Genomic DNA, 57671 nt, shown 5'->3' with positions numbered 1-57671 from the left:
GCCGACGTTGAGGCCCACGCCCCCGGTCGGGAAGTGCATGTGGGCGGCGTCCCCGGCCAGCAGGACCCGTCCCTCGCGGTAGCGCGCGGCCTGCCGGGTCGCGTTGCCGAACCGGGAGAGCCAGACCGGGTCGCGCATCCCGAAGTCGTCCCCGGTGATCCGTACCGTCTTCGCCCGCAGCTCCTCCAGGGTCAGCTCACCGCCGCGCTCGGGCCGTACGTCCTGCGGCGTCCCGCCCACGAGCCGGTGCAGGCCGCCCGGCAGCCGTACGGCCATCATCCCGCCCGCCGCGTTCGACACGCTGATGCCGGGACCCGCCGGCGGGCGCTCCAGGACGACATCGCCGAGCCAGCCCCAGGTCGTCGCGTCCGTACCGGGAAACTCGATCCCGGCCGCCGCGCGCACGGTGCTCCGCGTGCCGTCGCAGCCGACGAGGTGGGCGGCCTCCAGCGTGTACGCGCCGTCCGGGCCCTCCGCCTCCACCGTCACCGAGTCCCGGTGCCGCACGAGCCCGGTCACGCGGTGCCCGCGCAGGACGCGCGCCCCGGCCGCGACCGCGTGCTCCTCCAGCAGCTCCTCGGTACGGGCCTGCGGCAGCGCCAGGGTGAACGGGAACGGGGTGTCCAGCGCCCCGAAGTCCATGCGGTCGTCCAGCCCGCCGAAGTGGCCGCTGGGGATCCGCACGCCCTCCGCGAGGAACGCGTCCGCCGCTCCTCGGAAGGCGAGGATCTCGATGGTCCGGGGATGGATCGTGAGCGCCTTCGAATGCGGATCGGGCTCCGGCCGGGTCTCCAGCACGGTGACCTCCACCCCGCCGAGCCGCAGCTCGGCGGCGAGCCACAGTCCGACCGGTCCGCCACCGGCGACGACGACCTGTTCCGGAGCCTGTCCCGCGACCCGTTCCGCAGCCTGCTCCGCGACTTGTTCCGCCGCCTGTTCCGCATCGTGTTCCACGGTTTCCTCCTCGACTTCGGCTCTTGGTCAGTGACCAATGAAGGTCTGCGCCCAGTAGACTGGGTCAGTGACCAAAAGGCAACCCGGAACCCTCCCCGACGGCTCGCCCCGGACCACGCTCGATCCCGCCGCCGTGGTGCGTGCGGCGCTGGAGCTGCTGGGCGACAAGGGCGCGGACGCGGTGTCCGTACGCGGCGTCGCCGACCGGCTCGGCGTCCGCATGAACACCGTCCTGTGGCACGCCAAGACCAAGGCGGGGCTGCTGGAGCTGATGGCGGAGGCGATCGTCGCCGGGGCGTCCGTGGAGGACCTTCCCGAGCCCTGGGAGGAGCGCGTGCGCGAACTGGCCGGCCGCTACCGCCGCGCCCTGCTCGCGCACCGCGACGGCGCCGCGATCGTGGCGGGTACGTACGCGCCCGAGCCCGCCACGCTCGGCCTCGCCGAGGCGCTGGTGCGGGGGCTGCTCGACGCCGGACTGCCGGAGCGCGAGGCGGCCTGGACCTGCTGGACGATCGTCTACTTCGTGCTCGGCCTCGCGCAGGAGGAGCAGGCGCTCCCGGGGGTGGACGGGCCACGGTTCGCCAGGGCGCTCGATTCGGGCCGTTACCCGTCGCTGAGCCGGCTCGCGACCCATCTGAAGGACCCGTCCTTCGACGAGCGCTTCGCATACGGGCTCTCGCTGATCCTGGGCTCGGTGGCCGCGCGGACGGAGTGAAGGGCGGAGCGGCTGCTGGTGTGACGGGTGGGGTGGCTGCCGGTGTGCGGAAGCGGCGGTCGTTGTGACGGGCGGAAGCGGCGGCCGGTGTGAGGGGCGGAAGCTTCGGCTGCCGTGAAGGGCGCGCTCAGGCCGGGAAGTTGCGGGCGGGGCGGATTGTGGCGCTGGGGATACGATCGTACATATAGCCGTCGTGCCCCTTGGTCACTCCGCGTTCCTCCTGGGTCACTCCACGGTTACTCGGCAAGGAGGTTCTCCGCCATGACTTCCACGATGCGCTTGCTGACAGGGCTTCCGGCCGGACGCGGCGACATGCTGATGAGACTGTCCCACGACGTCCACTTCTCCCAGGACGCCAGGATCTTCGAAGAGGGCAGCCAGGCCGACACGTTCTGGATCATCCACACTGGCACGGTCGCCCTCGACCTGTACGTCCCCGGCCGGCGCCGGGTCGTCGTCGACACCCTCGGCGTCGGTGATCTGCTCGGCTGGTCCTGGGTCTTCCCTCCGCACCAGTGGCACTTCGGCGCGGCGGCTTTCAGTCCGGTACGGGCGCACGAATTCGACGCCGCCGCCGTACGCGCCCTCTGCGAGGACGATCCCGTCCTCGGATACGCCCTGACCCGCGCGGTCGCCCGGATCCTCGGCCGCCGTCTTGAGGTGGCCCGTACGAAGCTGCTCGACCACTACATGGTGCACGGCGGCGCCGGACTGTGAGCGGCGCCGCCGTGGGTGACTGAGGGGGATGGCTGCCTACCAGGCGCCTGTCCGGTGTCTACCGCGTGCCTACCAGGTCACCGGCAGTTCGTGCGGGAAGCGGCGGATGGTCCTGGTGTCCCAGCGCACCTCCTCCGGGGGCACCGCGAGCCGCAGCCCGGGGAAGCGGCTCAGCAGCCGGCCGATGGCGGTTTCCAGCTCGGCCATGGCGAGCGGGACGGCGATGCACCGGTGGCCGCCCCAGCCGAAGGTCATGTGAGGGGTGGGCGGACGGTCCAGGTCGATGACGTCGGGGGCGGGGAAGCGCTCCGGGTCGCGGTTGGCCGTCAGATAGGAGACGTGCACGAAGTCGCCCGCGCGGACGGGGACTCCCGCGATCTCCGCGTCCTCGGTGACGACGCGCGGGATGCCGACGCCGTTGCGGAACGGGATGTAGCGCAGCAGTTCGTCCAGCACCTGGGTGAGGGTCTCGGGGCGGCTCCTCAGCCGTTCCGCCAACTCCGGTCGGGTGAGGAGCAGATAGGAGATGTCACTGATCTGGCAGGTGGCCGTGTCATGGCCGCTGAGCATGAGGGTCTCCGCCATGACGGCCAGTTCCTCGTCGTCCAGCATGTCGTCGCCGTCCTTGGCGGTGGCCAGGACGCTGATCAGATCGTCCCCCGGGGAGCGGCGCCGCTCGGCCGTCAACTCGCGGAAGTAGCCGATGATTTCGGCCTTGGCGTCGGCCGCCGCCTGGCGGCCGTCCGGTGTCATGGACAGCATCCGCAGCGCGGAGCGCTGGAGCCAGGGCCGGTCGGCCGGGGCGATGCCCAGGAGTTCGCAGATGGTGTGCTGGGGGAGCCGGTCAGAGAGGTGGGCCACCAGGTCGGCGGGCGGGCCGTGCTCGGCCATCTCGTCCAGGAGGCCGTCCGCGATGGCCTCGATGGCGGGCCGCATCCGGTCCACATGCTGCTTGGTGAACGCCTGTGAGGTCAGCCGGCGCAGCCTGCTGATCCGGGGCGGGTCGATCACGTTGATCGACTCCGGCGAGAAGATCGGCTCCGGGGTCATCCGGGGGAAGTCCCGGCCCACGACGGCCGCGCGGCTGAACCTGCGGTCGGTCGTCACCTGCCGCACCGCGTCGAATCCGGTGACCAGCCAGGCGTCCGCGTCACCGTGCGAGAGCCGGATCCGGGTCACGGGCCCCTGGGTCATGAGGTCCGCGAGCACGGGGTCGAAGTCCAGCGCTTCGTTGAAGTCGAACGGGCAGGTGGGCGGCGTGGAGCCGGTCTCGGTCTCGGTCGTCTCGGTCATGGCGTACTCCAGGAACGGGCGGGGGCGCGGAGGTCAGAGGCACGGAGGAGTGATGCTGTGAGTGAGGGATACGTACCTCTTCGTGTTCGCCTATATGCGTGAAGCGCGGCAAATAGGTACGAGTCGAGAGAATGTTCCCCGACAACCCAGGGTTGACGATTCGCCGAACGTCAACCTATGGTTGACGCATGACGAATCCACTCCAGGACATCCACACCGTCCGCCTCGACGACCTGATCGAAGCCATCAAGAAGGTCCATCCCGACGCCCTGGACCAGCTCTCCGACGCCGTCATCGCCGCCGACCACCTCGGCGAGGTCGCCGACCATCTGATCGGCCACTTCGTCGACCAGGCCCGCCGCTCGGGCGCCTCCTGGACGGAGATCGGCCGGAGCATGGGCGTCACCAAGCAGGCCGCCCAGAAGCGCTTCGTCACCAAGGACTCGGGCGGGGTGGTGGACCTCGACGCGAGCCAGGGGTTCAGCCGCTTCACCGACCGCGCCCGCAACGTCGTCGTGGCCTCGCAGAACGAGGCCCGCACGGCGGGCAACGCCGAGATCGGCCCCGAGCACCTGGCGCTCGGCCTCCTGAACGAACCGAACGGGCTGGCCTGGCGGGCGATCGCCTACCAGGACGTCACTCCGGAGACCTTCCGGGAGGCCGTCGCCGCGAGGCTCCCGGCGCCCGTCGACACCGTGCCCGAACTCATCCCGTACGACCAGCGCGGCAAGAAGGCGCTGGAACTCACCTTCCGGGAGGCCCTGCGGCTGGGCCACAACTACGTCGGCACCGAGCACATCCTGCTGGCTCTGCTGGAGCTGGAGGACGGTACGGGCGTGCTCGCGGACCTCGGTGTCGACAAGGCGACCACGGAGGCGCATGTGTCGGCGGCGCTCGCGGCCATCATCGCGCACCGGACGAAGCAACCGGAATGAGTGAGCCGGACGAGCCGGGGCGTCAGCGCCGTCGCAGTATCTCGGCGGCCAGCGTCCCGGCGTGCCTCCAGGTCCCCGCCGTATCCAGGACGTCGCGGCTGGTCACCGGCTCCCGGCCGTCCGTCGCCTTGTCGTACAGCGCCTGCACGTCCTTGCCGAAGTAGGGGCTGTACGAGACGTCGTCCGTGTCCCCGCCGGTCTTCCACCCGCCGATGACCCCGACGATTCCCCAGCCGGAGACCCGCTTGACGAGGAAGGGCCCGCCGGAGGACCCGCCCGAGTACGCGTCGCACTCGATCCGCAGGAAGCTGCCGGGGATGCCGGGCGACGAACTGTCGAACCGTTCGGTCCTGTCGGTGCATTCGAGCGGGTGCGGCTGGTTGGCGGGATAGCCGACGAGGCGTACGGGGTCGTGTTCGTACCCCGCGTCGACCAGCAGGTCGGCGCCGCCGACGGCATCCTGCACGTTCTTGCCGTCGCGCGGTTCGAGCTGGATGAAGTTGAAGTCGAGCCCGGCGGCGGCGTCGCGCCCCCGGGCCGGATACCGCTGGTCGACGAAGATGCCGCCCGGCTTGACCGCGTAGGAGCCGTAGGGCTTCTTCCCGTCGTCGTACTGCGGTACGAAGGCGAGGTTGGGCCGGGCGGTCTTCCCGTCGAAACAGTGGCCCGCGCTCATGACGAGGTTCCTGCCGGGGCTGTTGACCACGGTGCCGCCGCAGAAGTGCCCCGCGCCCTTCCCGCCCTTCCCGTCGCTCCAGAAGAACGTGCCGACGATGGGCAGGCCCGTCGAGGGCTTGCTCGGGGCGGCGGCGGCAGTAGTGCGTTTCGCCTGGTCCGTGCCGTCCGTGCCGTCCGTGCCGTCCGCGCTGTCCACCGGTCCGGCCTTGACCGCCTTCGCGGCCCGCATGCGCTCGGCGGTCCAGTACGTGTCCGTGGAGCCGGAGGACGGCGCGGCGGACGGCGCGGGAGGCGCCGCGTGGGCCGAGGTGAGCGGCAGCAGCAGGAAGAGGGCGCCGCTCACGAGGAGGGCCGGCCTTCCGACATGTCGCATCGTTGCTTCTCCAGGGTCGAGAGAGCCGTACATCACTCTCTGTGTCCACTGTGGCGCGATACCCGAGCGGTGCACGATTCTACTGCCGGGACCGCCGTCCGGCAGGTGACGATGACCGAGATCACCTCAGTGCCACCTCAGTGCCGCCTCAGCTTGCGAGCAGCCCCGCGTCGTGCGCCATGACGGCCGCCTGGACCCGGTTCGTACAGTCCGTACGGGTCAGGATGCGGCTGATGTGGGCTTTGACGGTGCTGGTGCTCAGATGCAGCTCTCCGGCGATCTCCGCGTTGGACAGGCCCTGGCCGAGCAGACGCAGGACGTCGCGCTCCGCCGGGGTGAGCGGTTCGATGCGGCGTCTCGCGGCTTCGGCCCGGTCACCGCCGGAGATGTGACGCTCCATCAGCCGTTTCATGATCCGGGGCGCCAGGACCGGTTCGCCGGTGGCGGCGGTCTGTACCGCCCGGATCAGCTCCATGGGGCCGGTGTCCTTGAGCAGGAACCCGTTCGCGCCGGCGCGCAGGGCGCGGGTCACGCTCTGCTCCTGCCCGAAGGCCGTGAGCATCACCACGTGGGTACGGGGAGAGGCCAGCGCGATGTCCTCGGCGGCGGCGATACCGTCCTTGACCGGCATCTGGATGTCCAGCAGCGCCACATCGACGTCCTGGTCCCGGCAGGCGGCGACCGCCTCGTTCCCGTTCCCCGCCTCGGCGACCACCACGATGTCCTCGGCGTTCTCCAGGACCAGCCGGATTCCCGTACGCATCAGGGCTTCGTCGTCGGCGATGAGGACTCGGATCATCGCCTCATCGTATGACCTGCGCCAACAGGACGACGGCGATGCCCGCCACGGTGGGCAGGATCACCAGGATCGCGGCGCAGCCCCCGCCGAGCAGCCTCGGCCAGGTGAGGGCCTGAGCCGACAGATCAGGCGGATCCGACGGGGGGTAGGGCGGCGGGTAAGACGGCGAGTACGGGGCGGAGGCAACGGGGACGGAAGCCGGGTCGGGCGGGGCGGGCACGGCTGACGCGGTGAGTGCGGGTGGCACCGCTGGTACGGGTGTCACCGCCGCCCCCGTACCGTCGTGGCACGGCAGCCCGGCCGCCATCCGGAAACCGGCCCTCCCGACCGGGCCCGCCGTGAACGAGCCCCCGATCAGCGTGATCCGCTCCTCCAGCCCCGCCAGCCCGCTGCGGTTCCCGGCCATCGGCCGCCCCGTTCCGGGTGGCTCCCCGTTGGTGACGGAGACCTCGACGCGGTGCCCGGCGTGGGCGACCTCCACCCGGGTGGGCGCGCCCGCCGCGTGCTTGTGGACATTGGTCAGCCCCTCCCGGACCACCCGGTGCAGCGCCTGCCGGACCCGGGGGTTCAGGACGTCGGAATCCGGTCCCGTCCAGACGAGTTCGGCCGGCACGCCCGCCCTGCGCGACTCCGAAACCAGGGTGGTGAGATCCGAGCGGGTGCCCCGTACCGCCTCGGGCTCCCGCTCGGCCTCGTCGGGCGTCGGGGACGAGGGGGCGAGGGCGATCTCCTCGCGGCGCAGTACGTCCAGGATCTCCCGCAGCTCCTCCATCGCGGTGCCGGCGGTGGTGCGCAACAGCTCCGCCTGCCCGGCCAGGGGCGGCGCCTGCCGGGCCGCCGCCAGTTCCAGCGCGCCCGCGTGGACCGAGATGAGACTCAGCCGGTGGCCGAGCATGTCGTGCATCTCCCCGGCGATCCTGGCCCGTTCCTCCATCCGCGCGGTGGCGGCGGTCAGCACGCGCGTCTGTTCCAGATAGGCGTTGCGCTCCCGGAGCAGCCGCACCAGAGGCCGCCGTTGCCCCAGCAGCGTGCCGGACAGGGCCGGAAGGAACAGCATCAGGACCGAGTCCAGCGCGGTGCCCCCGAAGGACTCGAACGGGCCGCGCGAGGTGAACAGGAAGACGAGCGTGGCCAGGGCCATCGCCAACACGGAGGTGGCCAGCACCGCCGCCCAGGCCCGGCCGGGCGGGTTGATGCGCCGGGTGGCCAACAGCACGACCAGCGGCATCACCGCTATGGTCCACATGTTGCCGCCGTTCAGCAGCGGTGCGATCCCCAGCACCGCGCCCGCGGGCCAGCGCCGCCGGGCCGGGAGCAGGAGCGCCGCCCAGCACGCCTCGGCCACCGCCGGCACGGGCCAGTGCGGATGGACGTAGAGCAGCGGGAGCAGCCCGGCGGCCAGTGCCGCCAGACAGAGGGCCGCTTCGTTTCTCTTCGTACGGCGCGGAGCGGCGCGTACCGCCGCCAGAGTCGCGCGCGCCTCGCGGACCGCGGCGGTACGGAGCGCGGCGCCGCGCGCCGCCGTCCGCCGTATCCGGTGCAGCGCCCGTACCACCCCGCTCGTCGCTGCCGCCACAACTCGCGCCTCTCCCTGATGCCTGTGATGTCTGTCTGTGATGCCTGTCGTCCTCGGCATGCGCCTGGGGTCGTTGGCCGTGTCCTCGGGATCGTGCCCCGTCCGGCCGGATCCAGGAGACCCCGCCCGGTGTCACGCACCGAGCAGACGGTCCAGCCCGGCACGTACCCCGTCCAGGTCCACCCCATTGTCCCGGAGCAGCCGGGCACACCCGCCGTCCGCGTCGGAGAGCAGCACGCTGAGCAGATGCTCCGCCCCGATGCTGCTCGCACCCCGCTCGGCGGCGAACAGCCGGGTCCTGGCCAGCAGCCGGTTGCTCGCGGCGGTGAGCCCCGTCTCGTCCTGCTCCGGGGAGTCGGCGTCCTGCCCGTCCCTGACCACCGCCCGCACCAGAGCGACGTGGTCCGTTCCGTGCGCACGGAGCAGATCGGCGACGGAGCCGACGGAGCGCAGCGCTTCGGCCGGCGACGACGGCTTCGCCAGGGTGAGCAACCGGTCCAGGGACAGGACGGCCATCAGGAGGTCCCGCGGCTCCGCCGCGTCCCTGCCGTGCCGTGTGGCCTGGCTTTTCGCCTGCTGGGTGAGTATGCGCAGCAGGGGACTGCCGTCGCCGCCGCGGGAGAACATGGACATCAGGATCCGCGTCCACCACTTGCCGCGCTCGTCCAGCAGACCGCCCTGCCTCAGCATCATGAGGCTTCCGGTGTTCGTGTCGACCTCCGACCACCAGGGTTTCCCGCCGTCGCGCATCGCCTGGGCCTGCGCGTCCAGCGCCGACGCCGAGGCCGCCAGGTCCACCCTGCACAGCGTCATCGCCTCGACCGCCCGGCAGTCGCCCACGTCCAGGACTGCCCGCGCCAGGTGCCGTCCGTGCACCTCGTACGTACCTTCCGCGCGGGCCAGCCGCACCGCCCCGACCAGCACCTCGCCCAGCGCCCCCGACGGCCGCTCGGGCCACACGGTCCCTTCCGGGAGCTTCCGCGCGTACTTTCCCTCGGCGAGCCACAGGGCCTCGCGCCAGGCGGCCTCGGCCTCGAACCTGTTGTCCTCCTCGCCGGGCGCGTCGAGAGCGACCGGCTCGCCGTGGAAGGCGTCGTCGTGCACCCAGTGCTTGTCGTCCATCGCCATGATCCGCCCGCTGACGGAGGTGGACTTGTTGAGACCGGGAACGAGGACGGACCCCGGCTTCTCGCTGTCGTCCAGCAGGACGTGGACGAGATGCTCGGTCCCCGATGTCGCACTGGACCTCCTGGCCGAGTAACGGATCACCCGCGCCAGCAACTCGATGGCGTCGGCGGCGTATTCGGTGGTGGTGACGGTGGACGACTGCTGTTCCATGGATCTCTCCCCGTGGGTCGGTCCGGTACGGCGTGGGACGTGGCCGGTACGGCGTAGGACCGACGCTAGGCGGACGGGGGAGCGGGACGCATCGGCCGATCGGCCAGGGGGCGGGGCCGAGTGGCCATGGTTGATGGCCGAGTGGCCAGGGGCGATGGCCGAGTGGCCAGGGCTCGCGTCCGACCGACCGTCAGACCGACCGCCCGTCGGCCCGTCAGTCAGCCCGTCGTGCCGAGCATTTTGAGTCTGCGGGCCATGGTCTGACTCCTCGTCGGTGATCCCGGTGGGGGATCAGAGTGCGCCGGATAACGAGGTTCCGTGCGGGAATTGCGCGGGATTGCGATCTGGGCACGGCGCGCGAGCGGACCGCCGGCACGCTGCGTCTGACGAGCGGCGCCCGCGCCCGGGACGTCAGTGGCGGCGCCAGAGCGCCAGGACGATGGAGCCGCCGACCGAGGTGATCGCCAGGATGTGGAGGACCTGGGCCTTCAAGGGGGTCACGGAGGCGGTCCCTGTGTCCTGGGGTGCGTAGGAGGCGTCTGCTGGCGCGGAAGGAACACGGCGAAGTCGCGGGTGGTGACGGCCAGGGCGCGCATCAGCTCGTACGCGTGGAGGGGTGGGGTGGTCATCCGGGCCTCGTTCCATGACCTGCACAGGGTGAGGAGCCGGTAGGCGTCGCGGTGGAGGGCCAGGCACTCCTGGGCGTGGGTGGCGGTGTTGGTGTCCGTGTCGGCGTCATAGTCCCGCAGCAGTAGTTCCAGATGGCCTCTGAGCTGCAACGTAGTGGTGTCCACCCAGGCGCGCTCGGGCAGCACCGGCCGCAGTTCGAGGGCGGCGGAGACCGTCTGGGAGATCGTGACGAAGTCGATGGGCCGGGCGTCGTCCGGCGCGTCTCGCGTGTCTCGCGTGTCTCGCGTGTCTCGCGCGGCTTGTGCGTTTCGCGCGTGCTGGCTGTGCTGACCGTCCCGTACGGACTCCCTGTCGCTGCCTGCGCTTCCGGCCTCCTGGCCGGTGGCATTGGGCGCGACGGGGGAGGGCGTCTGGGCGGGGATCGATCCCTGGGTGGGGGCCGACGCTTGGGGGCGGTCGGCGCGGCGATGGACGAGCCCGGCGAGCAGGCGCCGGAGCGTGTGCGCATCCGTGGCGAACTGGATGGGCGCCCGGCGCCAGTGCGTTCCGGGATGACGACGAATACCGGTCACGCGGACACCTCCTGTGAAGGGCCGACGCTGACGGTGCACCACGTACGCGTCCCCCGCCGCCCCCAACTCCGCGCCAGCGCGTCCACCAGGAACATCCCCCGGCCGCTCTCCTCGTCAGGCCGGGGGTGCCGAACGGCCACGTGCGCGGGCGTCCGGTCGTCCACCTCGATCCGTACGGTGCCGCACTGGTCGTACGAGAGGGAGAACCGGACACGGTCGCCACTCCCGTGCACCACGGCGTTGGTGACGATCTCGCTGACCAGCAACTGCACGGTCTCGACGGCCTCTCCCGCCACGTCGTCCTGCCGCAGCAGCGCGCCGGCCATGCGCCGGGTGTGCTCGACGCGGCGGGCGTGGGGTTTGAACGACATGGTGAGACGGAGGGCGATGTCCCGTATCCCGACGGGGGCGGGTGGGGCGGGTGTTGTGGTGTGTGTCGAGGGAGGCATCGCGTGCGTGTGAATTCTCGTCTGGTTGAGGGGCGACCCGAGAGGGTGCGGCAACCGCTGCTGTGGCGCAGAAAGTTCCTTGCGGAGCCGGGAGAAGCGCCGACACACTGGGCAATGCGCTGGGAGGACAGCAAATGATCACCGATCTTGAGTCGGCAACACCCGCTCTGTGCCGTTTACAGCTGGGCAGTGAGTTGCGTCAGCTACGACTGAAGGCAGGGCTTACGTCAACTCAGGTTGTAAGGAAGCTCCTGTGGAGTCCATCGAAGTTGACCCGCTTGGAGACGGGCGAGAACGCCACTGTCGAGACCTCCGACATCATGGCTCTCTGCCAGATCTACGCTGTGGAACCGGAGACAGCCGAGTTGCTGAAGGGGTACGCGGCTGTCACCAAGACAAGGCGAGACTGGTGGCAGTCGGCTCTGCACCGCCCAGTCATTACCCCTGGTTTCAAAGCGTTTCTAGGGATGGAGGCCACGGCCTCGGCTCTGCACAACTATGAGTCCGAGTACGTTCCCGGCCTGCTCCAGACCGAGGCATACGTGCGGGTGATCCATCAGCGTGCGTACGACGGCCTCAGCGAGGACGAGATCAATCGCATGGTGGCCTTGCGGATGACGCGGCAGCAGGTTCTGCGCCGGGATCAACCGCTGAAATTTGCAGCCATCATGAGCGAAGCGGTGCTGTACCGGCAGGTGGGAGGCCCGGCGATCATGCGGGCGCAACTTGCTCACGTTGTCGAGGCCGCATCTTCGCCTAATGTCCGTGTCCAGGTGGTTCCCTTCAAGGCGGGCGCGCATCGAGGGATGAGCGGAGCCTTTGTCACCTTCCAGTTCCGCGACAAGGTCGCTCTGAAGCCGATCGTCTATCTGGAGAATCTGACTGATCATTGGGTGACTCGCCATGAGGCGGATGTGGAGATGTACGAGGAAGCGTTCACGGACCTACAGGCCCTTGCGCTGAGTCCGCAGGAGTCCCTGAGTATGATCAAGAAGGCCATGAAGGAGCATTGATCCGGATGACACACACGGCTGACGCGATGACTGGTGCCGACTGGTTCAAGTCGAGCTACAGCGACGGCCACGGCGGCAACTGCGTTGAAGGTGCTCGCCTCGCCGATGGTGCTATAGCTGTTCGCGACTCCAAAGCGCCCTTGGGGCCCTCCCTCGTCTTGGCCGGGGGGTGCTGGACAGCCTTCGTGCACGCCCTCGGCGTGGGGGAGTTGGACGCATAATGACGGGCGCCGAGTGGTTCAAGTCGAGCTACAGCAATGCCCAGGGTGGGCAGTGCGTCGAAGGCGCCCGCCTCGGCGACGGCGCGATAGCCGTACGGGACTCCACGCGCCCCCAAGGCCCCGCCTTCGTCTTCCCCGCCCCCGCGTGGACTGCCTTCGCCGGCGCTCTCGGCGCCATCGATGCCCTCGCCAACGAGCCGCGCCCGTAATCCGGCGGTCCGTGCAGCCCACTGGCATCTTTGTGGGTGCGCACACTTTGTGTGGGGTGGCCCGGGTGGTCTTGGCGGCCGATGGCTGTCTGTGGGCTGGGTTTCATGCCCCGCTGGTCACTGTTGCGTTGTGTGCTGCGGGTTCGGACCGAGGGGTAAGCGTGGTGGACGGGGGCGTTGATGGCGGGTGGGGGCCGCCCCTCTCGGTTTGAGTTTCGCGCCTCCGGGCCGGGTGTAAAGGGCGCTCCTGCGTCGCGTCGGCTGCGCCGATTGCGCTGCGCTCCACCCTTGACACCCGGCCCTGCGGCGCAAGTGCAGGTACTGGGAGGGGCGGCCCGGGGGGAAGGGTTCCCCAGGGAAGGCAGGATCGTTGCGCGGGCCGGACCCTGGCTGCCGGGCCGGTTCGCCCTGCGGGGCACGCGGCAGTGGTGTGGGGCGGCCCGGCCCCGGCTCAGCGGCTCTCCCTCCGCCGTGGGTTGGGATCCGTGCCCCGCTGGTCACTGTGGTGGGGTGGGGTGCCCGGAATCTGGCAGAGATCTCATGCCCGCTCGGGGGCCGAGGTCCGTCGAGTGCGACGTGAGAGCCATTGCAGGGCCGTCTGGGTGCTGCAACGTCACACTCCACGGGATCTCGGCACCCACCCCCACCAAGATGCCCCATATGCCCTAGATTGGCAGGGCGTTGAGGGTCCCCTCCAACCCGTCATGTGTCCTCGGCTGCACAAACCGCGCTCTACGGCACACCGACTCCCTTCAGGAGCCCACTCGGCGCCACACCGGTCCCAGTCGCCCCACCCCTCCCGCACCTCACAGTGACCAGCGGGGCATGAATCCCAGCCCACGGCGGACCGTCAGCCGCTGAGCCGGGGCCGGGCCGCCCCACACCACTGCCGCGCAGCCCCGCAGGGCGAACCGGCCCGGCAGCCGGGATCGGGCCCCCGCGCACAGATATGCCCCTCCGGGACCCCTCCCCCCGGGGCCGCCCCTCCCAATACCTGCACTTGCGCCGCAGGGCCGGGTGTCAAGGGTGACCGAAGGTCATCGCGCAGCGACGCGACGAAGGAGCGCCCTTTACACCCGGCCCGGAGGCGCGAAACTCAAACCGAGAGGGGCGGCCCCCACCCGCCATCCACGCCCCCGCTCACCACGCTTACCCCTTGGTACTGACCCGCAGCATGCAGCGCGACAGTGACCAGCGGGGCATAAATCCCAGCAAGCATCCGGCCGTCAGCCGCCGAACCGGAGCCGGGCCACCCCACACCACTGCCGCGCACCCCACAGGGCCCACTGTCCCGCAGGGCTCACCGGCCCACCGCCCCGCAGGATCCCGGACCGGTCCGCCCCTGCGGTGCGGGCCGACTCGTTCCCCTACGACCTCTCCGCCCACGTCGGCGTCCACGTCTCCGGGGCGGAGTGGTGGAACCGGCCGGAGCGGAGGTGGGCGCGGAGTGCTGTCAGGGCTGGGTGTGCGTTGTCGCGGTGCCACAGCAGCGAGTGCGGGTAGACCGGGGTCGGGTTGTGCACGGCGATGCGTCGCAGGCCGTGTTCGGCGGGCCAGGCGAAGCTTGTCTGTTCGCCTACCAGGGTCGCCAGCGACCGGGAGTCGGCGATGGTGTCGAGCAGGGGCTCCGTCCCGAAGTCGGGGCCGGTGACCTCGATGGTGAGCGCGAACGCGGCGGCGAGGGCGTCGTAGTAGGCGGCCCACTCGGTTCCCGGGACGAGGCCGGGCATCCAGATGCGGTGACCGGCCAGTGCCGCAGGCATGACCGTGCGGGCGGTGGCGAGTTCGTGGCGCGGTCCGGTCACCAGTTGGATGGGCTCGTCGTGGACGCGGGCGGCCTCGATGTCGTCGGGCAGTTGCCGGCCGGGCAGGGCGACGGCGCGGAAGGCCGCGTCGATCGTGCCGGACCGGATGGCGTCGATGGCCGCCTCGGCGTCGAAGAGGGTGACGACGTCCAACTGGATCTCGGGTTGTGCGCGGTGGAAGTCGCGCAGCAGGGTGGCCGGGGCGAGCCGCCTGCCGATCACGTCGACGCGCAGCGCGCGGCGGCCGGGGCGTACGGAGGCGACCGCCCGCTCCTCGGCCCGTAGGAGCTCGCGGGCGTGCGGCAGGAACGCCTGCCCGTCGATGGTGAGCTTCGCTCCGCGCGGGGTACGGGTGAACAGCCGCACGCCGAGGAGCTTCTCCAGCGTGGCGACGCGTTTGGAGACGGCCTGCTGCGTGACCGACAACTCGGCGGCGGCGTCCTGGAACCGTCCCGCGTCCGCGGCGGCCACGAAGGTGCGCACCGCTTCGAGATCCACACTGGCGATGATATCCGCGATATCCGCACAACGATTGGTTGTGCTCTGGTGGTGGACCGGTTGTTTGATCTCGCGGTCCGCTACTCGCTTTGATGCTGCTGGTCGGGGTGTGGTCGTTCGGATCGGCGAGGGGGCTGTGGGAATGGCGGGGAGGCGGGCGCTGGGGAGGCGGTTCGGGTGGTTGTGGGCGGCGTTCGCGGTCAGTTCGTACGGCACGGGGCTCGGGTTCGGCGCGTTTCCCCTGATCGCGGTGCTTGTCCTGCACTCCGGGCCGGCCCAGGTCGCGGCGCTGGCCGCCACGGGGCGGGTGGTGGGGGCGCTGCTGGCGGTGCCGCTCGGTCCGTGGGTGGAGTTCCGCCGCAAGCGGCCGGTCATGATCGCGATGGACCTGGCCCGGTTCGGGGCGCTGATGACCATCCCCGCCGCGTTCGCGTTCGGCCGGCTCGGCTTCGCCCAGCTCCTGGTTGTCTCTGTCGTCGTCGCCGCGGCCGATATCGGCTTCAAGGCGGCCAGTGGCGCGTATCTGAAGACGCTCGTGCCGCCGCGGGACCTGCTCGTCGCGAACGGCCGGTTCGAGTCCACGACATGGACCGCGACCATGATCGGACCACCGCTCGGCGGGGCCGCGATCGGGCTGTTCGGACCGGTGGTGACCGTCGTCGCCGACGCGGTCAGCTATCTGCTCTCGGCCCTGGGCATCCGCGCCATCGGCGGCAGCGAGCCGCGCCCCGCGCGGACCGGTGCGCCGCGGCTGCGAGCGGGTGACCTGCTCGAAGGCTGGCGCCGCATCCTCGCCCACCCCGTGCTGCGCCCGCTGTTCTTCAACGCGATCGTGGTCAACGGCCTGATCATGGCCTCCGGGCCGCTCCTCGCCGTACTGCTGCTGGACAGCCTTGGGTTCGCGCCGTGGCAGTACGGTCTCGTGTTCGCGCTCCCCTGCGTCGGCGGCCTCGTCGGCTCACGCCTGGCGCCCCGGCTCGTGGCGCGGTTCGGGCAGCGTCAGGTGATGCGCACCGCCGGGGCGCTGCGCGCGTGCTGGCCGCTCGGGCTGGCGTTCGTCCAGTCCGGTGTGCCCGGGATCGTCCTCATCATCGCCGTCCAATTCGGCCTGGTGACCTGCTGCGGTGTGTTCAACCCGGTGCTGGCCACCTACCGGCTCGACCACACCGACCCCGACAGCGTTGCCCGCACCCTGTCCGCGTGGTCGGTCAGCAGCAGCCTCGCCATCGCGGCCATGACCGCCGGGTGGGGTCTGCTGGCGGCCGTCACCAGCCCTCGCCTGGCGATCGCGGCCGCAGGAGTCCTCCTCCTGGCCACTCCGCTGCTGCTTCCGCGCCGGGAGTGCGCGCCTCAGGACGGGCCTCAGGACGGGCCTCAGGACGGGCCTCAGCGAGGGCTCGGAGCCCAGGTCGGTACTTGAGCGCCTGCCCAACGGGGGCCGCATGGGGTGTGGTGTCGGGGGTATCGGTGAGTCGTGTGTCCGTTGTCCCGTCGCGCGCGACGTGCGGCACAGATCTGCTCGCGGGTCCCCTTGACCCTCCCCTCACGTCAGGCTTGAGGCTGTAGGCCGACGAAGGGGCAGGTGAATGAGTTACTCCGTGGGGCAGGTCTCGGCTTTCGCCGGGGTGACGGTGCGTACGCTGCACCACTACGACAAGGCGGGACTGCTCTCGCCCAGTGGCCGCAGCCGCGCCGGCTACCGGCTCTACAACGACGCCGACCTGGCCCTTCTCCAGCAGATCCTCTTCTACCGCGAGCTGGGGTTCTCCCTCGGCGAGATCGCCGCGATCCTCAAGGATCCGCAGGCGAACGCCCTGGAGCAGCTGCGCTCCCGGCAGCGGCGGCTGAGCGAGGAGATCGACAGACTGCGGCAGCTCGCCGAGGTCGCGGAGCGCGCCATCGAGGTCCAGCAGACCGGGGTGTCCCTGACTCCTCAGGAACGCTTCGAGGTCTTCGGCGAGATCGAGTTCGACCTGAGCTACGCGACGCGGGCGGAGCTGAAGTGGGCGCACACGGAGGGACAGCGCGAGTCGATGGCGCGCGCGGCCGCCCACACCAAGGAGGACTGGCGGCAGCTGATGGGCGAGGCCACCGCCTGGCGCGCAGAGCTGCTCGCGGCCTTCGACGACGGTGAACCGAGCGACGGCGAGCGGGCCATGGACCTCGCCGAGGAGCATCGCCTGCACATCTCGCGCTGGTTCACCAGCTGCCCGCCCGACATGCACCGCCGCATCGCGGACGACTTCCTCGTCGATCCGCGCGCCTTCGCCCTGGTCGTCCCGCTGTCGCGGCAACGGCCGGGCCTGGCCGGTTACGTGTGCAAGGCGGTGCACGCCAACGCCGCCCGCCACCCGGGCGGCCGTACCGAATCCCGGGAGGACCGATGGGGATTCTGATCGCCGCGGCCGGATCGCGCGGCGACATCGCGCCCTACACGGGCCTGGGTGCCGCACTGCGCCGGGCCGGGTACGACGTCGCCCTCGCCACCACGGACACCTTCGCCCCCCTCGTCCGCGACGCCGGACTGGAATTCCGCGCTCTTCCCGCCGACCCGCGACTGCGCGGCGGCGGTACGGGAGGTCGGGAACTGATGTGCACAGCCGCCGCGTTCATCACCGAGCTGGGCCAGGGGTTCGCCGACGCGATGGCCGACGGCACGGACCTGCTCCTGCTCTCGACCACCACGGCCCCGCTCGGCTGGCACCTCGCCGAGGCCACCGGCACACCGTGCCTCGGCGTATATCTCCAACCCACCGCGCCGACCGGCGACTTCCCGCCCGTCGTGACCGGCTCCCGCTCACTGGGCGGGCCCGTCAACCGCGTTGCCGGACGTTTCGCTCTCGGCATGGCCGACCGCGTCTACGCTCCGGCGGTCGCGGGACTGCGTCGCCGCCTCCAGCTGCCCCCGGCCTCCGCCTCCGTGACGCGCCGACGGCGGGAACGGGCGAACTGGCCCATCCTGCACGGCTTCAGCACGGTGCTGGTGCCGCGCCCCTCCGACTGGCGTTCCGGACTGGAGGTCGTGGGGAACTGGTGGCCGCACCTCGACGCCACCGTACAACTGCCCGCGGAACTGGAGGACTTCCTCCGTGCCGGGCCCCGGCCCGTCCTCGTCAGCTTCGGGAGCATGGCGGCCGGGGACGGGGAACGGCTGAGCGAGATCGCCGTGCGAGCCCTGCGCCGCGCCGGGCTGCGCGGCATCCTCCAGGCCGGCAATGCGGGGCTCGCGGCCGACAGCGACGACATCCTCACCATCGGGGACGTACCGCACGCCCCGTTGTTCCCCCGGCTGGCCGCGGTGGTCCACCACGCCGGGGCCGGTACCTCGGCCGCCGCGTTGCGCGCCGCAGTGCCCGCGGTCACCGTTCCCGTGACGGCCGACCAGCCGTTCTGGGCGGGACGGCTCGCCGCCCTCGGCGCCGCCACCGACCCGATCCCCTTCCGGTCCCTCACCGCCGAACGGCTCGCCGACTCCCTCGACCGGGTCGTGCGGGAGGTCGCGTACACACGGGCCGCCGCGCGAGCGGCGCGACACATGGAGACCGAGGACGGGGCGGACCGGGTCATCGAGGCCGTCCAGCGGCGGGCCGGGGGGTGATGCCTGCCGCTGTCCCGCCCGGCGGCGGCTGATGCGCCGCGACACGAACCGGCGTTCTGTGCGGCCGACCGCCCACGGCCCGCACCGGCGTTCCGTGCCGCATAGGGTGACGCCATGACCGCGATCTGGACCTCAACCGACAGCGGAGTTCTGGAACTTCCCTCCGGGCGCCTGGTCAGGGGCCGGGGGCTGCGGCGTCCCTTGCCGGGCGGTGCGGAGCCCACGTACGGGGTCTATCTGCTCGGCAAGCCGCCGCCCGAGGTCGCGTGGGAGGCGAGGTGGCTGCGCTGGCCGGACTTCCGGCTGCCCAGCAGCCGTACGGACGCGCGGGAGACGCTCGGCGAGGCGTGGCGGCGGGCCGCCGCCGAGCGGGTCGAGGTCGCCTGTGGCGGCGGGCGTGGGCGTACGGGTACGGCGCTGGCCTGCATGGCCGTCCTCGACGGCGTACCGGCGGACGAGGCCGTGGGGTTCGTACGGCGGCACTACCACCACCGTGCCGTGGAGACGCCGTGGCAGCGGCGGTACGTCCTGGGCTTCGCCGACTGACCGGGACGCCCGCGCCCGTGCGGAGAGCCCCGCCCCCACGTGCGGCGAAACCCGCCCCCCGTGCCGCGAGCCCCGCCCCCACGTGCGGCGAGCCCGGGCGCCGAGTGGCGCCGCCCCCCCTCGCCCCCCGCCCGGCCCTCAGCGGCAGAGCGCCGTGTCCACGGCCTTCTCCATCTCCTCCACCTCGGACAGCTCGGTCGGCAGGACGGTGACCGCGATGTTCACGGAGCGGCCCTTCTCCGTGACCCCGCCCCGGGTCTCGTAGCCGAAGATGTCGCCGCCGTGCCCCCAGTACACGCCCCCGCAGGACAGCGGCTTGCTCATCAGACCGAGGCCGTAGCGCGAACCGGGCGTCGGGTCCTCGGCCGGCACGGTGGTCTTCATCTCGGCGAGCTGCGCGGGCTTGAGCAGCTTGCCGTCGAGCAGCGCGGTGAAGAAGCGGTTCACGTCGCTGTTGGTGGACACCATCGCGCCCGCCGCCCAGCCCCACGACGGGTCCTCCACCGTGGCGTCGACCAGCGGCTCGCCGGGCTTGTCGGCGTGGTAGCCCTTCGGGTGCTTCTCGCGGATCGTCATCTCGCCGACCTGCGGGAAGTACGTGTGCTTCAGCCCGATCCGCTCGACGACCCGCTGGTTGATCACCTCGGCGACCGGCCGTCCCGTGACCTTCTGGATGAGGAGCCCCGCCACGACGTAATTGGTGTTGCTGTACTCCCACTTGGCGCCTGGCGCGAACAACGCCTTGTCCTGGAGGGCCAGATCGAGCAGTTCGCGCGGTTCGGCGTAGCGGTGCCGGAGCGCCGCGAAGTCCCCGGCCATGTGCTGGGTGTAGTTGGGCAGTCCGCTGGTGTGCTGGAGCAGCTGCCGTACGGTGATGTTCCGGCCGTCGATGCCCTCGCCCCTGATCAGGTTCGGCAGATACGTCTCGATCGGCTCGTCGAGGCCGATCTTGCCCTCTCCGACCAGTTGCAGCACCGCGACCGAGGTGAACGTCTTGGTGTTGCTGGCGATGCGCACCTGGCCGTCGGCGGGGACCGGGGTCCTGGCCGCGAGGTCGCCGTATCCGGCGGTGAAGGCGCCCGTACGGCCGTCGCGTTCCCGGGTACCGGCCAGCGCGCCGGGGCGCTTGTCCCCGCTCACGAGCCCGTTCACGATCTTCCGCATCGTCCTGTCGCCGGGCTTCGTGCCGTGATCGGTCGAAGCGGCACCGGCGGTGGTGGTGGTCGCCGTGGCGTACGCGGCGGGCAGCCCCACACCGGCGACCAGCGTGAGGGCTATCAGTGTGGCGGCCCTGCGGCGGGAAGCGCCACGGCGGGCGCCGGGGGCGCCGGGGGCATCGGGGGCGCCGGGGGCATCGGGCGCGGGGGTGGTGGCAGGGGTGTGGTCGGACATGGGAGCACTCCTTGAGGACGGGCCGGACGCTCGTTCACCGGCCGGTCATCAGCATGTTCGAGGCACACCCGGCGCCGTAATCCCGTCAGCTGCCGTATGCGGGGGTGGTGCCAGCTCCACCCCCGCATAGGGCAGCCCCCCCTCACGCCTCACGCCTCACGCCTTCAGATACGCGAGCACCGCCAGCACGCGTCGGTGACCCGCGTCCGTCGTGGGCAGGCCCAGCTTGTTGAAGATGTTGCCGATGTGTTTGTGCACCGCCCCGCTGCTCACGGTGAGCAGACCGGCGATCGTCGCGTTGGAGTGGCCCTCCGCCATCAGCCCCAGCACCTCGCGCTCCCTCGGCGTCAGGCTGAGCAACGGGTCGTCCGCCCTTCGCCGCAGCAGCAGTTGGGCGACGACCTCCGGGTCCATCGCGGTGCCGCCGTCGGCCACCCGGTGCAGCGCGTCGAGGAAGTCGGTGACCTTCCCGACCCGTTCCTTGAGGAGATAGCCCACCCCGCCCGCGCCGTCGGCCAGCAGTTCGGTGGCGTAACTGTCCTCGACGTGCGCCGACAGGACGAGCACCGCGAGCCCCGGCCGGCGCCTGCGCGCCTCGACGGCGGCGCGCAGCCCCTCGTCCCGGAAGGTCGGCGGCATCCGGACGTCCACCACCGCGACGTCCGGGCGGTCCGCCTCGATGGCGGCCAGCAGGTCGGTGGGGTTGTCGACGGCGGAGGTGACCTCCATGCCCTCGGCGCGCAACAGATGGGTGAGGCCCGCTCGCAGCAGGGCGTCGTCCTCGGCGATGACGATGCGCACGGCTCATACTCCTAGGGGGATGTCGGCCCGCAGGACCGTGGGTCCGCCGGGCGGGCTGTGCAGGAGGGTGGTGCCGTCGAAAGCGGCGACGCGGCGCTGGATCCCGACCACTCCGGAGCCCCGCGTCCCGTCGGCGCCGCCGTGGCCGTCGTCGCTGACCTCGACGGTGAGCCGGTCCCGCTCGGTGCGCAGGGACACGGTGATCTGCCGGGCCCCGCTGTGCTTGACGGCGTTGGTGAGCGCCTCGGCCACCACGAAGTAGGCCGCCGCCTCCACGGCGGCGGGCGCCCGGCGCAGCTCCTGGTCCGCCGTCAGGGCGCAGGGGATCGCGCAGTGTGCCGCCAGCGCCGCCACCGCGCCGCGCAGCCCCCGGTCGGTGAGCACGGGCGGGTAGATCTGCCGTACCACCTCGCGCAGTTCGCTGAGCGCGTCGGTGGCCGCGTCCTGCGCGGTGAGGATCATCGGCAGCGCCGACTCGGGGTCGCGGCGCAGCGCCCGCTCCACCATGCCCAGGTGCATGACGACCGCGACGATACGGTTCTGCGTGCCGTCGTGGAGGCTGCGCTCGATCCGGCGCAGCTCGGTGCCGTGCGCTTCGAGCGCGGCGGCCCTGGTCGCGGTGACCTCGGCGAGGCGCTCGACGAGGGTCGGCTTCGGCGGCGCGAGCCGCGCCGCCGAGACCCGCGCGTACCACCGGGCCAGCGGGGGTACGAGGACCGCGCCGAACAGGCCGTATCCGGCGGCCGTCGCCAGCGCGAGGCCCGCGCCGCCCCACGACTCCACCGGCTGGTCCAGCGTGGTGGTCGCCGAGGGGAGGAGCGGCCAGAAAGCGGCGGTCACCAGGTTCTGCACGACACCGGCGGGTGACGCCACCGCCAGCAGCCCGGTCAGCAGGCCGAACGTGGCGTGGAGCGCCAGCCAGCTCACGTCCCGGCGCGTGTCGGGGCTCGCCAGTACGTCCCCGATGTCGTCGCCGCCGACCGGTCGCGGCGCCGGAATCGTCGTGTCCAGGTAACGGCCGGTGCGGCGGCGTTCGAACGCGGCCAGCCTGCGGGCGCCGCGCGCGGTGCGCGGCAGCAGCGGCAGGGTGACGATCGGCGCGATGCTCAGCATCAGCCCGACGAGCAGGAACCACGCGGCCAGGCCGGTGCCCACGCCGACCGCGAGGAACTTCAACTCGCCGAGCCGGGAGTGCGGTCGGGCGCGCAGCCGGGAGTGCGGTCGGGCGCGCAGCCGGGCCTGCGGACGGCCGGGTCTGCGCTCTGTCATTGCGGTCTGCTCCCTGGCCCGTGGCCGAGCCCGTACCGAGGCCCGACGGCCCCGTGGCGGAGCCCGATGGTGGAGCGGACTCCACCATCGATCATGGCATGTACGGGATGGTTCGGGCCAACGCCTCCGGCCTACCTTCACTCCATCGAACCCAGTGGTGCAGTCGTGCGATGGGTGCAGTGGGTGCAGTGGTGAAGGAGCGGATCATGGCGGCAGGGCCGGTACGGGCATCGGGGCGGACGGTGACGGACGCCGCCGCGTCCGGCTTCGCCGTCCGGTTGGAGGCCGCCACCGCGGTCTACGGAACGGGCGCCGCCGCCGTCACCGCCCTGCACGGGGTGACCGCCGGCATCCCGCGCGGCACGTTCACCGGCGTGATGGGCCCCTCCGGCTCCGGCAAGAGCACCTTCCTGCACCTCGCCGCCGGTCTCGACCGGCCCGCCTCCGGCCGGGTGCTGCTCGGGGACACCGATCTGAGCGGGCTGTCGGAGACGGCCCTGACCGAGCTGCGACGCGAACGGATCGGCTTCGTCTTCCAGGCGTACAACCTGATCCCCGCGCTCAGCGTCCGCGACAACATCACCCTGCCGCTGCGCTTCGCGCGGCGGCCCGTCGACCCGGCGTGGCTGGCCCGGATCGTGAACGAGGTCGGGATCGACGGACTGCTGGCGCGGCGCCCCGGCCAGCTGTCCGGCGGCCAGCAGCAGCGGGTGGCGATCGCCCGCGCCCTGGTGACCAGGCCCGACGTGGTCTTCGCCGACGAACCGACGGGCGCGCTCGACACCGGGACCGGCGCCCAGGTGCTGGGGCTGCTGCGGGGGCTGGTCGACTCGCTGGGCCAGACCGTCGTGATGGTCACCCACGATCCGGTCGCCGCGTCCTACGCCCACTTCGTGATGTTCCTCGCCGACGGCCGGTTCGTCGACCAGCTCTACGAACCGACGGCGGAGTCGGTGGCCGCGCGGATGACCGGGCTGGGGGAGCGATGAGCGGCCTGTCCTTCGCCGTGCGGTCGATCCGGGCCCGCCGGGCCGAGTTCGTCGCGTCGTTCCTCGCGGTGCTCGGCGGCGCCATCCTGGTGACCGCCTGCGGGGTGCTGCTGGAGTCGGGCCTCTTCGCCGGGATCGCGCCCCAGCGCTACGGGACCGTCCCCGTCGTGGTCGGCGCCCGGCAGTCGGTCACCGCGCCGGAGGACGACGGCCCGGACGCCGTCGAGCCGCTGCCCGAGCGGGCCATGCTCCCCGCCGGGCTGGTCGGGAAGATCGCCGCCACCCCCGGCGTCCGCGGCGCCGTCGGCGAGGTCAGCTTCCCGGCGACGATCGTCACGGACGACGGCACGGTGCTGAGCGCACCCGGCGACGGGCAGACGCTGGGCCACGGCTGGGGTTCGGCGCGGCTGACGCCGTTCGCGCTGCGCTCGGGCCGGGCCCCGCGCCTCCCCGACGAGATCGTGCTCGACGCGGAGACCGCCGCGCGGGCGGGCGCCGATGTGGGGGCCCGGATACGGATCGCGACGGCCGAGGGCTCCGTACCGTACCGGGTCGTCGGTGTGGCGGCCCCGCCGGACGGCGCCGGACTGCCGCGTCAGAGCGCGCTGTTCTTCACCGACGCGCGGGCCGGCGAACTGTCCGGGCACCCCCGCGCGTTCGCGGCCATCGGCGTCTTCACCGACCCCGGCGTGGAGACCGGCGGCGCGGAGGGGCTGATCGGACTCGTGCGCTCGCTGAACGCGTCCGACACCGCCGTCACCCGGATCGAACGCACCCTCGCTGACCAGGGGTACGGGGAGCGCGCGGTGGTACGGGCCGGCGACGCGCGCGGCGAGGTCGAGTTCCTCGGCGCGGCGCGGTCGCGCACCGTGCTGTCGGTGGTGTCCGGTTCGTTCTCCGGCTTCGTGCTGATGATCGTCGTGCTGGTGGTGGCGGGCACACTGTCGCTGATGGTGCATCAGCGGCGGCGTGAGATCGCCCTGTTGCGCGCCGTGGCGGCCACCTCGCGCCAGGTGCACCGGATGCTCGCCACCGAGACCCTGCTGGTGTCGGGCGCGGCCGCGCTGCTCGGTGTCGGGCCCGGCTATCTCGCCGCGCGGCTGCTGCGGGACGGATTCGCCCGGATCGGTGTGATCGAGGAGGGCTTCGCGCTCTCCGTCGGCCCGGTGCCCGGGGTGGTCGCGGTGCTGCTGTGCCTGGGCGCCGCCCGGCTCGCGGTGTGGGCGGCGGCCAGGCGCCAGGTGCGGGTGCGCCCGGTGGAGGCGCTGCGGGAGTCTGCGGTGGAGACGCCGGAGCTGGGGCGCGGCCGGATCATCGGCGGCTACGTGCTGCTGGGCCTGGCGCTGATCGCCGTGGCGGCCCTGCCGTTCCTGCCGCCGAACCTCGCCGTGGTGCCCGCCGGGCTCTCCTCGATGCTCGCCCTGATCGGTGTCGCGATGCTCGGCCCCCGGCTGATGGCCGCGCTCACCCGTCTCGGCGGCGCGCTGCTGCCGCGCGGCGCCGCGGGCTTCCTCGCGGCGGCCAACAGCCGCGCCGGTGCGCGGCGGCTGGCGGCGGCCGTCACCCCGCTCGTGCTGACGATCGGCTTCGCGACCAGCCAGTTCTACAGCCAGACCACCCTGGCCGAGGCGACGCGGTACCAGGCCCGCGCGGCGACGGTCGCCGACTTCGTGGTCGCCGGGGCGGGCGGCGGCGTCGCGCCCGGGGTCGCCGGGGCCGCCCGCGAGGTGCCCGGTGTCACGGCGGCGACCCCGCTGGTCGCCACCGAGGTCGTCGCCGTCGGGCGGACCCTCCTCGGTGAACCGCTCTCGCGGTCCGCCGCCTACGGCATCGACGCCACCGGACTCGACGGAACACTCGAACTGCCCGTCGCCTCAGGCCGGTTGGGTGATCTGCGCGGCGACACCGTCGCGCTCAGCGAGACCGAGGCGCGCTACCTCGGCAAGCGGGTCGGCGACCGCGTCGCGCTCGTCCTGGGCGACGGGACCCGCGCGAAGCCCCGCGTCGTCGCCGTGTACCGCCCCAACCTGGGCTTCGGCGATGTGCTGCTGCCCGCGACCACGGTGCTGCCGCACACCACCGACCGGCTCGCCGACGTCGTACTCGTCGCCCTGGCACCCGGCGCGGACCGCGCGGCTGTCGCCACCGGGCTGGGCGCGCTGGAGCGGCACTACCCGGGGCTGGCCGTCGGCGACCGCGCCTCGCTGCTCGTCGCGCAGGACCACGAGGTGGAGGCCAACGCCTGGCTGAACCGGCTGCTGCTCGGGGTGCTGCTGGGGTACGTGGCGCTGTCGGTGGCCACCACCCTCGTCACCGTCACCACCGGCCGGGCCCGCGAACTCGCGCTGCTGCGCCTGGTGGGCGGCACCCGCCGCCAGGTCGCCCGGATGCTGGCCATCGAGACGGCGCTCCTGTCGGGCATCGCGGTGGCGCTCGGCACGCTGGTGGCCGCCGTACCGCTGGTGGTACTGGCCCTGTCCCTCACCGGCACGCCGCTGCCGTCCGGGCCGCCGTGGGTGTTCGCCGCCATCGTGGCGGCGGCCGTGCTGACGGCCGTGCTGTCGATCCGTGTCCCGGCGCGCGGGGTGCTGCGGGCCCGGCCCCTGGAGGCGATGCGGTCGCGGGAGTGACGTGCCCCGCCCTCCCGCCGAGCCGTACGTGGCGTGTGTCCCGCGCGCCACGTACGGCTCTCGCGCGTCCGGCCCGGGCCGGCGGCCCGCGCGGTCAGCCGAACGGGACGCGCACTACCGACTGGTTGCCGACGCCCAGCGTGCCGGCGCCGCCGCCGATGGCGTTCCAGACCTCGATCCGCACCTTGCCGTTGACCAGGTCGCCGTGTGAACCGGTGGACGACTTCAGGCCCTTGGCCTGGGTGTAGTGCTCGTAACCGGGCACGGGATCGGTGGCGAAGTACTGGTACGTCTCCGTACGGTCCCAGACGCCGTCGCCCGTACGGTCGTAACTCACCCTGACCTGAGGGCCGTTGCCGATGGTCGTGCCCGCGTCCACGAACAGGTCGAACTGGGTGGAGCCGCCGTTGTACGTCCGGGTGATCCCGCTCGACGTGAAGACCTGCGGGTTGTTCGGCGTCCCGTCGTAGTTGGCGCCGCCCGCCGAGGCGACGGTGACGCTCGCCGCCGAGCCGGTGGAGTCGCCGAGCGCTGCGCCCGGCCGCGCGTACAGGGTCGAGGAGCCCGCCGGGGGCGGGTCGGTGGTGCCCGCGCCGCCGCCACGCGTCCAGACCGCCACGTAGTCGACGAGCATGGGACGGCCGGGGACGGTCGCGGCGGTCGGGGTGGAGCCGCCCAGCGCGTCCGGGAACGCGCCGCCGATCGCCACGTTGAGGAGGATGAAGTACCCCGCGTGGTCGGTCATGTTGGTCCACGACGCGGCGTCCATCTGGTTCTGCCGGACAGTGTGGAAGAGCTGGTCGTCCACGTACCAGCGCAGCTCGTTGGGGGTGACCGAGCGGTCCCACTCGAACCGGTAGGTGTGGAAGGCGGACTGGCAGCTCGCCCCGGGGCAGGCGCGGCTGGCGGCGATGCCCGTGGTCTCGTTGCACGGGCCGCCCGGGTTCACGCCGCAGTGCAGCACGCCCCAGACGGAGTTGAGCCCGTTGACGTTCTCCATGATGTCGAACTCGCCGATGCCCGGCCAGTTCCAGTAGTTGCCCCGGTACGGCGAGCCCAGTGCCCAGAAGGCGGGCCAGTAGCCGGACGCGGCGGCGCCGGTCACGTTCGGCATCTGGATACGGCTCTCGATGCGCAGGGTGCCGCCCGCCGGGGCCTTGAAGTCGGAGCGCTTGGTCTCGATCCGGCCCGAGGTCCAGTTGCCCGCGCCGTCCCTGAGCGGGGTGATCCGCAGATTGCCGTTGCCGTCGAGGCTGAGGTTGTCGGGGCTCGCGGTGTAGTTCTGGATCTCGCCCGTACCCCAGTTGCCGGGCCCGCCGGGGTATCCGTGGCCGGTGTCCGTCTGCCAGTTGGCGGAGTTGGGCAGGGCGCGGTTCGCCCCGTCGAAGTCGTCGCTCCACTGGAGATTCCAGCCGGGCGCGGGCGGGATGGCGCCCTGCGCGGTACCGGCGCCGCTCAGCCCGACGAACCCGGCGAGGGCCACGGTCAGGGCGAGGGCCGCCGCGAGCAAGGGGGTGCGGGCGGTACGTGGGGCGCGGGGGACGCGGGCGGTGCGCGGGTGTCTGGTGCGGCTCGTTCTCAAGGAAACACCTCCGGTGTGGAGCGGATGGTGCCGAGGGAAGCTGGTGCCGAGGGGAAAGCTGGGTGCCGAGGGGGAAGTGGTGCCGGGGGGAAATCGACAGCGCGCGATGAGAGCGCTCTCATCATTCTTGTAGCGGGGCCGCGCGAGGTCGTCAATGGCCGCAGGGCGGCCCGTCCGTACGGCGGCGGCGACCCGCGAGATTAATTCATGGTTACGACGTTTCGCGCCGCTCGCAGGACTCTTGACGCGCCTGGAGCGAACATCCACACTCCTCCTCATGAACGGTCAACAATCCACAGAACCGGGCGCCGATGCTCCCCGCTGAACGCCATCGCCGTATCTGTGAGGCGTTGCGCGCGCAGCGGATCGTATCGACCGAGGACTTCTCCCGCATGCTCGACGTCTCCGCCGAGACCGTCCGCCGTGACCTGGTCACCCTGGAACGGCGCGGGCTGCTGGTACGGGTCCACGGCGGCGCGACCAACAACGCGGGCGGCTTCGGCGAGGAGGCACCGTTCGACGAGCGCTCCGGGATGGACCGGGGCGCGAAGGTGGCCATCGGGGTCGCCGCGGCGGCGCTGGTGCGTCCCGGCCAGACCGTGGTGATCGACGTCGGTACGACGGCGGTGGAGGTGGCCCGAGCCCTTCCGCCGGACTACCGGGGCACCGTCGCCACCTGCTCCCTGCTGGTCGCCGCCGAGCTGGCGGGCCGGCCCAACGTCGAAGTCCTAGTCAGCGGCGGCCGGTTGCGCGCCGGTGACCTGGTCTGCTCCAACGCGCAGACCATGGCCTTCTTCGCGGATCTCCGCTCCGACGTCGCGTTCCTCGGCTCCGGGGGAGTGGACGCCTCGGCGGGACTGACCGATTTCCATCTGGACGAGGTGGCCACCCGGCGGCTGATCCTCGCCAACACCGTCCGTTCCTACATCCTCGCGGACGCCAGCAAGTTCGGCCGGGTCGCCCCGCACCGCGTGTGCGGCCTGGAGGAGGTCGACGGGCTGATCACCGATGCCCGGCCGTCCCCGACGCTGGAGTCGGGCGTGGAACGCTCCGGCGGCATCGTCGTCGTCGCGTAGCGCCGGGCGGAGCGGACTCCGCCCGGCGCGCCAGTGGTCAGGTGGCGCGGCAACGCCACCCGGCCATGATCGAAATCCCACCTTTCACCGCATAGGAGTCGATCGTGACCCAGTCTTCCACACCGTCGGAAAATACGACGGTTTACCCATCTGAATCCGACATACCCGCTAGAAAGGGGCCAGGGGTCGCGGAGGGTCCCGGCGCGGAGACCCCCGGCGCCGACGCCGAGGCCCCCGCCACGGGCTACAAGCCCCAGTTCGCCCGCACGCTCAGCCGCTTCGAGTCGTTCGCGGTCGCGTTCTCCTTCATCTCCATCACCACCGGCCTGTTCACCACCTACGGCACCGTTCTCGGCTCGGCCGGTCCCGCCGGGATCTGGACCTGGCCGCTGGTCACCCTCGGCACGGTCCTCGTCGCCCTCGTGTACGGCATGCTCGCCAGCCGCATCCCGATCTCCGGCTACAGCTACCAGTGGGCCAGCCGGCTGGCCTCGCCCGTACTCGGCTGGTGGTTCGGCTGGGTCTCCTTCGCCTTCCTCGCGATCGTCGTGGTCGCCGTCGACTACGGGCTGACCCAGGTCGCGCTCTTCCCGCTGCTCGACATCACGTACACCGCGACCGGCGGCGCCATCGGCACCGTCATCGTGCTGCTCCTCCAGATGTCCCTGATCATCTGGTCCACCCCCATCACCACCAAGATCAACAACCTGGCGGTGGGTGCCGAGGTCATCGCGATGATCGGCCTGACCGTCCTGATCGCGGGCGCCGTCCTCTTCTTCGGCAAGGGCGACTGGAGCAACCTCGGTTCCTACGGCACGATCTCGGCGGACGGGTACTACGGATTCCTCGGCCCGTTCATGCTCTCCGCGCTGCTCGGCGCCTTCACCCTCGTCGGCTGGGAGTCGGCGGCCAACCTCGCCGAGGAGACGCACAACCCCAAGAAGGTCGTCCCGCAGGCCATGGTCCGCGCGATCCTGCTCAGCGGCGGCATCGGGATGCTCTTCCTCATCGTGATCACGGCGGGCGCCGGTGACAACGTCGCGGCGCTCACCTCCGACTCGGCCCCCGTCGCCTCCATCATCGAGTCGACCGTGGGCAGCGCCGTCGCCACGGCCATGCTGGTCGTCGTGTGCATCGCCATCTTCGCCTGCGGTCTCGTCATCATGGTCAGCAACAGCCGCCTCGTGCACTCCATGGCCCGTGACGGGCGTCTGCCGTTCTCCGAGACGCTGAGCAAGGTCCCGCGCCCCACCGGCGGCCCGACCTTCGCCACCCTGACCGTCGCCCTGGCCTCCATCGCGATCGTCACCGTCTTCGCGGGCAACGAGGACGCGCTGCCGCAGCTGCTGGGCGCGGGCACGCTGATGCCGGCCATCCTGTACGCGGGCACGGTGGCCCTCTTCATCGCCACCCGCCGCAAGTACACCCCGGCCGCCGACGACTTCCAGCTCGGCAAGTGGGAGAAGCCGGTGGTCGTCGGAGCGGTGCTCTGGCTCGTCACGGAGCTGTGCATCTTCATGATCCCCTCGGACTTCCGGGGCGCCCAGCAGTACGCCCTCGCCACCCTGGTCGTCGGCGGTCTGCTCTTCGCGGTCGTCTGGTTCACCCGCAAGGAGCAGCTCCTGACCCAGCCCAGCCTGGAAGCCGAGGAGCTGTGACCGTCCTCGCCATCGACCAGGGCACCTCGGGGACCAAGGCCCTGGTCGTCGACCCGGTGGACGGGGTGGTCGCCGTCGCGGAGGTGCCCGTCACCCCCGTCTACCTGCCGGGCGGCGGGGTCGAACAGGACCCCGAGCAGCTGCTGGCCTCCGTCCTGGAGGCCGGCCGGCAGGCCCTCGCCCGGGCCGGGGGCAGGGCCGTCCAGGCGGTGGCGCTCGCCAACCAGGGCGAGACGGTCCTCGCCTGGGACCGGCGCACCGGTCGGCCGCTCTCACCGGCGATCGTCTGGCAGGACCGCAGGTCGGAGCCGCTCTGTACGGCCCTCGCCGACGACAAGGCATGGGTCGCCGAGCGGACCGGGCTGGTCCTCGACCCGTACTTCTCGGCGCCCAAGATGGCCTGGCTGCGGGAGAACGTCACCAGGGAAGGCGTGGTCACCACCACGGACACCTGGCTCGTCCAGCAGCTGACCGGGGCCTTCGTCACCGACGCGTCCACCGCCAGCCGTTCGCTGCTGCTGGCCATCGACTCCGTCGAGTGGGACCCGGAGCTGACCGCGCTGTTCGGACTCGACGGCGAGGAGCTGCCCCGGATCGTCGGCTGCGACGAGATCGTCGGCACCACCACGGCGTTCGGCGGGGTCCTGCCGGTCGCCGGGCTGGTGGTGGACCAGCAGGCGGCGCTGCTCGCGGAGGGCTGCCTCACCCCGTCCACCGCCAAGTGCACCTTCGGTACGGGGGCGTTCCTGCTCGCCAACACCGGTGACAAGGCGCTGCGTTCGACGTCGGGACTCACCTCGTCGGTGGCGTGGCGGGCGCGCGGCGAGACCCCGTACTGCGTGGACGGCCAGGTGTACACGGCCGCCTCCGCGGTGCGCTGGCTCCAGGACCTGGGCTTCGTGGACACCGCGGCCGACCTGGACCGTACGGCCGCGAGCGATCCGGAGGGCGTGCTCTTCGTCCCGGCCCTGGCCGGGCTCGCGGCGCCCTGGTGGCGTCCTGACGCCACGGCGGCGCTCACCGGGATGACGCTCTCCACCCGCCGCGAGCACCTGGTGCTGGCGGTGCTCCAGGGCATCGCCGCCCAGGTCGCCGAACTCGCCTCCCTGGTCGCGGCCGACTTCGGCGCCCCGCTCACCCGGCTGCGCGCGGACGGCGGGCTCACCAGGAGCCGGGTGCTGATGCAGGCGCAGGCCGACCTGGCGCAGCTGCCGGTGGACGTCTACCCGTCGCAGCACGCCACCGCGCTCGGCGCCGCCGCCCTGGGCCGGCTCGCGATCGAGCCGGAACTCACCCTGGAACAGGCGGTACCGGCGTGGACGCCCGGCATCACCTTCGAACCGCTCTGGTCCGAAGACCGGGCGCAGGACCACCGTGCCCGCTGGCGGGCGGCGGTGGACGCCACACTCCCGCAGGAGGAGCCGCATGACTGACCACAGCCCGCCCACCGGCCCCGTCGCCCGGGAGGAGGTGACCGGGCGGCCGCACGCGCACGAACGGGAGAACGCGGACGCGTACGGGAAGGTGTACGACGTGGCCGTGATCGGCGCCGGGGTCGTGGGCTCGGCGATCGCCAGGGACCTGTCGGGACACGACCTGTCCGTGGTGCTCCTCGACGCCCGCGACGACGTCGGGGACGGCACCAGCAAGGCCAACACCGCCATCCTGCACACCGGATTCGACGCCAAGCCCGGCACCCTCGAATCCCGGCTGGTCCGGCGGGGGTACGAGCTGCTCTCCGGGTACGCCGAGGAGACCGGCATCCCGGTCGAGCGCACCGGCGCGCTCCTCGTCGCCTGGAACCAGGAGGAGCTGGACGCCCTCCCCGGGCTGCGCGACAAGGCCGTGGCCAACGGGTACGAGCACTGCGAACCCGTCACCGCCGACGAGGTCTACCGGCAGGTCCCGGCGCTCGGACCCGGCGCGCTCGGCGGCCTCACCGTCCCCGACGAGTCGATCATCTGCACCTGGACCACCACCCTCGCCCTGGCCACCGACGCCAGGGCGAGGGGGGCCACGCTGCTCCTCGGCCACCGGGTGGAAGGCGTCGAACGCGGGGAAGGTGCCGGGCAGGTGGACGGTGCCGAGCAGGTGGACGGGGCCGAGCGGGGCGCCGGGGCCACCACCCTGCGCACCCCGCACGGCCCGGTCACCGCCCGGTGGGTCGTCAACGCGGCCGGTCTGGGCGCCGATGTGCTGGACGGCCTCTTCGGCCACGAGCGCTTCACCGTCACCCCGCGCCGGGGCGAACTGCTCGTCTACGACAAGCTGGCCCGGCCGCTCGCGGACCGAATCGTCCTGCCGGTGCCCAGTTCGCGCGGCAAGGGTGTGCTGATCAGCCCCACCATCTACGGGAACGTGATGCTCGGCCCCACCGCCGAGGACCTCACCGACCGTACGGACACGGGCACTTCGGAGTCCGGCTTCGACTTCCTCCTCGACAAGGGCGGGCGGCTGATGCCCACGCTGCTGGAGGAGGAGGTCACCGCCTCGTACGCGGGGCTGCGCGCCGCCATCGACCACGGCGACTATCTGATCGAGCCCTCGGCCGACCAGGGCTATCTGCTCGTCGGCGGCATCCGCTCCACCGGACTCACCGCGTCGCTCGCGATCGCCGAGCACGTACGGGGCGTCCTCGCCGAGGCGGGACTCAAGCTGGAGCCGCGCCTCGACCTGCCCACGCCGCCGCACATGCCCAACCTGGGCGAGGCGTTCGTCAGGCCGTACCAGGACGCGGCCCTGATCGCCGAGGACAGCGCCTACGGGCGCGTCGTCTGCTTCTGCGAGCGGGTGACCGAGGGCGAGATCCGCGACGCGTACCTCTCGCCGCTGCCGCCCGCCGGACTCGACGGGCTGCGCCGCCGCACCCGCGCGATGAACGGGCGCTGCCAGGGCTTCTACTGCGGGGCCCGGGTCGACGCCCTGGTGGCCACCAAGGGCGGCACCTGCCCGGCGGACAAGGGCGGCACCTGTCAGGAGGCAGCCGAATGAGCACGTCGCACACCCCCGGGGCCGCCGACTACGCGGCGCTCGCCGCTGAGCTGGCCGTGACGGCCGCCGAGGCGTCCGCCCCCGAACTGCTCGCGCCCGACGTCGTGATCGTCGGCGCCGGACCCGCCGGGCTCACCGCCGCCGCCGAACTCGCGCCGTGGCTCAGCGCGGGCCGCGTCCTGGTCCTCGACCGGGAACCGGCGGCGGGCGGCATCCCCCGCCACAGCGACCACACCGGTTACGGAATCCGCGACCTCAAGCGGGTGGTCACCGGCCCCGCGTACGCCCGTACGCTCGTGGACAAGGCGCTCGCCGCCGGCGCCGACATCCGTACCGAGGCCACCGTCACCGGCTGGTCCGGCGACCGGTCGCTCGACGTCACCACTCCGGACGGCCGGCTGCGCGTCGACGCCCGCGCGGTGATCCTCGCCACCGGCGCCAGGGAACGCCCCCGCTCCGCCCGGCTCATCCCCGGCGACCGGCCCTCCGGCGTGTACACGACGGGGCAGTTGCAGAACCTCGTCCACCTCCACCACCAGGAGGTCGGCCGGCGGGCCGTCGTCGTCGGCGCCGAGCTGGTCAGCTGGTCGGCCGTGCTCACCCTGCGCGAGGCGGGGTGCCGGACGGTGCTCATGACGACCGAGCACGAGACCCCCGACGCGTACGCGGCGTTCCACCTGCCGGGCCGCGCCCTGCTGGGCGGACCGCTGGCGACCGGGACGAGGATCACCCGGATCATCGGCCGCGGCAGGCTGCGGGCCGTGGAGGTGGAGGAGACCGCCACCGGGCTGCGGCGCACCGTCGAGTGCGACACGCTGATCCTGACCGGTGACTGGATCCCGGACCACGAACTGGTCCGGGCGGCCGGGCTCGACCTCGACCCGGGGACGAAGGGGCCGCTGGTGGACACCGCGCTGCGGACCAGCCGCCCGGGGGTCTTCGCCGCCGGGAATCTGCTGCACGCGGTGGACACGGCCGATATCGCCGCACTGGACGGGCGGCACGTCGCGCGCCAGGTACGGCTGTGGCTGGACGGGCACGAGGCGCACGGGACCGCCGTACCGATCGTCGCCGACGCCCCGTTCCGCTGGGTGGCCCCCGGGCTGCTGCGGGTCGGCGATCCCGCGCCGCCGCGCGGCCGGCTGCTGCTCTGGACGGACCGGCTGGTGCGCGCGCCCAGGGTGACGGTGCGCCAGGGGTCCCGGACGCTCAACCGCAGGGCGGTGCCGTGGCCGGCCGCTCCCGGGCGGGTGTTCCGGGTGCCGTGGAACGTGCTGCGCGATGTCGATCCGAAGGGCGGGCCGGTCCGTATCGGTCTGTGAGGACGGATCGCGCGAGAAAGGGGAGAGGAGCCGGCGGCCGTGGCCGCCGGCTCCTCTTTCCGTTTCCGGACAGCGAATTCACAGCGCATTTCCATTTCCCGCCAAGAAAGCGCGCCTAGTGTCTTATTCATCGAAGCCGAACGGAAACGGCTCCGACCGGGAAATAAATCAAGAAGCGATAAGTAAGAGTCGCATCAATAAATTCCAGCAACAGGGAGAACACCATGAGCCTGCGCCACATCACCCCGCTGAAGCCCGCCGCCAAGAAGGGCCACCGCGAGCAGGAGGCCCCGGCGAAGAAGCAGGCCCCCGCGAAGAAGTCGCAGCGGCAGCCCTCGCACCGCCGCCCGATCGGCGGCTGAACCGCACGGCACGGGAGCGGTATTCGACGCTGCTGACACAGGGATACCGGCGACATCATGGCGGGTTCGCGGCATCGCGCCGCGGACCCGCCCGCCGCTGGGACGGACGAGGAGCGAGGAGAGTGGGGAGCGCGGTGACGCCGTACCAGGAAGGGCCGAGCGTGCCGCCGCGGCGGTACGGGACCGGCGGTGGCCGCCACCGCAAGGCGGCCGGACCGGCAGCCATGACCACACCCGCGCCGGACCACGCCCCGGACCCCGAGCCCGAGTCCGCGCCGCCCGCCGATTCACGGCCCGGCGGCCCCGGGCTCTCCGCCCGTGCCGCCTTCGCCCGCTTCTGGCCGCTGACCAGAGGCGACCGCCGCTGGCTCGCGCTGATCTGCGGCTGCGTGATCGTCGCCGCGCTCACCGAGACCGCCGCGATCCTCCTCTTCGCCGACCTCACCGACAACGCCCTCCAGCAGGGCTCCCTCGACGCGTTCTGGTCGCCCGCCGGGCAGTGGCTCGCCGTGGCGGTCTTCGGCGCGGGCGTCGCGTACACCGGCAACTCGCTCGCCGCCTGGACGGCGGAGCGCTTCGTCCTGCGGCTGCGCGCCCGCGTCTTCGGCCATGTCCAGGATCTGCCCCCGGACTTCTTCGCCCGCCATCGCACCGGTGACCTGGTCGAACGGCTCACCGGCGATATCGAGGCCGTCGAGCGGATGGTGGTGTCGGGAGTCGTCGGCACCGTCTCGGCCGTCTTCGGCACGCTCTTCTTCTCCGCCGCCGCCTTCTGGCTCCGCTGGGATCTGGCGCTGGCCGCGTTCGTCCTCGCGCCGCTGTTCTGGCTGGCGGCCAAGGGCTTCTCGGGCCGGATCAAGGCGGTCGCCCGCCAGGAACGGGCCGCCGACGGCGCGATCACCTCCGTCGTCGAGGAGTCGCTCGGCCATGTCGTCCTCACCCAGGCGTACCACCGCAAGGCGGCCGAGGAGAAGCGCCTGCACCGCGAGGCGCGCGCCTGGATGCGCGCGTCCGTGACCGGCGCGCGGATGAGTGAGCGCTACGAGCAGCTCGTCGAGGTCATCGAGACTGTGTGCGTCCTCGCCGTCATCGGGATCGGCGCATGGGAGATCTCCCGGGGCCGGATGACCATCGGCCAGCTCCTCGCCTTCGCCGCGTTCCTCGGCTACCTCTACCCGCCCGTCAGAAACCTCGGACAGCTCGGCCTCACCCTCACCGCCGCGACCGCCGGCGCGGAACGGCTGCTCGACATCCTCGACGCCGAACCCGCCGTCACCGACCCGCCGCCCGGCCGGGCCGCAGCGCCCTGGCCGGTACGGGGCGTCGTGGAGTTCGACCGGGTCGGCTTCCGCTACCCCGGGGCTGCGGCGCGGACCCTCGACGGGATCACGTTCACGCTCTACCCGGGAGAGTTCACGCTGATCACCGGTGCCAGCGGCGCCGGCAAGTCGACCGTCTCCGGGCTGCTCCCGCGCTTCTACGACCCGGAGGAGGGGACGGTACGGCTCGACGGCGTCCCGCTGCCCGCGCTGCCTCTCGCGTTCCTGCGCGAGAACGTCACCCTGCTGCCGCAGGAGACGCTCATCCTGCACGACACGATCCGCGAGAACATCGCCTGCGGGCGGCAGGGCGCCACCGACGAGGAGATCGTCGGCGCGGCCCGGGCCGCCGCCGCCCACGAGTTCGTCGTGGCGCTCCCCGACGGTTACGACACCCCGATCGACCCGCACACCGCCCGGCTCTCCGGCGGCCAGTCGCAGCGCCTCGCGATCGCCCGCGCGATGCTGCGCGACGCGCCCGTACTCGTCCTGGACGAACCCACCACCGGCCTGGACGCCCTCGCCGCGCGCCGTGTCATGGGCCCGCTGCGCCGGCTGATGGCGGGCCGTACGACCCTCATGATCACGCACGATCTGGGGCTCGCCCCGGACGCGGACCGGATCCTCGTCCTGGACGAGGGCCGGATCGTCGAATCCGGCACGCACCACGAACTCCTCGCCGCCGACGGCGCCTACACCCGTCTGTACCGGGCGCGCGGCCGGTACGAGCCGCCCGGCCCGGCCACCGGCCCGGCTCAGCCGATCGGCACGGGCATCCGCACCACGTCGTAGGCGAGGCCGATCGTGTCCCCGGTGGCCGGATCGGCCAGCTCCACCCGCCACCGGTCGGCGAACTGGTCGACGCCCTCCACCATCGGGATCGTGCCGGAGATCAGCACCGTCCCCGGCACCAGGTCGCCGCGCTCCCGCAGCACCTCGGCCCAGTACGCCGGGGTCAGCAGCTCCGCCAGCGTGCCGTCCTGGATGACGCTCTCCTCGCCGTCCCGGCCCACCCAGGCCCGCAGCGTCAGCCCGTCCAGCCGGTCCTGCACATCGGCCAGGAGCCAGGCCCGCCGGGCCAGCACATCCGGGCTCGCGTTCTTGCTCCACGCCACCCCGTGCACCTCCAGCTCGCGATCGGTGTGGTCGCAGGCCGCCGTCAGGAGCAGCTCCCCCGTACCGTCCACCACCAGGGCCCATTCGGCCTCGCCCGAGGTGCGCCCGTGCTGCACGCTGACCCGGTCCGTGTGCTGGGCGAGGTACGGCGACACGGGGTAGAGCGCGGGCGTCACGGAGGGCGCGGGCACCCCCAGTTCGGCCAGCTCGGCGACGTGCGCGGCCACATCGTCCTGGCTGCGTCCCGCGTAGCCCGCGTTGAGCACCTGGACGACATCGACGGACCTGGTGGTGCCGTCGGGAAGTTCGAAGGTCAGCTGCGCCATGGGTTTCTCCACATCGGTCGCGGTATCGGCGAGGTTCACACCGACCGGCACACGGGGGGCGGCGTCGCGGGGCTGGGCACGCGTGTCTGCGCACGCGCCCAGCCCCGCTCCTCACCCACCCCCCATGTGACGGTCGGTTTAACTTTGCGCGGAAGGCTTGCGCATACGACCTGTATACAAGAAGTATGCCAGAAGGTCGACAGTGCGCCTCCCGAAGGACGGACAACGTGAAGAACGGCACAGGCACAGACGTGGGTACGAGTACGGACGTGAGCGGGAGCCCGGACGGGGACGGGGACAAGCGGCCGCCGGGGGCGTCCGCGGTCCGCCGCGCCTTCTTCGCGAGCCTGACCGGGACCGCCCTGGAGTGGTACGACTTCGCCATCTACTCCGTGGCCGCGGCGCTGGTCTTCGGCGATGTCTTCTTCCCCTCCGAGGACCCCGCCACCGGCACCCTGCTGGCCTTCTCCACCTACGCCGTCGGCTATGTGTCGCGGCCGCTCGGCGGATTCGTCTTCGGCCGCCTCGGGGACAAGATCGGCCGCAAGAAGGTCCTCATCGCGACGCTCGTGCTGATCGGGGTCGCCACCCTCCTGATCGGCGTGCTGCCCTCGTACGCCACGATCGGTGTCGCGGCGCCCATCGCCCTGGTGATCCTCCGCTTCGCGCAGGGCGTCGGGGTCGGCGGCGAGTGGGGCGGCGCCGTACTGCTGTCCAGCGAGTTCGGCGATCCGCGCCGGCGCGGCTTCTACGCCTCGGCCGCCCAGATCGGCCCGCCGGCCGGCAACCTCATGGCCAACGGCGTACTGGCGCTCCTCGGCGCCGTGCTGACGGAGAGTCAGTTCCTCTCCTGGGGCTGGCGGGTGGCGTTCCTGCTCTCCGGCGTGCTGGTCTTCTTCGGCCTGTGGATCCGCGCGAAGCTGGAGGAGACGCCCGTCTTCCAGGCGATGGAGGCCGAGAAGACCCGCCCCGAGGCGCCGATCCGCGAGGTCTTCACCACGCACCCCCGCGCGCTGGTGGCGGCGATCCTCAGCCGGATCGCCCCCGACGTGCTGTACGCGCTGTTCACCGTCTTCGTACTCACCTACGCGACGGGCGAACTCGGCATGTCACGCGGCTCCGCCCTGGCCGCCGTACTCATCGGCTCCTCGCTCCAGGTCTTCCTCATCCCGCTCGCCGGCGCCCTCTCCGACCGCGTCAACCGCCGCCTCCTGTACGGGGTTTCCGCCGTGGGCGCCGGGGTGTGGCCGTTCCTGTTCTTCCCCATGGCGAGCGGCGGGAGCTGGCCGCTGCTCGTGGTCGGGGTGGTCGTGGCGCTGGCCCTCCATTCGCTGATGTACGGGCCGCAGGCGGCCTTCATCGCCGAACAGTTCTCCCCGAGGCTGCGCTACACCGGATCCTCGCTCGCCTACACCCTGGCCGGGGTGGTGGGCGGCGCCATCGCGCCCCTGCTGTTCACCGCGCTGCTCGACTCCTACAAGTCGTGGATCCCGCTGGCCCTGTACGTCGCGGTCACCGCCGTGCTCACGGTCACCGGCCTGTGTCTGGGCCGGGACGGGACCGACGACGACGATCTGACCGCGCCCGGGAGCGCCGCCGAGCAGCCCGTCCCCTCGCCGGGGGGCGCCACCGCCTGAGACCATCCGGAAAACCCGGCACCCGCACCCGGCACCCGCACCCGTATCCACCCGCGCTCCCCCCCGTGCACCCGAACCCCCGCTCGCGTGGGGGCGTGAGACAAGGAAAGCGACCTTCCATGCGTATCGCCCTGAGCCAGATCACCACCGGCCCCGACCCCGAGCACAACCTCAAGCTCCTGGCCGAACAGGCCCGCCGCGCGGCGGACGGGGACGCCCGGATCGTCGTCTTCCCCGAGGCCGCGATGGCCTGCTTCGGAACGCCCCTCGCCCCGCTCGCCGAACCCCTCGACGGCCCCTGGGCGACCGGTGTCCGGCGGATCGCCGAGGAGACCGGACTCGTCGTGGTGGCCGGCATGTTCACCCCGGGCCCGGACGGAAAGGTGGCCAACACCCTGCTCGCCACCGGCCCCGGGGTCGAGGCCGCCTACGACAAGATCCACCTCTTCGACGCCTTCGGCTATGCCGAGTCGGACTCCGTGGAGCCGGGCTCGCAGGTCGTCACCATCGAGGTCGACGGCGCCCGCGTCGGCCTCGCCACCTGCTACGACGTCCGCTTCCCCGAACTCTTCCGGGCCCACGCCGACGCGGGCGCGCGGCTCTCGCTGCTGCTCGCCTCCTGGGGCGCCGGGCCCGGCAAGCGCGAGCAGTGGGAGCTGCTGACCCGTGCCCGCGCACTCGACGCGACGCTCTGGCTCGCCGCCGTCGGCCAGGCCGACCCGGCGGCGTCCGGTATCCCGGCGACCTCGAACGCGCCGACCGGGATCGGCCGCAGCGCGGTCATCGGGCCGGACGGAACCGTGCGGCACAGCCTGGAGGACGGACCGGGCATGCTCCTCGCCGACCTGGACCTGGCCGAGGTCGCCGCCGTCCGCCGGACCATCCCGGTCCTGGCCAACCGGCGGCTGCCGTCGGCCTGACCCGAAAACACGCTCGGACGGGTCCTAACCGGCGAGCAGCACCTTGAGGGTCGTCTCCAGGTGGCTGTCGATCGCCGTCCGGGCGGCCCCCCGGTCGTCGGCCGCGATGGCCTCCAGGATCGCCTGATGCTCGGTCAGCACGGACTGCTGGCGGCCGTGCTGGTTGTACAGGGCGACCACCCCGGCCCGGATCTGCCGGCTGCGCAGGCCGTCGTAATGGCGGCTGAGGAGGGTGTTGCCCGCGGCGGCGACCATCGTCGCGTGGAAGAGATGGTCCACGGCGATGAACTCCTTGGCGTGCTCGGGCCCGCTCAGGGCGCGCTGGCGGTCGAGCAGTCCGGTCAGTTCCGCCAGGGGGGCCCGGCCGCCGGGGATGATCTGCTCGGCCGCGTACCGCTCGACGATGCCGCGCAGCTCCATCAGCTCGGTGATCTCGCGCCCCGACAACGGCACGATCTGCGCGCCGCGCCGGGGGACCAGCCGTACCAGGTCCTCGGCGGCGAGCAGCAGCAGCGCCTCGCGGATGGGGGTACGGGAGAGCCCGAGGCGGTCGGCCAGCTCCTGCTCGGAGAGGAACTCGTCCTGCCGGTCCGGGTCGGTGAGGACGTTCTCCTTGAGGTACGCGTACGCCTTCTCCCGGCCCGACGTCACCACGGCCCCCTTGAATCGATCCGGCCCCTGGATCCCGAGGCTTGCATACAGCGAGTATACCGAGGCAGGGGGGCGGCCTCCCCTCCGGCGTCAAGCGCGCACAAAAACACCCCGGAACCGAATTGACGGCCGGGGTGCGCTTCTGTCTATATTGATTGTTTGCGTGGAATGAATCAAAAGAAACATACCAAAGCAGTAAGCAACAGCGTATCGAACAGGGGCTGAATTGTCAACCGAGGAATTGCAGAGCGAACAGCAATTCGTCTCCCTCCTCCACGAGCGGCTCGACGCTCTCAGAGAGCAGGCCGAGACCGCCGTGGAGTCGGCGACCGGCCAGGTCACCACGGTGCGCCAGGCCCGTGTCGAGCGTGACATCAGCGTCGCGGAACAGTCCGGCCTGGTGGCGCGGCTGAACGCGGTGGAATCCGGCCTCTGCTTCGGCCGGCTCGACTTCGCGGACGGCGCCGCGGGCGATGCCGAAGGCGAGGCCGGTCCCGGTGAGGGCGGGGGCGCGACCCGGCACATCGGCCGTATCGGCATGCGCCGGGACAACAGCGAGCGCACCCCGCTGCTCATCGACTGGCGGGCCCCGGTGGCGCGCCCCTTCTATCTGGCCACCGGCCACACCCCGATGGGGCTGCGCCGACGCCGCCACATCACCACCCGGGGGCGCGAGGTCACCGCGCTGCACGACGAGATCATGGATCTCAACGACACCACCCGCACCGGATACGAGAACCCGGACGCCGATGCCGTGCTCCTGTCCGCGCTCAACTCCGCGCGTACGGGCCGGATGAGCGACATCGTGCAGACCATCCAGGCCGAACAGGACCGCATCATCCGCGCCCCGCACCAGGGAGTGCTGGTGGTCGAGGGCGGCCCCGGCACCGGCAAGACCGCCGTCGCGCTGCACCGGGCCGCGTATCTGCTCTACGCCCACCGCGAGCAGCTCGCCCGCCGCGCGGTGCTGATCGTCGGACCGAACCCGGCCTTCCTCGGCTACATCGGCGAGGTGCTGCCCTCGCTCGGCGAGAGCGGGGTGCTGCTGGCGACGGTCGGGGAACTGTTCCCCGGCGTGGTCGCCACCGGTACGGACACCCCCGAGGCGGCCGAGGTCAAGGGCCGGGCCGACATGGCGCGGGTGCTGGCCGAGGAGGTACGCGACCGGCAGACCCTGCCCGATCCCGAACTGGAGATCCGGCACGAGGACCACGGCACGCTGACGCTCGACCGCGACACGGCCCGCGAGGCCCGGCAGCGCGCCAGGGACACCGGACTGCCGCACAATCTGGCCCGGCCCGTCTTCGCCTTCCGGATCATCGACGCGCTGACCGAACAGCTCACGGACCGGATCGGCGCCGATCCGCTGGGCGGCCCCAACCTCCTCGACGCCTCCGACATCGCCCAGCTGGGCAAGGACATCGCCACCAGCCGCGAGGTCCAGGCCGCCATCGACACGCTCTGGCCCACGCTCACCCCGCGGCGGCTCGTCGCGGACTTCCTGGCCGACCCCGGCCGGCTCGCCCCGCGCGACGCCGCCGCCGTACGCCGGGCCGGTACCCGAACCGGCACGGACGTCATCGACGACTGGACCCCCGCCGATGTGCCGCTGCTGGACGAGGCGGCCGAACTCCTCGGCGAGGACGACTCGGCGGCCCGCGCGGAGGCGGCGCGCGAGCGCCAGGAGCGGATCGACTACGCGCGGGGCGTGCTGGAGCTGTCGTACGGCTCCCGTACCCAGGAGTTCGAGGACAAGGACGACGACGAGTCCGAGGTCCTCGCCGCCCACGACATCATCGACGCCGACCGCTTCGCCGACCGGCACGAGGAGGCCGACACCCGCACCGCCGCCGAGCGGGCCGCCGCCGACCGCACCTGGGCCTTCGGCCATATCGTGGTGGACGAGGCGCAGGAACTGTCCGCCATGGCCTGGCGGTTGCTGATGCGCCGCTGTCCGAGCCGCTCCATGACCCTGGTCGGCGACCCCGCCCAGACCGGCGACGCGGCGGGCTGCGACTCCTGGGACCAGATCCTGGAGCCGTACGTCCAGAGCCGCTGGGAGCTGACCAGGCTGGGCGTCAACTACCGTACGCCCGCCGAGATCATGGAGGTCGCCGCCGAGGTGCGGCGTACGGCGGACCCGCTCTTCGAGCCGCCCACCTCGGTACGGTCGACGGGCACCGGCCCGGTCGTACGGTCCGCGCTCCCGGCCGAACTCGCCCGCAGGGCGAGGGAGATGGCGACGTCCCTCGTCTCGGACCATCCGGTCGAGGGCCGGCTCGCGGTCATCGCCCCCACCGCGCTGCTGCCCGCCCTCGCCGCCGAACTCCCCGACGCCTCCTGGGCGGCCACCCCCGACCTCACCCGCCCGGTGGTCCTGCTCGACGCCCGCCGGGCGAAGGGCCTGGAGTTCGACACGGTCGTGGTCGTCGACCCCGAGGCCATCATGGACGGCTCGCCGCGCGGCACCAACGACCTGTACGTCGCCCTGACCCGGGCCACCCAGCGGCTCGCGGTGGTACGGGACGCGGAGGTCCCCTCCCGGCTCAAGTCGCTGACGCCGTAGGGACGGGGGCGGGTGCGGGGGCCGCACGGTGGCTGAACGCGCGGTCCCGCCGCGCGTTCGGCCGACCGGCTCGTCACCGTTCGTCGAAGTAGTGCCCCTCATCGAGGTCGGCGATGAGGCCGGGGCCCGTCGGCCGCCAGCCGAGCAGCTCGCGGGTCAGGGTGTTGGAGGACGGGCTGTCGACCTTCAGGAAATCGGCCAGCCAGCCGAAGTGCGCGCCCGCGTCCTCGGGGGAGACCGACTCCACCGGGAGGCCGAGGTGGTGGCCGATGGTCTCGGCGATGACGCGGAGCGGCACGCCCTCCTCCGCGACCCCGTGCAGCACCGATCCCGCCGGAGCCTTCTCCACGGCCAGCCGGAACAGCGTCGCGGCGTCGAGGCGGTGCACGGCCGGCCAGCGGTTGGCGCCGTCACCGATGTAGCCGGAGACCCCCTTGGCGCGGGCGATGGAGATCAGGGTCGCGACGAAGCCGATGTCCCCCCTGCCGTGGACCGTCGGCGCCAGGCGCAGGACCGCCGAGCGGACGCCCCGGTCGGCGAGGGCGAGCGTGGCGTCGGCGGTGGCGGACCGGGGCGAGACCGACGGATCGGCGGAGTCCTTCTCGGTCGCCAGGCGTCCCGGGGTCACCCCGATCGTCCCGGAGGCGATGACGAGCGGCCGGCCGGAGCCCGCGAGCGCCTCGCCGAGGGCGTCGACGGCGCGGCGGTCCGCGTCGGAGGCGCCCTTGAAGTCCCCGGCGAACGCGATGTCGTGCTTGAAGGCCAGATGGATCACGCCGTCCGACGCGGCGGCGGTCTCGCGCAGAGCGTCGAGATCGTCGAGCGAGCCGCGCCGCACCTCGGCCCCGGCGGCGGCGAGCGCCTCGGCGGAGGCGTCCGAGCGGGCGAGCCCGACGACCTGATGACCCGCCCCGAGCAGTTCGGGAACGACGGCGGAACCGATCCAGCCGGACGCTCCGGTGACGAAAACACGCATGGGGGACCTCCTGGTGAGCGACCGTCCGTGCCGGGGGGGCGTGGCACGCGGAACCGATCGATGTCAGTTGCTGTCATCAAACGTAGCACTTGATGTCAGCGCCTGCCATCACCGGGAGGTGTCACGTAGGATCGGGCACATGAGTCGATGGGAGCCCAACGCGCGCGGACGGCTGGAGCAGGCGGCCCTGGAGCTGTACAGCGCACGCGGCTTCGAGCAGACGGCGGTGGCGGAGATCGCCCGGCGGGCGGGGCTCACGGAGCGGACGTTCTTCCGGCACTTCGCGGACAAGCGCGAGGTGCTGTTCGGGTCCTCGGGCGCGTTCCAGGACCTGTTCGTGGCCGGGGTCGAGGGGGCGCCCGACGGTGCGGCGCCGATCGACGCGATAGCCGGGGCACTGGCGGGCGTCGGCGTGTTCTTCGACGGGCGCCGGGAGCACTCCCGGCAGCGTCAGGCCGTCATCGTCGCCAACGCGGAGCTGCGGGAACGGGAGCTGATCAAACTCGCCTCACTCGCGTCGGCGATGGCCGGCACACTGCGCGCCCGTGGTGTCGCCGACCCGGCCGCGAGCCTGGCCGCCGAGGCGGGGATCGCCGTCTTCAAGATCGCGTTCGAGCGCTGGATCGAGGACGGTGAGGAGCGCGACCTGTCGCAGCTCATGCGCGAGTCGCTCGCCGAGCTGAAAGGCGTCACGGCGGGAATCTGAGCACCGCCCGCCCGCTCAGCCGGCCGCCTGACCGGGCCTCCTCGCCGGCCGATCACGTCACACGGCTCCGAACCTCCGCTCGTACGCCGTCAGATGGCCGCTGTGAGCGGCAGTCGGACCGCTTTACGCTTTTCCGAGTACCCCCGCTGACGTTCTGGTGGTGGGCGCTTCGGCCGCCGGCCTGTCCACCGTGGTGGGGAGGACGTCCCACCGCGATGGCGGCCTGAGCGGCTACACCCGCTCCTGGTACACCCTGGTCCCGGCCGGCTTGAGCCGGTGGATCGCTGTCCAGGCTGCCCGCCCGGTCAGCCCCTGGGCCCACGCTTCGAGATCATCTCCGGCATCGTGGAAGAACCACGAGTTGAAGCTTCCCAGTGCTTCAAGGGCGGGCGCGAGTCCGTATCGAAGCTCGCAGTGAACCTGTACATAGTGGTCGTGATCGCCATCGCTGTCGGAGACCTCGAACTGTCGGCTGAGGTCCAGTGTGAACGTCCGAGGACCGTCGAACGCGTAGGTGCCGTACTCGAACAGAAGACCGTCGGCATCGGGTGTGCCCGGGACGTGGAACCGTCGTCGTCCGAAACGGAGGAACGCAAGCCAGACGTCCTCCGTGACCAGGGCGGCAGGTGGCCGGGGTCCGAGTTCGCCCTCAAGCAGTCCAACGGCCTCATCCATCGACGCTCTCCGCGTCATGCCTGTCCTCCTCGTCCGGTGAACCTTGCCGGTCGGAGCACTGGATGATCAATTCCAAGGGGATGCCCGCGGAGGAGGGTGTGGGGTGGGTGGCGGCCGTAGCCACCGCGAGACGGTCAGGCGGCGGGCTGCCGGCCCTGGTTGTCGGGGTGGCAGCGGGCGGTCAGGCGTCAGGGTCGGCTTCGGGGTGCGTGAACCGCACGGGCTTGCCCAGCGACCGGGCGTAGGCGATTTCGGCTCGGGTGCTGTCTCCGATGTAGTCGCCGACCACGAGCACCTCATCAGCGAGCCGGATCTTCGCCCGGTGCAGATCGTCGAGCCGAACCTTCAGCGCCTCGGCCTCGACAGGATCGGACCAGAGTTCGTGCGGCGACTTCATGTCACAGCCCGGTTTGACGACGATCTTTCCGGCTCTGGTCTCCCGCAGATCGGCCTCGTTCATCTCGGTCATGAAGCGGGTGGAGCCGCAGATCACGACGGTACGCGGGAGGCTCAACAGCTTCTTCGCGTCGGCGAGCTTCTCCTCGGGGGTGAGCAGTCGCGGATATGACACTGGTTCCTCCTGGTGGTGTGGTCCAAGGGGTGCCTGCGAGACGAGAACGAGGGTGTCCAAGATCGTCGCGACAGCACTCTGGAGCGACGACCGACGACAGGCTGAAGGAGCATTCCGACCTGCCGCCGTGGCGCCCGCCGGTCGGCATTACGCCCCGCCCGAGCGATGCCGAACCGGTCACCCTCGCCACGTTGCGGACCATACTCGGCTGCACCTCCGAGGCCGAATGGCTCCGCCATGCCCGTGCCCGCCTGCGCCACCTCTTCCCCTACCCGCCCCAGCGGCCCGGCCACAACAAGCGGCTGCGCAAGGCCGCCGGTCAGATGCGCAGCGTCAACCGGATCCTGGCCACCACCACCTCGGTGTGGAGCGACGGCGTACGGGTCGTGGCGCCTTGGTTGGAATCTCCGGGTGAACGAACGAGGGACGGCCGTGATGCGCCGGTTCTATGGCTGGTGTGCGGCTTCGGGCCGCGTCGGTGGGGATGCCGGCGGTGCCAGGGTGACGGTGTAGCGCCAGAACGGCCGTACAAGCAGGGCGCCGACGATGACGACGACCACGCAGAGCAGCGAACTGCCTGTCCACGCGACACCGAGACCGGTGGCGGAGGCCATGGCGCCCGCACGCAGGTCTCCGAGGCGCGGACCGCCGGCGACGACGACGGTGAAGACGCCTTGCAGCCGGCCGCGCATGGCGTCAGGTGCGCAGGTCTGCAAAATCGTCACGCGGTAGACCGCGCTGACGAGGTCCGCCGCTCCGGCAGCGGCCAGCAGGACTACGGCGGCGAGGAGTTGATGAACGGTGCCCGCGAGGGCGATGGCCGACGCCCAGACGATGACGGCGATGGCCAGCGCCCTGCCCTGGCGGCGCACTCGTCCGATCCATCCGCTGAACAGCCCCGCCACGACCGACCCGATGGCGATGGCCGAGTACAGCAGGGCGGCCACGACCAGTGCGTTCATCGACACGTTCAGCCGCACCATGGGCCAGACGCCGGGAACCTATCGCATCGCACCCGGTGGGTGAATTCCCGAGCCGGGCTTCGTGAGCCAAAGGCCAACTCGGCCTCGTACAGCACCGAGGACGCACCCCCGGCGGTGTCGTCGCCCGCGTCATGCGGCGAATCCCCGCAGTACCTGCCGCGTTCTTGCCCCACCATCACACCGGACGGCGGCCCCTCCTTCGCCTGTGCTCACCGACCGCCCATGACCACTGGCCCCTTGGAATCGATCATCCAGGACTGTCCGGCCGGTCACGTCGGGCTGCTCGGCCTGCATGGCTCGGGGATGAAGGTCAGCCGAAGATGATCAACACCATCGAATTCCTCTGCCCGAACGTTGACGGCTGAGGTATCGAGCCCCCGTTCAGCCGGACAGTGACCGGGTCTCCTCGATGAAGTCGCGTACGACGGTCGCGTTGCGGACCCTGATCCGGCGGTCCTTCGCGTCCCGCGGCCGGATCAGTACTTCCGTCAGGCCGTTGGCCCCGGTCTCGGCCAGCTCCGCCCAGCCGAGGGCGATCGCCGGGCCGCCCCGGACGGGACTCGGCAGCTCCAGACCGGCCTCGGTCACCGTCAGACCTCCCAGCGCGACCCGGCCCTCGGCGTCCAGTGTGCCGCGCAGCCGCTCCAACAGCCCTGGGCGCAGGCCCTGTTCGATGTCCTTGGCCAGGTGGTGCTGTCCCACGACGTGGGTCAGCACCAGAGGTTCCCGCTTCTTCTTGAGGTGCACGGTGATGGTCGCGAACCGTTCCCTCGTCTCGATCCTGCCCACGCCGCCCTTGACCTCGACGTCCCCATGGTCCACCTCGGTCGACTCGATCGCGTCCCACGGCAGCGGTACGGCGGGCACACCGGCCCGTACGAGCAGCAACCCGCCTTCATGGAGGGTGACGCGGCGCAGCCCCTTGCGCGGCGGTATGCGCCGGACGACGGTGAAGCCCGCTACGAAGACCGCCACGACGATCAGCGCGGTCATCCACCAGGACGCCGTCGCCGCGTACGCCCCGCCGCCGACACCCGCCAGCGGGAGCAGCAGCAACTCGCCGTGCTTCCAGGGGCGATGGACCCGGTAGGCGCGCTCCCGCCTGCCCATTCCCGCCAGCTCGGCCATCTCGTCGTGCCGTTTCGGTTCATTCACCCGCGCACTATATGACTCTTCTGTTCCACGTGACCCCGCCCGCGCGAAGGCCCCGCCGGAGCGGATCCGGCGGGGCCTCAACCAGCGCTTACCGCGCTTGAAGTGATGGTACGTCAGGATTTCAGGCGGGCCGCAGCCAGAGCGTCGCCAGTGGCGGCAGCGTCAGCCGCAGGGAGGCCGGGCGGCCGTGTGCGCCGGCCGGTTCCGTCTTCAGCGGCTCCGCGTTGCGCACATCGCCGCCGCCGTAGCGGGCCGCGTCGGTGTTGAGCACCTCGGTCCACTCCGCGAACTCCTCCGGGACCCCGAGCCGGTAGTCCTCGCGGACCACCGGCGAGAAGTGCGAGACCGCCAGCAGTGGCGCGCCCGCCGCGTCGAAGCGCAGGAACGCGAAGACGTTGTCCTCGCCCGCGTCGCCGTCCACCCAGGCGAACCCCTCCGGCACGGTGTCGCGCTGCCAGAGCGCGGGCGTCGCGCCGTACACCGTGTTCAGATCGCGGACCAGGTCGCGTACGCCCCGGTGGTCGGGCTCCGCCTCGTACGACGGGTCGAGCAGCCACCAGTCCGGGCCGTGGCTCTCGGACCACTCGGCGCCCTGGGCGAACTCCTGTCCCATGAAGAGGAGTTGCTTGCCGGGATGGGCCCACATGAAGCCGAGGTAGGCGCGTTCGTTCGCGCGCTGCTGCCACCAGTCGCCGGGCATCTTCGAGACCAGCGCGCGCTTGCCGTGCACGACCTCGTCGTGCGAGATCGGCAGGACGTAGTTCTCGCTGTAGGCGTACACCATGGAGAAGGTCATCTCGCCGTGGTGGTACTTGCGGTGCACCGGCTCCTTGGCGACGTACTCCAGCGAGTCGTGCATCCACCCCATGTTCCACTTCAGCCCGAAGCCGAGACCGCCGAAGCCGTCCGGCCCGACATGGTGGGTGGCGCGCGTGACGCCGTTCCAGGCGGTGGACTCCTCGGCGACGGTCACCACGCCGGGGCAGCGCCGGTAGACGGTGGCGTTCATCTCCTGGAGGAAGGCCACGGCGTCCAGGTTCTCCCGGCCGCCGTGCTCGTTCGGCGACCACTGCCCCTCCTCGCGCGAGTAGTCGAGGTAGAGCATCGAGGCGACCGCGTCGACCCGCAGCCCGTCGATGTGGAACTCCTCGCACCAGTACACCGCGTTGGCGACCAGGAAGTTGCGGACCTCCGTGCGCCCGTAGTCGAACTCCAGCGTGCCCCAGTCGGGGTGCTCCGCCCGCTGCGGGTCGGCGTGCTCGTAGAGCGGAGGGCCGTCGAAGCGGGCCAGCGCCCATTCGTCCTTCGGGAAGTGCGCCGGCACCCAGTCCACCAGCACCCCGATGCCCGCCCGGTGCAGCGCGTCCACCAGATACCGGAAGTCGTCCGGAGTACCCATGCGGGAGGTCGGCGCGTAGAAGCCGGTGACCTGATAGCCCCAGGAACCGCCGAAGGGATGCTCGGCGACCGGCATCAGCTCGACATGGGTGAAGCCGAGGTCCTTGACGTACGCGGGCAGCTGCGCGGCCAGCTGACGGTACGTCAGGCCCGGTCGCCAGGAGCCCAGATGGACCTCGTACACGGAGAACGGCGCCTCGTGCACCGGCCGGTCCGCGCGATGCGCGAGCCACTCCTCGTCGCGCCACACATGGTGCGACTCGGTGACGATCGACGCGGTCGCGGGCGGCACCTCGGTGCGCCGGGCCATCGGGTCGGCCCGCACGGTGTGGGTGCCGTCGGGCCGGGTGATGTCGAACTTGTAGAGCGCGCCGTCCCCGATCCCCGGTACGAACAGCTCCCACACACCGGTGGAGCCCAGCGAACGCATCGGCAGGCTCGTACCGTCCCAGTAGTTGAAGTCACCGGCGATCCGCACCCCCCGCGCATTGGGCGCCCAGACGGTGAAACGGGTGCCGGTGACGCCCTGATGGACCATGGGCAGGGCGCCGAGCGCCTTCCACAGCTCCTCGTGCCGGCCCTCCCCGATCAGATGCAGATCGAGTTCGCCGAGGGCGGGCAGGAAGCGGTACGGGTCCCCTGCCCGCACCTCGTCCGGGTTCTCGGCGGTGTCGCCGTACCGGACCAGCAGGGTGTACTCCGGCACGGCGTCCAGCGCCAGCACCCCGGAGAAGAAGCCGTCCCCGTCGTCGGCCAGCCCCGTCCTCGCCCCCTCGGTGACGACGGTGACGGCGCGGGCGTACGGGCGCAGCACCCGGAACAGCACCCCGCCCGCGACCGGGTGCGCCCCCAGCACCCCGTGCGGATCGTGGTGCGCGCCGCTGAGCAGCCGCTCGCGGTCGCCGCCGTCCAGCGGCGGCGCGACCGGTGTCCCGTTCGCGGGCCGGGCGGCCCGCGCGGGACCGGGGGCCACTGCCGGCTCCTCGCGCGGCTTGGGCGCGGTGGGTGTGGCGGCGGCGGTGGGCGCGGTGGCGGCCGGTGCCTGCCCCCGTTCGGCCGTACCGCGTGCGGTTTTCTTCCCCTTGGGGCTCTTGGCCGCCTTCCTCCCCGTGGGCTTCGCGGGCTTCGTGGACTTCGCCGCGGGTTTCTCCACGGGCTTCTCCACGGCCGCGGCGGGGGCCGGGACCTGGCGGGCGGCGACCGGCGTCACCGGCGGGGGCGGAGAGCCGGACGGGCGGTCGGACGGCGTGCGGGCGGTCACGGGGGTGCCTCCTCGGCGCGGGGCTTCACTGGACGGTGGTCGGTGGGTAAGGGGCTACGGGGATCACGGGGATACGGGGGTGCGGAGGTATGGGGATAGGGAGGTATGGGGGTACGGGAGCAGGGGAGCGCGGCCGGTGCGCGCGCCGGTTCGTTGCGGCGCGGCCGTCCACGGGGGTGTTGTCGCAGGTCGTCGACGTGTCCCGGTCCGGCGTGGCCCGGGTCAGGCGCCGCCCGCCAGCCGGCGGATCGCCGCCATCGGCACCGGGAGCCAGTCGGGGCGGTGCCTCGCCTCGTACAGCACCTCGTAGACCGCCTTGTCCGTCTCGTACGCGCGCAGCAGCTCCGGCTCCGCGCGCGGATCCGTGCCCGAGGCCGCCGCGTACCCGTCGCAGTACGCGTCCCGGCAGCGCGTCGCCCAGTCGGGGCGCCACGGTTCGTGGGAGCGGGCCGCGTAGTCGAAGGACCTGAGCATGCCGGCGACATCGCGGACCGGCGGCTGCGGGCGGCGGCGCTCGGCGAGCGGTCTGGCGGGCTCGCCCTCGAAGTCGATCACCGACCAGCGGCCGTCCGGCGTGCGCAGGGTCTGACCCAGATGCAGATCCCCGTGGACCCGCTGCGCCGGCCGTCCGCGCCCCGCCTCGTCGAGCCCGGCGAGCGCGTCGAAGGCGGTGCGCAGCCCGGGGGCGTACGGCAGCAGTGCGGGCACCGCCCGCGCCGCCGCCTCCAGGCGTTCGGCCATGCCCGCCGCCAGCTGCGCGGTCCTGCGTCGGCCCAGCGTCACCGTGGGCAGCGCGGCGGCCAGCGCCGTGTGCACCTCGGCGGTGGCCCGGCCCAGCGCACTGGCCTCGGCGGTGAACTCCCGGCCCCGCGCCAGCGAGGCCAGCGCCAGCTGCCACCCGTCCCGCGAGCCGCGCAGATACGGCTGGAGCACCCCGAGCGTGAGGGTGTCCCCGCCGCCGGAGGGGTCGGCCGCCTCGAACCAGCCGACCGGCGCCGGCACCCGCTCGCACCCCTCCGCCGCCAGCGCGAGCGGCAGCTCCAGATCCGGATGCGGCCCGGGGAAGACCCGGCGCAGGATCTTGAGGATGTAGGCGTCCCCGGCGATACCGTCCCCGGCGGCACTGTCCCCGTACACCAGGGAGGTGTTCGACTGCTCCGCGTCCAGCAGCCGCCCGCTCAGCCCGCCCGGGATCGCGCCCGCCCGGTCGAAGCGCAGCGGCCCCGGGCCGCCGGACGAACGCAGCCGCTCCAGAAGCAGTTCGGCCAGGCGCGGATCGTGCAGGCCCTCGTAGACGGTACGGCCGGTCAGCGGCCCCTGCGTGGCATGGCCGATCAGCGCGGACGCCAGCTGCGGCGGCAGCGCCTTGCGTACCCCGAGCAGCAGTTGGTAGCAGTCACCGGCCGCCGCCGGGGCGAGGGCCGAGGAGGTGGTGGAGGGCGGGATCGACGGTGCGGGGCCCGAGCCGCCGCGCTGTTCGACCCGTACGAGCAGATGCAGCAGACCCGGACCACCTCCGGCCATCGGCAGCAGCTCCGTGACCGCGACCGGCTGGAATCCGGTGACCGGGCGGCCCTTGCCCGCGAACCAGCGCTGGCGTGGCAGCCAGTCGTGGAGCAGCGGCGCGAGCGACCCGACCAGTGCCCTGGCGTCGGCGGGCGACAGCGCGGGCGACACGGCGGGCAAGTCGGCGGGCGAAGCGTCGAGAAGGCGCGGGGTAATCCGGGTGGATGCAGCCTTCGACATGGCATCGCGTCCTTTCCCCGGGCACACCACAGGATGCGCAGAGTGTCCCGGATTGCGGCAATGGCTGTCCGGCTGTGCGGGACGTGTCGGGTGAGGATGATCCGTACGGATCGTTTTCGTACGAATACGTACGAACCTGATACGAGTTTGATCGAATCGATCGAACTGGATATGGAATCGAACGGGATGTGGAGAAGGGTGCCCCGTGCGGTGCGGAAGAAACCGCCGCGCACGGGGCCACCGGTCAGCGCGCTGTCACATGGGCGCGCGCCGTCACGCTGTCACGCGGGCGTGCCGTCCTTCCTGAGCCGGAACCAGTAGAAGCCGTGTCCCGCCAGCGTCAGCAGATACGGCCACTCCCCGATCGCGGGGAACCGCACCCCGCCGATCAGCTCCACCGGATGCCGTCCGCTGAAGGTCTTCAGGTCCAGCTCCGTGGGCTGCGCGAACCGCGAGAAGTTGTGCACACAGAGCACCAGGTCGTCGCCGTCGCCCCGCTCCGAGGGGGCCTCGCGCAGAAACGCGAGCACCGCCGGGTTGGACGACGGCAGCTCGGTGTACGAGCCGAGCCCGAAGGCCGGGTTCTGCTTGCGGATCTCGATCATCCGCCGCGTCCAGTGCAGCAGCGAGGACGGCGACGCCATCGCCGCCTCCACATTGGTGACCTGGTAGCCGTAGACCGGGTCCATGATCGTCGGCAGATAGAGCCGGCCGGGGTCGCTGGAGGAGAACCCCGCGTTCCGGTCGGGCGTCCACTGCATCGGGGTGCGCACCGCGTCCCGGTCGCCCAGCCAGATGTTGTCGCCCATCCCGATCTCGTCCCCGTAGTAGAGGATCGGGGAGCCGGGCAGCGAGAGCAGCAGCGCGGTGAACAGCTCGATCTGGTTGCGGTCGTTGTCCAGCAGCGGGGCGAGGCGGCGCCGGATGCCGATGTTGGCGCGCATCCGGGGATCCTTCGCGTACTCCGCGTACATGTAGTCGCGCTCTTCGTCCGTGACCATTTCGAGGGTCAGCTCGTCATGGTTGCGCAGGAAGATCCCCCACTGGCAGCCGGTCGGGATCGCCGGGGTCTTCGCCAGGATCTCGGAGACCGGATAGCGGGACTCGCGCCGTACGGCCATGAAGATGCGCGGCATCACCGGGAAGTGGAACGCCATGTGGCATTCGTCGCCCCCCTTCTGGTAGTCGCCGAAGTAGTCGACGACATCCTCCGGCCACTGGTTGGCCTCGGCGAGCAGCACCGTGTCGGGGTAGTGCGCGTCGATCTCCTTGCGTACCCGCTTGAGGAAGGAGTGGGTGGCCGGGAGGTTCTCGCAGTTGGTGTTCTCGCGCTGGTAGAGATACGGCACGGCGTCCAGCCGGAAGCCGTCGATGCCCAGGTCCAGCCAGAAGCGCAGCGCGGAGACGATCTCCTCCTGCACCTTCGGGTTCTCGTAGTTGAGATCCGGCTGGTGGGAGAAGAAGCGGTGCCAGTAGTACTGCTTGCGCACCGGGTCGAAGGTCCAGTTGGACGTCTCCGTGTCGACGAAGATGATCCGGGCGTCCTGGTACTGCTTGTCGTCGTCGGCCCAGACGTAGTAGTCGCCGTACGGGCCCTCGGGGTCCTTGCGGGACTCCTGGAACCAGTCGTGCTGGTCGCTCGTGTGGTTCATGACGAAGTCGATGACCACACGCATGCCGCGCTGGTGCGCGGCGTCCACGAACTCCACGAAGTCGGCGAGATCGCCGAATTCGGGGAGCACGGCCGTGTAGTCCGACACGTCGTAGCCGCCGTCGCGCAGCGGCGACTTGAAGAAGGGCGGCAGCCAGAGGCAGTCGACACCGAGCCACTGGAGATAGTCCAGCTTGGCGGTGATTCCCTTCAGGTCGCCGATGCCGTCGCCGTTGCTGTCCTGGAACGAACGCACCAGGACCTCGTAGAAGACGGCTCGTTTGAACCAGTCGGGATGCCGGTCCTTGACCGGTGTGTCCTCGAACGTGTCGTGGACGGGCTCGTTGACGATCATGATGTGGGTGACCCTCCGATCGGCGGGGACGGTCGCAGAACCACGATGTGCGCGGGCGTGGCGCCCGGCTCTAGGCGCACATAGTTGGAGCTGCCCCAGTGATAGGTCTGGCCGGTCAGCTCGTCGCGTACCGGAACGGTCTCGTGCCACGAGAGGCCGAGCCGCTCCATGTCCAACGAGACCGTCGCCTCCTGGGTGTGGTGAGGGTCGAGGTTGACGACCACCAGAACGATGTCCGTGCCCGACCTCTTGCTGTACGCGATGACCGCGTCGTTGTCCGCGTGGTGGAAGTGGATGTCACGCAGCTGCTGGAGGGCGGGATGCCGCCGCCGGATCCGGTTCAGCCGGGTGATCAGGGGGGCGATGGTGCGGCCCTCGCGCTCGGCCGCTTCCCAGTCCCGGGGCCTCAGCTGGTACTTCTCGGAGTCAAGGTACTCCTCGCTGCCGGGCCTGACGGGGGAGTTCTCGCAAAGTTCATATCCCGCGTACACACCCCACGACGGAGCCATCGTCGCCGCCAGCACCGCCCGCACCTCGAACGCCGGACGGCCGCCCTCCTGGAGGTAGGCGTGCAGGATGTCCGGCGTGTTCACGAAGAAGTTCGGCCGCATGGAAGCGGCGGACTCGCCCGACAGCTCCGTCAGGTACTCCGTCAGCTCCCGCTTGGTGGTGCGCCAGGTGAAATACGTATACGACTGCTGGAAGCCGACCGCGCCGAGCGTGCGCATCATCGCGGGCCGGGTGAACGCCTCGGCCAGGAAGATCACGTCGGGATCGGTCCGGTTGATGTTCGCGATGACCTTCTCCCAGAAGATCACCGGCTTCGTGTGCGGATTGTCGACGCGGAAGATCCGCACCCCGTGGGCCATCCAGTGGCGCAGCACCCGGGTGGTCTCCCTGACCAGGCCGCGCAGATCGCTGTCGAAGGCGATCGGGTAGATGTCCTGGTACTTCTTCGGCGGGTTCTCCGCGTACGCGATCGAGCCGTCGGCGCGGTGGTGGAACCACTCGGGGTGCTTGGTGACCCAGGGATGGTCGGGGGAGCACTGGAGCGCGAAGTCGAGCGCGACCTCCATCCGCAGGGTGCGGGCGCTCTCCACGAAGTGGTCGAAGTCCTCGATCGTGCCCAGCTCGGCGTGGATCGCGTCGTGGCCGCCGTCGGCCGAGCCGATCGCCCAGGGCACGCCGACGTCGTCGGGGCCGGGGGTGAGGCTGTTGTTGGCACCCTTGCGGTGCGTGGTGCCGATGGGGTGGATCGGCGGCAGGTACACGACGTCGAAGCCCATCGCGGCGACAGCGGGCAGCCGCCGCGCGGCCGTTCTGAAGGTGCCGCTGACCGGCGGCTCGCCCTTCTCGACGACGGCGCCCTCCGAGCGCGGGAACAGCTCGTACCACGATCCGTACAGCGCGCGCCGCCGCTCCACCAGCAGCGGGACCGGGCGCGAGGCGGTGACCAGGTCGCGCAGCGGATGACGGGCGAGCGCCGCGTCCACCTCGGGGGCGAGCGCCGCCTCCAGCCGGGCGCGGGCCGGCAGCGAGGTGTCGCGCAGGGTGTCGGCGGCGGCCAGCACCGCTTCCCGGCCGTCGCGCTTGGGCACCCCGGCGGCGGCCCGGTCGTACAACCGCGCGCCCTCCGCGAGGACCAGCGCGATGTCCTTCGGGTCGTCACCCGCCGGGATCTTGACGGAGGCGGCGTGGCGCCAGGTGGCGACCGGGTCGCTCCACGCCTCGACGGTGTAGGTCCAGCGGCCTTCCTCGGTGGGGGTGACCTCGGCGCCCCAGCGGTCGGTGCCGGGGGCGAGTTCTGCCATGGGGGTCCAGGGGCCCGGCCGGCCGCCGGGGTCCATGAGGACGACATTGGCCGCGACGGCGTCGTGGCCCTCGCGGAAGACGGTGGCGGTGACCTGGAAGGACTCACCGCGCACCGCCTTCGTGGGGCGTCTGCCGCAGTCGACGAGCGGTGCTACGTCCAGGACGGGGATACGACCAATCAGCGGTTTCACTGGATCACCTGATGAGGGCTGTGCGGGCGTGACAGGCAGGGCGGGTCGTTCGAACCGATCGGAGCGACCGGATGGAGCGGAGGTTCCTGATGGAGCGGAGGTTTCGGTGGGGTTTCGAATGCTTTTGCCGAATTTTGATGGTTTGAAAGTACTTTGTAGCTGCTCTGAGGACGACTGGGAGGCTGCGAGCATGGCCGCTCCTGTCCGCGTTCACTCGAATAGCGCTGGAATCGTGTGGAGACGCGCTCGTGTGCGGTAAGTACGTGCCGTGCGAGTGCCATGAGCACAGGTCGTGCGTACGGGTCATGCGTACCGCAGGAGCCTTCCCACTCCTTTCGGGTGGGCAATCCGGCGGATTGTTAACTCCTGGGGCGTACGGAAATCCGCCCCGGCGCGCGGACACTCGCGGCAACACGTACGACATCCCTCATCCCGCCGTCCGCCTCCGCACTCCGGCGCGGCGCGGAGGCGCACGGGTGAGTGCGCGTGTGCGCCGTGGTCGTGGAGGGCGCCGTGGGGCTACCGTCGGAGGGACGGCGGGCCGCACAGCGTGGTGCGCCCCTCTTGGCTCGTATGCCCCCTGCGAAGGTGGAACAACGTGAAGGCAATCCGTCGGTTCACCGTCCGCCCCGTCCTGCCGGAACCGCTCCAGCCGCTCGGCGATC

General features: G+C 71.7%; 48 protein-coding genes and 2 pseudogenes (2 of these 50 running past the window's edge). 26 read left to right on the top strand and 24 right to left on the bottom strand.

What is annotated here, in order from left to right; translation table 11 throughout:
* A protein-coding gene (locus OG627_RS09220; RefSeq protein ID WP_329063254.1) for an FAD-dependent monooxygenase crosses the window boundary here: on the bottom strand, positions 1-954 show its 5' portion. It extends 744 nt beyond the left edge of the window; the window shows 954 of its 1698 coding nt (coding positions 1-954); it begins with the start codon at positions 952-954; its stop codon lies beyond the left edge, outside the window.
* A gap of 67 nt (positions 955-1021) precedes the next feature.
* Between OG627_RS09220 and OG627_RS09215 the strand changes: the two genes are divergently transcribed.
* Positions 1022-1669 carry a TetR/AcrR family transcriptional regulator C-terminal domain-containing protein gene (locus OG627_RS09215; RefSeq protein ID WP_329063252.1) on the top strand — a complete coding sequence of 216 codons (648 nt, stop codon included), beginning with the start codon at positions 1022-1024 and terminating at the stop codon, positions 1667-1669.
* 261 nt (positions 1670-1930) lie between these two features.
* Entirely contained in the window at positions 1931-2386 is a 456-nt protein-coding gene (locus OG627_RS09210) for a cyclic nucleotide-binding domain-containing protein (protein ID WP_329063250.1), read from the top strand.
* A gap of 69 nt (positions 2387-2455) precedes the next feature.
* On the opposite strand, the gene OG627_RS09205 is transcribed toward OG627_RS09210, so the two are convergent.
* Positions 2456-3679, bottom strand: a complete 1224-nt coding sequence (locus OG627_RS09205; RefSeq protein ID WP_329063248.1) for a cytochrome P450 — start codon at positions 3677-3679, stop codon at positions 2456-2458.
* A 188-nt stretch (positions 3680-3867) separates the two neighbouring features.
* Between OG627_RS09205 and OG627_RS09200 the strand changes: the two genes are divergently transcribed.
* Positions 3868-4614: a Clp protease N-terminal domain-containing protein gene (locus OG627_RS09200; protein WP_329063246.1), complete on the top strand. Its 747-nt coding sequence runs from the start codon at positions 3868-3870 to the stop codon at positions 4612-4614.
* Positions 4615-4636: 22 nt separating this feature from the next.
* On the opposite strand, the gene OG627_RS09195 is transcribed toward OG627_RS09200, so the two are convergent.
* The 6 genes from OG627_RS09195 to OG627_RS09170 all read right to left on the bottom strand — a co-directional run bounded on the left by OG627_RS09195 (position 4637) and on the right by OG627_RS09170 (position 10951).
* Entirely contained in the window at positions 4637-5665 is a 1029-nt protein-coding gene (locus OG627_RS09195) for a trypsin-like serine peptidase (protein WP_329063244.1), read from the bottom strand.
* A 148-nt stretch (positions 5666-5813) separates the two neighbouring features.
* Positions 5814-6464 (bottom strand): response regulator transcription factor, encoded by a 651-nt coding sequence (locus OG627_RS09190; RefSeq protein ID WP_329063241.1) that lies wholly within the window; start codon positions 6462-6464, stop codon positions 5814-5816.
* Positions 6465-6468: 4 nt separating this feature from the next.
* Complete coding sequence (locus OG627_RS09185; RefSeq protein ID WP_329063239.1) at positions 6469-8040, bottom strand: sensor histidine kinase; 1572 nt, start codon at positions 8038-8040, stop codon at positions 6469-6471.
* A 132-nt stretch (positions 8041-8172) separates the two neighbouring features.
* Positions 8173-9378, bottom strand: a complete 1206-nt coding sequence (locus tag OG627_RS09180) for a Clp protease N-terminal domain-containing protein (RefSeq protein WP_329063237.1) — start codon at positions 9376-9378, stop codon at positions 8173-8175.
* A 497-nt stretch (positions 9379-9875) separates the two neighbouring features.
* On the bottom strand, positions 9876-10580 hold the full coding sequence (locus tag OG627_RS09175; RefSeq protein ID WP_329063235.1) for a hypothetical protein: 705 nt from the start codon (positions 10578-10580) through the stop codon (positions 9876-9878).
* Complete coding sequence (locus tag OG627_RS09170) at positions 10577-10951, bottom strand: ATP-binding protein (protein WP_329063233.1); 375 nt, start codon at positions 10949-10951, stop codon at positions 10577-10579. Before OG627_RS09170 ends, OG627_RS09175 begins: the two co-directional genes overlap by 4 nt.
* Before the next feature lie 212 nt (positions 10952-11163).
* Between OG627_RS09170 and OG627_RS09165 the strand changes: the two genes are divergently transcribed.
* Genes OG627_RS09165 through OG627_RS09155 form a run of 3 tightly spaced genes read left to right on the top strand, consistent with a single transcriptional unit; the run spans position 11164 to position 12472 of the window.
* Entirely contained in the window at positions 11164-12042 is an 879-nt protein-coding gene (locus tag OG627_RS09165; RefSeq protein WP_329063232.1) for a helix-turn-helix domain-containing protein, read from the top strand.
* A gap of 5 nt (positions 12043-12047) precedes the next feature.
* Positions 12048-12263: a DUF397 domain-containing protein gene (locus OG627_RS09160; RefSeq protein WP_329063229.1), complete on the top strand. Its 216-nt coding sequence runs from the start codon at positions 12048-12050 to the stop codon at positions 12261-12263.
* Positions 12263-12472 carry a DUF397 domain-containing protein gene (locus OG627_RS09155; RefSeq protein ID WP_329063228.1) on the top strand — a complete coding sequence of 70 codons (210 nt, stop codon included), beginning with the start codon at positions 12263-12265 and terminating at the stop codon, positions 12470-12472. The genes OG627_RS09160 and OG627_RS09155 overlap by 1 nt, the downstream gene beginning before the upstream one ends.
* Before the next feature lie 1367 nt (positions 12473-13839).
* Here OG627_RS09155 and OG627_RS09150 read toward each other — a convergent pair.
* The gene (locus tag OG627_RS09150) at positions 13840-14775 is read right to left on the bottom strand and encodes a LysR family transcriptional regulator (RefSeq protein ID WP_329063226.1); all 936 of its coding nucleotides are present in this window, start codon (positions 14773-14775) and stop codon (positions 13840-13842) included.
* 142 nt (positions 14776-14917) lie between these two features.
* Between OG627_RS09150 and OG627_RS09145 the strand changes: the two genes are divergently transcribed.
* The 4 genes from OG627_RS09145 (at position 14918) to OG627_RS09130 (ending at position 18919) form a co-directional block, all read left to right on the top strand.
* A complete protein-coding gene (locus tag OG627_RS09145) occupies positions 14918-16195 on the top strand; it encodes an MFS transporter (RefSeq protein ID WP_329063224.1) in 1278 nt (425 codons plus the stop codon).
* Between the two features lie 166 nt (positions 16196-16361).
* On the top strand, positions 16362-17171 hold the full coding sequence (locus OG627_RS09140; RefSeq protein WP_329063222.1) for a MerR family transcriptional regulator: 810 nt from the start codon (positions 16362-16364) through the stop codon (positions 17169-17171).
* On the top strand, positions 17159-18373 hold the full coding sequence (locus tag OG627_RS09135; protein WP_329063221.1) for a glycosyltransferase: 1215 nt from the start codon (positions 17159-17161) through the stop codon (positions 18371-18373). The genes OG627_RS09140 and OG627_RS09135 overlap by 13 nt, the downstream gene beginning before the upstream one ends.
* Positions 18374-18487: 114 nt before the next feature.
* Entirely contained in the window at positions 18488-18919 is a 432-nt protein-coding gene (locus OG627_RS09130; protein WP_329063219.1) for a protein-tyrosine phosphatase family protein, read from the top strand.
* 138 nt (positions 18920-19057) lie between these two features.
* On the opposite strand, the gene OG627_RS09125 is transcribed toward OG627_RS09130, so the two are convergent.
* The 3 genes from OG627_RS09125 to OG627_RS09115 all read right to left on the bottom strand — a co-directional run bounded on the left by OG627_RS09125 (position 19058) and on the right by OG627_RS09115 (position 22381).
* Positions 19058-20311 (bottom strand): serine hydrolase domain-containing protein, encoded by a 1254-nt coding sequence (locus OG627_RS09125; RefSeq protein WP_329063218.1) that lies wholly within the window; start codon positions 20309-20311, stop codon positions 19058-19060.
* Between the two features lie 156 nt (positions 20312-20467).
* Positions 20468-21112: a response regulator transcription factor gene (locus tag OG627_RS09120; RefSeq protein WP_329063217.1), complete on the bottom strand. Its 645-nt coding sequence runs from the start codon at positions 21110-21112 to the stop codon at positions 20468-20470.
* Between the two features lie 3 nt (positions 21113-21115).
* Positions 21116-22381: a sensor histidine kinase gene (locus OG627_RS09115; protein ID WP_329063216.1), complete on the bottom strand. Its 1266-nt coding sequence runs from the start codon at positions 22379-22381 to the stop codon at positions 21116-21118.
* 206 nt (positions 22382-22587) lie between these two features.
* On the opposite strand from OG627_RS09115, the gene OG627_RS09110 reads away from it, so the two are divergent.
* Both OG627_RS09110 and OG627_RS09105 read left to right on the top strand, forming a co-directional pair.
* Positions 22588-23370, top strand: coding sequence for an ABC transporter ATP-binding protein (locus tag OG627_RS09110; RefSeq protein ID WP_329063214.1), 783 nt, complete (start codon positions 22588-22590; stop codon positions 23368-23370).
* On the top strand, positions 23367-26000 hold the full coding sequence (locus tag OG627_RS09105) for an ABC transporter permease (RefSeq protein WP_329063212.1): 2634 nt from the start codon (positions 23367-23369) through the stop codon (positions 25998-26000). The genes OG627_RS09110 and OG627_RS09105 overlap by 4 nt, the downstream gene beginning before the upstream one ends.
* Before the next feature lie 94 nt (positions 26001-26094).
* Here the strand turns inward: OG627_RS09105 and OG627_RS09100 are convergent, their stop codons facing one another.
* A complete protein-coding gene (locus OG627_RS09100; protein ID WP_329063210.1) occupies positions 26095-27582 on the bottom strand; it encodes a glycoside hydrolase family 16 protein in 1488 nt (495 codons plus the stop codon).
* Positions 27583-27893: 311 nt separating this feature from the next.
* Here OG627_RS09100 and OG627_RS09095 point away from each other — a divergent pair, with 311 nt between their 5' ends.
* The 7 genes from OG627_RS09095 (at position 27894) to OG627_RS09065 (ending at position 37102) form a co-directional block, all read left to right on the top strand.
* Complete coding sequence (locus OG627_RS09095; RefSeq protein ID WP_329063207.1) at positions 27894-28658, top strand: DeoR/GlpR family DNA-binding transcription regulator; 765 nt, start codon at positions 27894-27896, stop codon at positions 28656-28658.
* A 104-nt stretch (positions 28659-28762) separates the two neighbouring features.
* A complete protein-coding gene (locus OG627_RS09090; RefSeq protein WP_329063205.1) occupies positions 28763-30316 on the top strand; it encodes an amino acid permease in 1554 nt (517 codons plus the stop codon).
* Positions 30313-31749, top strand: coding sequence for an FGGY family carbohydrate kinase (locus tag OG627_RS09085; RefSeq protein WP_329063203.1), 1437 nt, complete (start codon positions 30313-30315; stop codon positions 31747-31749). The genes OG627_RS09090 and OG627_RS09085 overlap by 4 nt, the downstream gene beginning before the upstream one ends.
* Complete coding sequence (locus OG627_RS09080) at positions 31742-33307, top strand: NAD(P)/FAD-dependent oxidoreductase (RefSeq protein WP_329063201.1); 1566 nt, start codon at positions 31742-31744, stop codon at positions 33305-33307. Before OG627_RS09085 ends, OG627_RS09080 begins: the two co-directional genes overlap by 8 nt.
* On the top strand, positions 33304-34629 hold the full coding sequence (locus OG627_RS09075) for an NAD(P)/FAD-dependent oxidoreductase (protein WP_329063199.1): 1326 nt from the start codon (positions 33304-33306) through the stop codon (positions 34627-34629). Before OG627_RS09080 ends, OG627_RS09075 begins: the two co-directional genes overlap by 4 nt.
* 224 nt (positions 34630-34853) lie before the next feature.
* A complete protein-coding gene (locus OG627_RS09070) occupies positions 34854-34991 on the top strand; it encodes a hypothetical protein (protein WP_329063197.1) in 138 nt (45 codons plus the stop codon).
* Positions 34992-35215: 224 nt separating this feature from the next.
* On the top strand, positions 35216-37102 hold the full coding sequence (locus tag OG627_RS09065) for an ABC transporter ATP-binding protein (RefSeq protein WP_329072521.1): 1887 nt from the start codon (positions 35216-35218) through the stop codon (positions 37100-37102).
* Here OG627_RS09065 and OG627_RS09060 read toward each other — a convergent pair.
* A complete protein-coding gene (locus tag OG627_RS09060) occupies positions 37066-37752 on the bottom strand; it encodes a DUF2848 domain-containing protein (protein WP_329063195.1) in 687 nt (228 codons plus the stop codon). The genes OG627_RS09065 and OG627_RS09060 overlap by 37 nt on opposite strands.
* Positions 37753-38021: 269 nt before the next feature.
* Between OG627_RS09060 and OG627_RS09055 the strand changes: the two genes are divergently transcribed.
* A complete protein-coding gene (locus OG627_RS09055) occupies positions 38022-39389 on the top strand; it encodes an MFS transporter (RefSeq protein ID WP_329072519.1) in 1368 nt (455 codons plus the stop codon).
* Positions 39390-39508: 119 nt separating this feature from the next.
* Positions 39509-40309, top strand: a complete 801-nt coding sequence (locus tag OG627_RS09050; RefSeq protein WP_329063193.1) for a carbon-nitrogen hydrolase family protein — start codon at positions 39509-39511, stop codon at positions 40307-40309.
* A gap of 24 nt (positions 40310-40333) precedes the next feature.
* Here OG627_RS09050 and OG627_RS09045 read toward each other — a convergent pair whose 3' ends face one another.
* Positions 40334-40960 (bottom strand): GntR family transcriptional regulator, encoded by a 627-nt coding sequence (locus tag OG627_RS09045; protein ID WP_329063190.1) that lies wholly within the window; start codon positions 40958-40960, stop codon positions 40334-40336.
* 226 nt (positions 40961-41186) lie between these two features.
* Here OG627_RS09045 and OG627_RS09040 point away from each other — a divergent pair, with 226 nt between their 5' ends.
* The gene (locus OG627_RS09040) at positions 41187-43526 is read left to right on the top strand and encodes a HelD family protein (protein WP_329063189.1); all 2340 of its coding nucleotides are present in this window, start codon (positions 41187-41189) and stop codon (positions 43524-43526) included.
* 73 nt (positions 43527-43599) lie between these two features.
* Here the strand turns inward: OG627_RS09040 and OG627_RS09035 are convergent, their stop codons facing one another.
* A complete protein-coding gene (locus OG627_RS09035; RefSeq protein ID WP_329063187.1) occupies positions 43600-44502 on the bottom strand; it encodes an SDR family oxidoreductase in 903 nt (300 codons plus the stop codon).
* 139 nt (positions 44503-44641) lie between these two features.
* Between OG627_RS09035 and OG627_RS09030 the strand changes: the two genes are divergently transcribed.
* On the top strand, positions 44642-45208 hold the full coding sequence (locus tag OG627_RS09030; protein ID WP_329063185.1) for a TetR family transcriptional regulator: 567 nt from the start codon (positions 44642-44644) through the stop codon (positions 45206-45208).
* Positions 45209-45439: 231 nt separating this feature from the next.
* On the opposite strand, the gene OG627_RS09025 is transcribed toward OG627_RS09030, so the two are convergent.
* Entirely contained in the window at positions 45440-45901 is a 462-nt protein-coding gene (locus OG627_RS09025; protein WP_329063183.1) for a hypothetical protein, read from the bottom strand.
* Between the two features lie 163 nt (positions 45902-46064).
* Positions 46065-46454 carry a hypothetical protein gene (locus tag OG627_RS09020; RefSeq protein ID WP_329063181.1) on the bottom strand — a complete coding sequence of 130 codons (390 nt, stop codon included), beginning with the start codon at positions 46452-46454 and terminating at the stop codon, positions 46065-46067.
* Positions 46455-46483: 29 nt separating this feature from the next.
* Between OG627_RS09020 and OG627_RS35460 the strand changes: the two are divergent.
* Positions 46484-46843 (top strand): annotated as a pseudogene (locus OG627_RS35460) (hypothetical protein); the annotation flags it as partial.
* A gap of 57 nt (positions 46844-46900) precedes the next feature.
* Here OG627_RS35460 and OG627_RS09015 read toward each other — a convergent pair.
* On the bottom strand, positions 46901-47422 hold the full coding sequence (locus tag OG627_RS09015; RefSeq protein WP_329063179.1) for a hypothetical protein: 522 nt from the start codon (positions 47420-47422) through the stop codon (positions 46901-46903).
* 83 nt (positions 47423-47505) lie between these two features.
* Between OG627_RS09015 and OG627_RS35455 the strand changes: the two are divergent.
* Positions 47506-47667 (top strand): annotated as a pseudogene (locus OG627_RS35455) (IS982 family transposase); the annotation flags it as partial.
* Positions 47668-47818: 151 nt separating this feature from the next.
* Here OG627_RS35455 and OG627_RS09010 read toward each other — a convergent pair.
* The 5 genes from OG627_RS09010 to OG627_RS08990 form a co-directional block, all read right to left on the bottom strand.
* Entirely contained in the window at positions 47819-48592 is a 774-nt protein-coding gene (locus tag OG627_RS09010; RefSeq protein ID WP_329063177.1) for a hypothetical protein, read from the bottom strand.
* Between the two features lie 121 nt (positions 48593-48713).
* Positions 48714-51251: a 1,4-alpha-glucan branching enzyme gene (glgB, locus tag OG627_RS09005; protein ID WP_443073438.1), complete on the bottom strand. Its 2538-nt coding sequence runs from the start codon at positions 51249-51251 to the stop codon at positions 48714-48716.
* Positions 51252-51473: 222 nt separating this feature from the next.
* Positions 51474-52997 (bottom strand): maltokinase N-terminal cap-like domain-containing protein, encoded by a 1524-nt coding sequence (locus OG627_RS09000; protein WP_329063175.1) that lies wholly within the window; start codon positions 52995-52997, stop codon positions 51474-51476.
* Positions 52998-53278: 281 nt separating this feature from the next.
* Positions 53279-55003, bottom strand: a complete 1725-nt coding sequence (gene treS, locus OG627_RS08995) for a maltose alpha-D-glucosyltransferase (protein WP_329063173.1) — start codon at positions 55001-55003, stop codon at positions 53279-53281.
* The gene (locus OG627_RS08990) at positions 55000-56997 is read right to left on the bottom strand and encodes an alpha-1,4-glucan--maltose-1-phosphate maltosyltransferase (RefSeq protein WP_329072514.1); all 1998 of its coding nucleotides are present in this window, start codon (positions 56995-56997) and stop codon (positions 55000-55002) included. The genes treS and OG627_RS08990 overlap by 4 nt, the downstream gene beginning before the upstream one ends.
* Before the next feature lie 607 nt (positions 56998-57604).
* On the opposite strand from OG627_RS08990, the gene glgP reads away from it, so the two are divergent.
* Positions 57605-57671, top strand: the start of a protein-coding gene (gene glgP / locus OG627_RS08985; RefSeq protein ID WP_329063171.1) for an alpha-glucan family phosphorylase. The gene runs 2588 nt beyond the window's last position; only the first 67 of its 2655 coding nucleotides appear in the window; its start codon is at positions 57605-57607; its stop codon lies beyond the right edge, outside the window.

Origin of the sequence: Streptomyces sp. NBC_01429 (genome assembly GCF_036231945.1) — a bacterium.
Classification (GTDB): Bacteria; Actinomycetota; Actinomycetes; order Streptomycetales; family Streptomycetaceae; genus Streptomyces.
This window is presented reverse-complemented; position numbering and strand designations above follow the sequence as displayed.

Excerpts from the sequence above, each read along its gene's own strand:
- OG627_RS09125 (WP_329063218.1), bottom strand. The coding sequence starts at position 20,311 with ATGTCCGACCACACCCCTGCCACCACCCCCGCGCCCGATGCCCCCGGC.
- OG627_RS09145 (WP_329063224.1), top strand. The coding sequence starts at position 14,918 with ATGGCGGGGAGGCGGGCGCTGGGGAGGCGGTTCGGGTGGTTGTGGGCG.
- OG627_RS09210 (WP_329063250.1), top strand. The coding sequence starts at position 1,931 with ATGACTTCCACGATGCGCTTGCTGACAGGGCTTCCGGCCGGACGCGGC.
- OG627_RS09035 (WP_329063187.1), bottom strand. The coding sequence starts at position 44,502 with ATGCGTGTTTTCGTCACCGGAGCGTCCGGCTGGATCGGTTCCGCCGTC.
- OG627_RS09205 (WP_329063248.1), bottom strand. The coding sequence starts at position 3,679 with ATGACCGAGACGACCGAGACCGAGACCGGCTCCACGCCGCCCACCTGC.
- OG627_RS09115 (WP_329063216.1), bottom strand. The coding sequence starts at position 22,381 with ATGACAGAGCGCAGACCCGGCCGTCCGCAGGCCCGGCTGCGCGCCCGA.
- OG627_RS09060 (WP_329063195.1), bottom strand. The coding sequence starts at position 37,752 with ATGGCGCAGCTGACCTTCGAACTTCCCGACGGCACCACCAGGTCCGTC.
- OG627_RS09155 (WP_329063228.1), top strand. The coding sequence starts at position 12,263 with ATGACGGGCGCCGAGTGGTTCAAGTCGAGCTACAGCAATGCCCAGGGT.
- OG627_RS09050 (WP_329063193.1), top strand. The coding sequence starts at position 39,509 with ATGCGTATCGCCCTGAGCCAGATCACCACCGGCCCCGACCCCGAGCAC.
- OG627_RS09165 (WP_329063232.1), top strand. The coding sequence starts at position 11,164 with ATGATCACCGATCTTGAGTCGGCAACACCCGCTCTGTGCCGTTTACAG.
- OG627_RS09200 (WP_329063246.1), top strand. The coding sequence starts at position 3,868 with ATGACGAATCCACTCCAGGACATCCACACCGTCCGCCTCGACGACCTG.
- OG627_RS09195 (WP_329063244.1), bottom strand. The coding sequence starts at position 5,665 with ATGCGACATGTCGGAAGGCCGGCCCTCCTCGTGAGCGGCGCCCTCTTC.
- OG627_RS09065 (WP_329072521.1), top strand. The coding sequence starts at position 35,216 with ATGACCACACCCGCGCCGGACCACGCCCCGGACCCCGAGCCCGAGTCC.
- OG627_RS09075 (WP_329063199.1), top strand. The coding sequence starts at position 33,304 with ATGAGCACGTCGCACACCCCCGGGGCCGCCGACTACGCGGCGCTCGCC.
- OG627_RS09025 (WP_329063183.1), bottom strand. The coding sequence starts at position 45,901 with ATGACGCGGAGAGCGTCGATGGATGAGGCCGTTGGACTGCTTGAGGGC.
- OG627_RS09170 (WP_329063233.1), bottom strand. The coding sequence starts at position 10,951 with ATGTCGTTCAAACCCCACGCCCGCCGCGTCGAGCACACCCGGCGCATG.
- OG627_RS09110 (WP_329063214.1), top strand. The coding sequence starts at position 22,588 with ATGGCGGCAGGGCCGGTACGGGCATCGGGGCGGACGGTGACGGACGCC.
- OG627_RS09095 (WP_329063207.1), top strand. The coding sequence starts at position 27,894 with ATGCTCCCCGCTGAACGCCATCGCCGTATCTGTGAGGCGTTGCGCGCG.
- OG627_RS09000 (WP_329063175.1), bottom strand. The coding sequence starts at position 52,997 with ATGTCGAAGGCTGCATCCACCCGGATTACCCCGCGCCTTCTCGACGCT.
- OG627_RS09190 (WP_329063241.1), bottom strand. The coding sequence starts at position 6,464 with ATGATCCGAGTCCTCATCGCCGACGACGAAGCCCTGATGCGTACGGGA.
- OG627_RS09080 (WP_329063201.1), top strand. The coding sequence starts at position 31,742 with ATGACTGACCACAGCCCGCCCACCGGCCCCGTCGCCCGGGAGGAGGTG.
- OG627_RS09180 (WP_329063237.1), bottom strand. The coding sequence starts at position 9,378 with ATGGAACAGCAGTCGTCCACCGTCACCACCACCGAATACGCCGCCGAC.
- OG627_RS09130 (WP_329063219.1), top strand. The coding sequence starts at position 18,488 with ATGACCGCGATCTGGACCTCAACCGACAGCGGAGTTCTGGAACTTCCC.
- OG627_RS09070 (WP_329063197.1), top strand. The coding sequence starts at position 34,854 with ATGAGCCTGCGCCACATCACCCCGCTGAAGCCCGCCGCCAAGAAGGGC.
- treS (WP_329063173.1), bottom strand. The coding sequence starts at position 55,003 with ATGATCGTCAACGAGCCCGTCCACGACACGTTCGAGGACACACCGGTC.
- OG627_RS09105 (WP_329063212.1), top strand. The coding sequence starts at position 23,367 with ATGAGCGGCCTGTCCTTCGCCGTGCGGTCGATCCGGGCCCGCCGGGCC.
- OG627_RS09140 (WP_329063222.1), top strand. The coding sequence starts at position 16,362 with ATGAGTTACTCCGTGGGGCAGGTCTCGGCTTTCGCCGGGGTGACGGTG.
- OG627_RS09160 (WP_329063229.1), top strand. The coding sequence starts at position 12,048 with ATGACACACACGGCTGACGCGATGACTGGTGCCGACTGGTTCAAGTCG.
- OG627_RS09030 (WP_329063185.1), top strand. The coding sequence starts at position 44,642 with ATGAGTCGATGGGAGCCCAACGCGCGCGGACGGCTGGAGCAGGCGGCC.
- OG627_RS09135 (WP_329063221.1), top strand. The coding sequence starts at position 17,159 with ATGGGGATTCTGATCGCCGCGGCCGGATCGCGCGGCGACATCGCGCCC.